45 protein-coding genes and 3 pseudogenes (2 of these 48 only partly in view) are annotated in these 57,671 nt (G+C 60.4%); 22 read left to right on the top strand and 26 right to left on the bottom strand.

Going from position 1 to position 57,671, the window contains the following annotated elements:
- Positions 1-294, top strand: the 3' portion of a protein-coding gene (locus EN786_RS06905) for a Crp/Fnr family transcriptional regulator (protein WP_135908096.1). It extends 435 nt beyond the left edge of the window; the window shows 294 of its 729 coding nt (coding positions 436-729); its start codon lies off the left edge, out of view; its stop codon occupies positions 292-294.
- Positions 295-309: 15 nt separating this feature from the next.
- Here the strand turns inward: EN786_RS06905 and cysQ are convergent, their stop codons facing one another.
- Genes cysQ through cysD form a run of 3 tightly spaced genes read right to left on the bottom strand, consistent with a single transcriptional unit; the run spans position 310 to position 3,954 of the window.
- A complete protein-coding gene (gene cysQ, locus EN786_RS06910; RefSeq protein ID WP_189524274.1) occupies positions 310-1,098 on the bottom strand; it encodes a 3'(2'),5'-bisphosphate nucleotidase CysQ in 789 nt (262 codons plus the stop codon).
- Positions 1,099-1,108: 10 nt separating this feature from the next.
- Positions 1,109-3,046, bottom strand: a complete 1,938-nt coding sequence (gene cysN / locus EN786_RS06915) for a sulfate adenylyltransferase subunit CysN (RefSeq protein WP_189340585.1) — start codon at positions 3,044-3,046, stop codon at positions 1,109-1,111.
- Positions 3,047-3,048: 2 nt separating this feature from the next.
- The gene (gene cysD / locus EN786_RS06920; protein ID WP_127310937.1) at positions 3,049-3,954 is read right to left on the bottom strand and encodes a sulfate adenylyltransferase subunit CysD; all 906 of its coding nucleotides are present in this window, start codon (positions 3,952-3,954) and stop codon (positions 3,049-3,051) included.
- Between the two features lie 493 nt (positions 3,955-4,447).
- Between cysD and EN786_RS06925 the strand changes: the two genes are divergently transcribed.
- Both EN786_RS06925 and EN786_RS06930 read left to right on the top strand, forming a co-directional pair.
- Positions 4,448-5,722: an O-antigen ligase gene (locus EN786_RS06925; protein WP_127310936.1), complete on the top strand. Its 1,275-nt coding sequence runs from the start codon at positions 4,448-4,450 to the stop codon at positions 5,720-5,722.
- Positions 5,723-5,753: 31 nt separating this feature from the next.
- Complete coding sequence (locus tag EN786_RS06930) at positions 5,754-6,704, top strand: NAD-dependent epimerase/dehydratase family protein (RefSeq protein ID WP_135908100.1); 951 nt, start codon at positions 5,754-5,756, stop codon at positions 6,702-6,704.
- On the opposite strand, the gene EN786_RS06935 is transcribed toward EN786_RS06930, so the two are convergent.
- The 4 genes from EN786_RS06935 to EN786_RS06950 form a co-directional block, all read right to left on the bottom strand.
- On the bottom strand, positions 6,692-7,231 hold the full coding sequence (locus tag EN786_RS06935; protein ID WP_127310934.1) for a sugar transferase: 540 nt from the start codon (positions 7,229-7,231) through the stop codon (positions 6,692-6,694). The genes EN786_RS06930 and EN786_RS06935 overlap by 13 nt on opposite strands.
- 101 nt (positions 7,232-7,332) lie before the next feature.
- On the bottom strand, positions 7,333-8,244 hold the full coding sequence (locus EN786_RS06940; protein WP_245478364.1) for a glycosyltransferase family 2 protein: 912 nt from the start codon (positions 8,242-8,244) through the stop codon (positions 7,333-7,335).
- 98 nt (positions 8,245-8,342) lie between these two features.
- Complete coding sequence (locus tag EN786_RS06945; RefSeq protein WP_189524271.1) at positions 8,343-10,331, bottom strand: nucleoside-diphosphate sugar epimerase/dehydratase; 1,989 nt, start codon at positions 10,329-10,331, stop codon at positions 8,343-8,345.
- 358 nt (positions 10,332-10,689) lie between these two features.
- Positions 10,690-12,024, bottom strand: coding sequence for a sulfotransferase domain-containing protein (locus EN786_RS06950; RefSeq protein ID WP_127391636.1), 1,335 nt, complete (start codon positions 12,022-12,024; stop codon positions 10,690-10,692).
- Between the two features lie 814 nt (positions 12,025-12,838).
- On the opposite strand from EN786_RS06950, the gene EN786_RS06960 reads away from it, so the two are divergent.
- Positions 12,839-13,165, top strand: a complete 327-nt coding sequence (locus EN786_RS06960; RefSeq protein ID WP_127391635.1) for a hypothetical protein — start codon at positions 12,839-12,841, stop codon at positions 13,163-13,165.
- A gap of 114 nt (positions 13,166-13,279) precedes the next feature.
- On the opposite strand, the gene EN786_RS06965 is transcribed toward EN786_RS06960, so the two are convergent.
- Together EN786_RS06965 and EN786_RS06970 are read right to left on the bottom strand one after the other, a co-directional pair.
- A complete protein-coding gene (locus tag EN786_RS06965) occupies positions 13,280-16,000 on the bottom strand; it encodes a class I SAM-dependent methyltransferase (RefSeq protein WP_127310555.1) in 2,721 nt (906 codons plus the stop codon).
- On the bottom strand, positions 15,973-16,731 hold the full coding sequence (locus EN786_RS06970) for a TylF/MycF/NovP-related O-methyltransferase (RefSeq protein WP_127310558.1): 759 nt from the start codon (positions 16,729-16,731) through the stop codon (positions 15,973-15,975). Before EN786_RS06970 ends, EN786_RS06965 begins: the two co-directional genes overlap by 28 nt.
- 148 nt (positions 16,732-16,879) lie before the next feature.
- Here EN786_RS06970 and EN786_RS06975 point away from each other — a divergent pair, with 148 nt between their 5' ends.
- The 9 genes from EN786_RS06975 to EN786_RS07015 all read left to right on the top strand — a co-directional run bounded on the left by EN786_RS06975 (position 16,880) and on the right by EN786_RS07015 (position 25,095).
- Positions 16,880-17,803, top strand: a complete 924-nt coding sequence (locus EN786_RS06975) for a class I SAM-dependent methyltransferase (protein ID WP_127310554.1) — start codon at positions 16,880-16,882, stop codon at positions 17,801-17,803.
- 275 nt (positions 17,804-18,078) lie between these two features.
- Complete coding sequence (locus tag EN786_RS06980) at positions 18,079-18,414, top strand: hypothetical protein (RefSeq protein WP_127310553.1); 336 nt, start codon at positions 18,079-18,081, stop codon at positions 18,412-18,414.
- A gap of 63 nt (positions 18,415-18,477) precedes the next feature.
- Entirely contained in the window at positions 18,478-19,269 is a 792-nt protein-coding gene (locus EN786_RS06985) for an ABC transporter permease (RefSeq protein WP_127310552.1), read from the top strand.
- A gap of 7 nt (positions 19,270-19,276) precedes the next feature.
- Complete coding sequence (locus tag EN786_RS06990; RefSeq protein ID WP_127310551.1) at positions 19,277-20,017, top strand: ABC transporter ATP-binding protein; 741 nt, start codon at positions 19,277-19,279, stop codon at positions 20,015-20,017.
- Between the two features lie 190 nt (positions 20,018-20,207).
- Positions 20,208-21,338 (top strand): DegT/DnrJ/EryC1/StrS family aminotransferase, encoded by a 1,131-nt coding sequence (locus EN786_RS06995; RefSeq protein WP_127310550.1) that lies wholly within the window; start codon positions 20,208-20,210, stop codon positions 21,336-21,338.
- Positions 21,335-22,273: a glycosyltransferase family 2 protein gene (locus tag EN786_RS07000; protein WP_210212306.1), complete on the top strand. Its 939-nt coding sequence runs from the start codon at positions 21,335-21,337 to the stop codon at positions 22,271-22,273. The genes EN786_RS06995 and EN786_RS07000 overlap by 4 nt, the downstream gene beginning before the upstream one ends.
- Positions 22,270-23,220, top strand: coding sequence for a WxcM-like domain-containing protein (locus EN786_RS07005; protein ID WP_127310548.1), 951 nt, complete (start codon positions 22,270-22,272; stop codon positions 23,218-23,220). Before EN786_RS07000 ends, EN786_RS07005 begins: the two co-directional genes overlap by 4 nt.
- Entirely contained in the window at positions 23,210-23,590 is a 381-nt protein-coding gene (locus EN786_RS07010) for a GtrA family protein (RefSeq protein WP_135908102.1), read from the top strand. The genes EN786_RS07005 and EN786_RS07010 overlap by 11 nt, the downstream gene beginning before the upstream one ends.
- Positions 23,566-25,095, top strand: a complete 1,530-nt coding sequence (locus EN786_RS07015; protein ID WP_135908104.1) for a glucosyltransferase domain-containing protein — start codon at positions 23,566-23,568, stop codon at positions 25,093-25,095. Before EN786_RS07010 ends, EN786_RS07015 begins: the two co-directional genes overlap by 25 nt.
- Before the next feature lie 80 nt (positions 25,096-25,175).
- Here the strand turns inward: EN786_RS07015 and EN786_RS07020 are convergent.
- Positions 25,176-26,201, bottom strand: a pseudogene (locus EN786_RS07020) (IS481 family transposase).
- 216 nt (positions 26,202-26,417) lie between these two features.
- On the opposite strand from EN786_RS07020, the gene EN786_RS07025 reads away from it, so the two are divergent.
- The 3 genes and pseudogenes from EN786_RS07025 to EN786_RS07035 all read left to right on the top strand — a co-directional run bounded on the left by EN786_RS07025 (position 26,418) and on the right by EN786_RS07035 (position 29,500).
- The gene (locus EN786_RS07025; RefSeq protein WP_187331203.1) at positions 26,418-27,242 is read left to right on the top strand and encodes a class I SAM-dependent methyltransferase; all 825 of its coding nucleotides are present in this window, start codon (positions 26,418-26,420) and stop codon (positions 27,240-27,242) included.
- Positions 27,243-27,309: 67 nt separating this feature from the next.
- Positions 27,310-28,499, top strand: a pseudogene (locus EN786_RS07030) (IS3 family transposase).
- A 149-nt stretch (positions 28,500-28,648) separates the two neighbouring features.
- Positions 28,649-29,500 (top strand): class I SAM-dependent methyltransferase, encoded by an 852-nt coding sequence (locus tag EN786_RS07035; protein ID WP_127309977.1) that lies wholly within the window; start codon positions 28,649-28,651, stop codon positions 29,498-29,500.
- A 714-nt stretch (positions 29,501-30,214) separates the two neighbouring features.
- On the opposite strand, the gene EN786_RS07045 is transcribed toward EN786_RS07035, so the two are convergent.
- The 7 genes from EN786_RS07045 to rfbA all read right to left on the bottom strand — a co-directional run bounded on the left by EN786_RS07045 (position 30,215) and on the right by rfbA (position 40,408).
- Entirely contained in the window at positions 30,215-31,189 is a 975-nt protein-coding gene (locus EN786_RS07045) for a hypothetical protein (protein ID WP_127309979.1), read from the bottom strand.
- 240 nt (positions 31,190-31,429) lie between these two features.
- Positions 31,430-32,410, bottom strand: a complete 981-nt coding sequence (locus tag EN786_RS07050) for an NAD-dependent epimerase/dehydratase family protein (protein WP_127309980.1) — start codon at positions 32,408-32,410, stop codon at positions 31,430-31,432.
- Complete coding sequence (locus tag EN786_RS07055) at positions 32,407-36,888, bottom strand: glycoside hydrolase family 99-like domain-containing protein (protein WP_127309981.1); 4,482 nt, start codon at positions 36,886-36,888, stop codon at positions 32,407-32,409. Before EN786_RS07055 ends, EN786_RS07050 begins: the two co-directional genes overlap by 4 nt.
- The gene (gene rfbD, locus EN786_RS07060; RefSeq protein WP_127309982.1) at positions 36,885-37,868 is read right to left on the bottom strand and encodes a dTDP-4-dehydrorhamnose reductase; all 984 of its coding nucleotides are present in this window, start codon (positions 37,866-37,868) and stop codon (positions 36,885-36,887) included. Before rfbD ends, EN786_RS07055 begins: the two co-directional genes overlap by 4 nt.
- Complete coding sequence (gene rfbB / locus EN786_RS07065) at positions 37,865-38,947, bottom strand: dTDP-glucose 4,6-dehydratase (RefSeq protein WP_127309984.1); 1,083 nt, start codon at positions 38,945-38,947, stop codon at positions 37,865-37,867. The genes rfbD and rfbB overlap by 4 nt, the downstream gene beginning before the upstream one ends.
- A gap of 23 nt (positions 38,948-38,970) precedes the next feature.
- A complete protein-coding gene (gene rfbC / locus EN786_RS07070) occupies positions 38,971-39,525 on the bottom strand; it encodes a dTDP-4-dehydrorhamnose 3,5-epimerase (protein WP_127309983.1) in 555 nt (184 codons plus the stop codon).
- Positions 39,518-40,408: a glucose-1-phosphate thymidylyltransferase RfbA gene (gene rfbA / locus EN786_RS07075; RefSeq protein WP_127391631.1), complete on the bottom strand. Its 891-nt coding sequence runs from the start codon at positions 40,406-40,408 to the stop codon at positions 39,518-39,520. The genes rfbC and rfbA overlap by 8 nt, the downstream gene beginning before the upstream one ends.
- 138 nt (positions 40,409-40,546) lie before the next feature.
- Here rfbA and EN786_RS38515 point away from each other — a divergent pair.
- Positions 40,547-41,248 (top strand): annotated as a pseudogene (locus EN786_RS38515) (IS30 family transposase); the annotation flags it as partial.
- A gap of 318 nt (positions 41,249-41,566) precedes the next feature.
- Here the strand turns inward: EN786_RS38515 and EN786_RS07085 are convergent.
- Both EN786_RS07085 and EN786_RS07090 read right to left on the bottom strand, forming a co-directional pair.
- Positions 41,567-42,517, bottom strand: a complete 951-nt coding sequence (locus EN786_RS07085) for a glycosyltransferase family 4 protein (protein ID WP_127310390.1) — start codon at positions 42,515-42,517, stop codon at positions 41,567-41,569.
- Positions 42,514-43,371, bottom strand: coding sequence for a glycosyltransferase (locus EN786_RS07090; RefSeq protein WP_245478292.1), 858 nt, complete (start codon positions 43,369-43,371; stop codon positions 42,514-42,516). Before EN786_RS07090 ends, EN786_RS07085 begins: the two co-directional genes overlap by 4 nt.
- Before the next feature lie 1,147 nt (positions 43,372-44,518).
- Between EN786_RS07090 and EN786_RS07095 the strand changes: the two genes are divergently transcribed.
- Positions 44,519-45,646, top strand: a complete 1,128-nt coding sequence (locus EN786_RS07095; protein WP_187331204.1) for an acyltransferase — start codon at positions 44,519-44,521, stop codon at positions 45,644-45,646.
- Positions 45,647-45,880: 234 nt separating this feature from the next.
- On the opposite strand, the gene EN786_RS07100 is transcribed toward EN786_RS07095, so the two are convergent.
- Together EN786_RS07100 and EN786_RS07105 are read right to left on the bottom strand one after the other, a co-directional pair.
- Positions 45,881-46,216, bottom strand: a complete 336-nt coding sequence (locus EN786_RS07100; protein ID WP_127310387.1) for an excisionase — start codon at positions 46,214-46,216, stop codon at positions 45,881-45,883.
- Positions 46,217-46,615: 399 nt separating this feature from the next.
- Complete coding sequence (locus tag EN786_RS07105; protein WP_127310386.1) at positions 46,616-47,209, bottom strand: biotin transporter BioY; 594 nt, start codon at positions 47,207-47,209, stop codon at positions 46,616-46,618.
- 115 nt (positions 47,210-47,324) lie between these two features.
- Here EN786_RS07105 and EN786_RS07110 point away from each other — a divergent pair, with 115 nt between their 5' ends.
- Complete coding sequence (locus EN786_RS07110; protein WP_127285494.1) at positions 47,325-48,233, top strand: MBL fold metallo-hydrolase; 909 nt, start codon at positions 47,325-47,327, stop codon at positions 48,231-48,233.
- A 3-nt stretch (positions 48,234-48,236) separates the two neighbouring features.
- Here the strand turns inward: EN786_RS07110 and EN786_RS07115 are convergent, their stop codons facing one another.
- A complete protein-coding gene (locus tag EN786_RS07115) occupies positions 48,237-49,022 on the bottom strand; it encodes a DUF1499 domain-containing protein (RefSeq protein WP_127310385.1) in 786 nt (261 codons plus the stop codon).
- A 73-nt stretch (positions 49,023-49,095) separates the two neighbouring features.
- Positions 49,096-50,724 (bottom strand): fatty-acid--CoA ligase, encoded by a 1,629-nt coding sequence (locus EN786_RS07120; RefSeq protein WP_127310384.1) that lies wholly within the window; start codon positions 50,722-50,724, stop codon positions 49,096-49,098.
- Positions 50,725-50,914: 190 nt separating this feature from the next.
- Here EN786_RS07120 and EN786_RS07125 point away from each other — a divergent pair, with 190 nt between their 5' ends.
- Both EN786_RS07125 and EN786_RS07130 read left to right on the top strand, forming a co-directional pair.
- A complete protein-coding gene (locus EN786_RS07125; protein ID WP_127284015.1) occupies positions 50,915-51,286 on the top strand; it encodes a hypothetical protein in 372 nt (123 codons plus the stop codon).
- A gap of 122 nt (positions 51,287-51,408) precedes the next feature.
- Positions 51,409-51,798 (top strand): DUF427 domain-containing protein, encoded by a 390-nt coding sequence (locus EN786_RS07130; RefSeq protein ID WP_127284014.1) that lies wholly within the window; start codon positions 51,409-51,411, stop codon positions 51,796-51,798.
- A 47-nt stretch (positions 51,799-51,845) separates the two neighbouring features.
- Here EN786_RS07130 and EN786_RS07135 read toward each other — a convergent pair whose 3' ends face one another.
- From EN786_RS07135 to ppdK, 3 genes are all read right to left on the bottom strand, one after another.
- Positions 51,846-52,586 (bottom strand): polysaccharide deacetylase family protein, encoded by a 741-nt coding sequence (locus tag EN786_RS07135; RefSeq protein WP_127284013.1) that lies wholly within the window; start codon positions 52,584-52,586, stop codon positions 51,846-51,848.
- Positions 52,587-52,704: 118 nt separating this feature from the next.
- Positions 52,705-53,820: a glycosyltransferase family 9 protein gene (locus EN786_RS07140; protein ID WP_127284012.1), complete on the bottom strand. Its 1,116-nt coding sequence runs from the start codon at positions 53,818-53,820 to the stop codon at positions 52,705-52,707.
- Positions 53,821-54,049: 229 nt separating this feature from the next.
- Positions 54,050-56,734, bottom strand: a complete 2,685-nt coding sequence (gene ppdK, locus EN786_RS07145; RefSeq protein ID WP_127310726.1) for a pyruvate, phosphate dikinase — start codon at positions 56,732-56,734, stop codon at positions 54,050-54,052.
- 446 nt (positions 56,735-57,180) lie between these two features.
- Between ppdK and EN786_RS07150 the strand changes: the two genes are divergently transcribed.
- Positions 57,181-57,671, top strand: the start of a protein-coding gene (locus tag EN786_RS07150) for a phosphomannomutase (RefSeq protein WP_127284016.1). It continues 940 nt past the right edge of the window; only the first 491 of its 1,431 coding nucleotides appear in the window; it begins with the start codon at positions 57,181-57,183; its stop codon lies beyond the right edge, outside the window.

Raw genomic sequence — 57,671 nt, forward strand, 5'->3', positions numbered from 1 at the left:
GACGAGGCGCGGGAATGGATGGTCGCGCTCGGCCGCAAGACTGCCTCGGAGAAGCTGGCAAGCTTCCTCGGCCAGATCGGCAGACATCTCGACCCCATGGTCGCGCAAGACGATCGGACGCTGGCCTTCGAACTGCCGCTTACACGGGCCGAGATCGCCGATTTCCTGGGATTGACGATCGGGACGGTCTCGCGCGAGCTGTCCAGGCTGAAACGCGACGGGATTATCGAGATCAGATCCCGCCGCAAGATCGAAATCATCGACAGGCAGCGCCTCCAGCAGCGGTCAGGCTGACCCGATCGCGGCCGCTCACACTGCCTTGGCTGCCTTCCCGCTCGCAATAAAGTGCGGATTCGCGAAATCGGCGTCGCTGGCCTGGTTGCGCTTGCCGTAGGCGAGCGGATGGCCGTCCAGCGTGCGCGTCATGCCGCCGGCTGCGCGCAATACCGCATCGCCCGCCGCGGTATCCCATTCCATGGTGCGGCCGAAGCGTGGATAGACGTCTGCCTCGGCGGCAGCGACGAGGCAGAATTTCAGCGACGAGCCGACCGAGACGATCTCGGCGGCGCCGAGGTCGCGAATGAAGGCATCGGTTTCCGGCGTATTGTGCGAGCGGCTGGCGACGACGGCGAGCGGCGTCCCCCCTGCCCGCACCGCGATGGTCCGGCGGCCCGTGATATTGAAATCGCCGTCGACCTCGATCGCTTCCGCCCTGCCCGGCCGGCCCGAGAAGAAACGCCCGGTGCAGGGCGCGAAGACAACGCCGACTTCCGGCACGCCGTGACGAATGAGCGCGATGTTGACGGTGAAATCGGTGCGGCGGTTGACGAATTCCTTGGTGCCGTCGAGCGGATCGATGAGAAAGAAGACGCCGTCGAGATCGGGCGTCGCGATGCCGGCCGCCACCTCTTCCTCGGCCACGCAAGGGATGGCCGGATAAGCGGCGCGCAGGCCGGCGAGGATGATCTTCTCGCTCTCGCGGTCGGCTTCCGTCACCGGCGAGGAGTCGGACTTGCGGTCGACGGCGCAGCCTTCGTGAAAGACGCGCATGACCTCGCGCCCGGCTTCCAGCGCCAGGCGCTCGAACACGCCGAGCATTACCTCGTCGTCAGATGCCGCCGCCGTTGTCGTATTGGTCTTCGACAATGTCACGCTCGTTCAGCCAGAGTTCCAGGGCCTCTACCATCTCCTCGGCCGATCTGCCGAGCGTCTTGAGATGGATTTCAGGATTCTCCGGAGCTTCATAAGGTGAATCGACGCCGGTGAAATTCTTGATCTCGCCACTCAGCGCGCGCGCATAGAGACCCTTCGGATCGCGCCGGGCGCATTCCTCGAAGGGCGTGTCGACGAACACCTCGACGAATTCGCCATCCGCCATCAGTTCGCGCGCCACGCGCCGTTCGGCGGCGAAGGGCGAGATGAAGGAGACGATGACGATCAGGCCGGCATCGGCCATCAGGCGGGCGACCTCGGCGACGCGGCGGATGTTCTCGACACGGTCGGCGTCGGTGAAGCCGAGATCGCGGTTGAGGCCGTGGCGGACATTGTCGCCGTCGAGGATATAGGTGTGGCGCCCGGAGGCGAACAGCTTCTTCTCGAACAGGTTGGCGATGGTCGACTTGCCGGAGCCGGAAAGCCCGGTGAACCAGAACACGGCCGGGCGCTGGTTCTTCAGATCGGAACGACCGCGCTTGCCGACATCGAGCGACTGCCAATGGATGTTTTCGGCGCGGCGCAGCGAATGCAGGATCATGCCGGCGCCGACCGTGGCATTGCTGATGCGGTCGATCAGGATGAAGGCGCCGGTGGTGCGGTTCTCGGCGAAATTGTCGAAGGCGATCGGCGAGCGCGTCGAGAGATTGCAGATGCCGACCTCGTTCATCTCCAGCGACTTCGCCGCCTCGTGCGCGAAGTCGTTGACGTTGACGCGGTACTTCAGCTCGGTGACGGTGGCGCTCACCTGGTCGGTTTCGGTGCGCAGGATGTAGGAGCGGCCGGGCAGCAGCGCGTGCTCGTCGAACCAGACGATGTTGGCGGCGAACTGGTCGGCGACCTGCGGCCGCGACGCCGGCGCGACCAGAATGTTGCCGCGCGAGACCTCGACCTCGTCGTCGAGGACGAGCGTGATCGCCTGGCCGGCGACCGCTTGGGCAAGGTCGCCGCCATGGGCGACGATGCGCTTGACGCGGGACGACTTGCCGGACTTGGCGACGACGACCTCGTCGCCCTGCGCAACCGAGCCGGAAGCAATGGTGCCGGCAAAACCGCGGAAATCGAGATTAGGACGATTGACGTACTGCACCGGGAAACGGAATGGCTGCTCGACCGCGGCCTCGTCAACCGAAACGGTTTCCAGGTGCTCGATCAGCGTCGGCCCGGAATACCATTGCATGTTGGCGGAGCGGCTGGAGACATTGTCGCCATAGCGGGCCGACATCGGGATCGGCGCGATCGTCTGGAAGCCGAGATTGTGCGAGAACCGGCTGTAGTCCTCAACGATCTTGTCAAACACCGCCTGGTCGAAATCGACGAGGTCGATCTTGTTGACGGCCAGCACGATGTGGCGAATGCCGAGCAGCGAGGCGATGATCGAATGCCGCCTGGTCTGGCGCAGCACCCCCTGGCGCGCGTCGATCAGCACGATGGCAAGATCGGCGGTCGAGGCGCCGGTCGCCATGTTGCGCGTGTACTGCTCGTGGCCGGGCGTGTCGGCGACGATGAACTTGCGCTTCGGCGTGGCGAAGAAGCGGTAGGCGACGTCGATGGTGATGCCCTGCTCGCGCTCGGCTTCGAGCCCGTCGACAAGCAGCGCGAAATCAATGTCGTCGCCTGTCGTGCCGTGCTTGCGCGAATCGCGCTCCAGCGCGGCAAGCTGATCCTCGAAGATCTGCTTGGTGTCCGACAGCAGCCGCCCGATCAGAGTCGACTTGCCGTCATCGACAGAGCCGCAAGTGAGGAAGCGAAGCAGCGACTTCTTTTCCTGCGCGGCCATGTATTCGCGGATCGAGTCGGTGGGGGCGAGGCTTTTGGCCATGATGTGGCGCATGCTCAGAAATACCCCTCGCGCTTCTTCTTTTCCATCGAGCCGGCTTCGTCGCGGTCGATGAGGCGGCCCTGGCGCTCGGAGGTGCGCGCCGTCAGCATCTCGCCGACGATGGCCTCCAGCGTGTCGGCATCGGACTCGATGGCGCCGGTCAGCGGATAGCAGCCAAGCGTGCGGAAGCGGACCAGCCGGTTCTCGACCGCCTCGCCGGGCCGCAACTGCATGCGGTCGTCGTCCTTGAGGATCAGCATGCCGTCGCGCTCGACCACCGGCCGCTCCTTGGCGAAATAGAGCGGCACGATCGGGATATCTTCCTGCAGGATGTACTGCCAGATGTCGAGCTCGGTCCAGTTCGACAGCGGAAAGACGCGGATCGACTCGCCGGCGGCAATGCGGGTGTTGAAGATCTTCCACATTTCCGGCCGCTGGTTCTTCGGATCCCAGGAATGCTGGGCATTGCGGAAGGAGAAGATGCGCTCCTTGGCGCGCGACTTCTCCTCGTCGCGGCGGGCGCCGCCGAAGGCGGCGTCGAAGCCGTATTTGTCGAGCGCCTGGCGCAGCGCCACGGTCTTCATCACATGGGTATGGGTGTTCGAGCCATGGTCGAACGGGTTGATGCCGTCGCGCACGCCGTCCTCGTTGACGTGCACCAGGAGGTCGAAGCCGAGTTTCTGCGCCATCTGGTCGCGAAAGGCGATCATCTCGCGGAACTTCCAGGTGGTGTCGACGTGCAGGAAGGGAAACGGCGGCTTGGCCGGGAAAAAGGCCTTCATCGCCAAGTGCATCAGCACCGAGGAATCCTTGCCGACCGAATAGAGCATGACGGGCTTGGAGAAGGAGGCCGCCACCTCACGGAAGATGTGGATGGATTCGGCCTCGAGCCGCTGCAGGTGCGTAAGTGCGATATTCATGGACTGTGAGCGTTCTCTCGTGCCATCCAGACCTTGCATCAACGGATCAGGCACCGTTTCGTAAAAACAGCCCGGTTCAAGCTTTGCTTCTGGACATTCGTGCCGGCGTTCTAGCAGATCGTGATTGCGGGGAACAATGCCAGACGCGCCCGCCAGACGGCCAATCCGGAATGAATTTTCCACGATCGGTGCGTATGTAGGAAAATCCTGCCCTACCGCCTGATGCATGCCAAAGAACGGGGAAACTATTGCCTTTCGGGTGACCGCAGCCAGCCCGGCAGCGCGAGGTTCCCGCTCACGCGGATGCGGGCCGGGCTGCCGATTTGTGATGAGCCCTCCAGCGGCCGCACTATCGGGAATCGGACCCAGCCGCTATACGACCAGAAATGCTACCCGCGCGCCGTGGCACCAGATAGGCTTCGAAGGTGATCGCGTCCGCCGTCGCGGACCAACACGGCGTCCCAACGACCCCCAGACATTGCGAAACAGAGCATTGAACCCGCTTTTATCCATCAGACGGCACCTCACGCCCGCGCAGATCAACGTCTACTTCTCGATCCTTTGCTTCTTTTGTCCGCCGGTGCTGGGTTCGGCCGTGAGTTTCGTGTTCAACGGCGGCGGCCTTTGGTCGGTGCTTCTGCTCGCTCTGAGGCGGCGGCGCTTCAATTTCGACCCGCCGATGCTCGCCATGACGGTCGCAATCTATGCCTATTGCGCGGCATATCTGCTGGCGTCGGTCGTCAACAACGCGCTCCGGGCCGATGCGCCGCATCTCCTGGCGCTGGTCACCTTCTTGCTCTTCCCGATCTCCTACTCGAGCTGGAGCATCACCGCCAAGGCGACGCTTGCCCGCATCGTCGTGGTGGCCAGCATGGCAGCATGTTTCGGCGCCCTCGTGCTGGCCGTGGCGCAGTATTACTGGCTAGGCATGCGGGCCGAGGGCGGAGCCGGAAACGCCATCCCATTCGCCACGGTCACCTGCCTCGGCGTCATGATGTGCCTGGCCGGCGCGCTTTCGGGCATTGAGCGACCCAAGGGCCTGCTGCTCCTGGCGGCCGTGACCGGCATCATCGCGATCCTCTATTCGGGCACACGCATCATCTGGGTGGCCGTGCCGGTATCGGTCCTCGCCGTGCTTCTGATCAACCGGCGCAAGCTGGAGGAGGCAAGTCTCGCGCGTCTCTTGCTGATCGCCGCCGCGATGTCGCTGGTGATCGGCATTCTCGGTTTCCACATCGTGTCGGAACGTGCGGATTTCCTATTCAGCGACTGGGACGCGCTTGCCAAGGGCGACCATTCGACGGCGACGGGACTGCGCGTGGCACTGTGGCAAATCGGGCTCGATGCGTTCCGGGACGCTCCGATTTTCGGCCATGGCATCGCCGCCAGCCAGGCGCTGATGAAACAAGGTTTTCACGACCAGTTCGGCATGGCCGCGGGCTTCAGCCATTTCCACAACGGTTTTCTGACAGCGCTGGTGCAGGCTGGCTTGGCCGGGGCCATCACGCTGGCCGCGATCTTCGTGGTCGCGGCGTGGAACGCGGCAAGGGTCCTGCGCGCCAGCGCCGATCCGCTGGAGCGCTTCGGCGCAACGATGGTCGCCGTCACGGTGATCATCTACCTGATCGGCGGAATGACCGGCATCCTGCTCGGCCACGATATCCTCGATTCAACATTCATGGTCTTCGTGGTCGCCGGGACCTACCTCGCATCGGGACGCCAGCAGGAGCTGCCGCGGGAGCTGGCGGCGGCGGCTCCGGCCGCCTGACCACGGGGATGCGCAAACCCGGGGTAACGCCATGAAAGTGCTGGTCACAGGCGCGACGGGACTCGTCGGACGCCAGGTCGTGAATCGACTGCGCGATGCTGGGCTCGAGGTGCGGATCGCCTCGCGTCACCCGGAACGGCTGGGGCGGACAAGCGACGCGGTTCTGCTGCCCGGCTTCGATGCCCCGGCCGATGCGTTCCTGGCGGTGATGCAGGATGTGACGCATGTCGTTCACTGCGCGGCGCTGAACAATGACCGCGACGCCAGCGAGCACGACTATCTGGCGGTGAACGGAGCGCTGACCGGGCAGCTTGCGGGTGCCGCGGCGACGCTGGCAAGCGGACGCTTCCTCTACCTGTCGTCGATCCGGGCGGTGGTCGGTCCCGGCTTCAGCGGCACCATCGATGAGGAGACGCTCCCTGCCCCGCAAGACGCCTATGGCAGATCGAAGCGCGAAGGCGAGATCAGGACGCTCGATGCCTATCGATCGGCCGGCCGTTCCGACGCCGCGGTGCTGCGCCTGCCGCCGGTTCATGGCGAGGGCATGAAGGGGAACCTGGCAACGCTGATGCGGCTCGCCGATACCGCCCTGCCGCTGCCGACAGGAGCCCTGACCGGGATCCGCTCGCTGATTTCGTCCGACGCGGTGGCCGGCGCGGTGCTGCAGCTTTTGACCAAGCCGGCGGCGCTTCAGCCCATTTATGTCGCCGGCGACCGCCCGCCCGCCACTATTTCCGAGATCGTCGCCGCCTTTCGGCGCGGCTTCGGCAGGCCGCCGCGCCTGCTTGCCGTGCCGGGAGCCCCCCTGCGCGCGGCGGCGAAGGTGCTTGGCAAAGGCAAGGCGTGGGACGCCCTGACGGCAAGTCAGATCTGCGATCCGTCGCTGCTTGTCTCGGAGGGATGGATTCCGCAAGCCGACACGCTGGACCAACTCACCGAACTGGCGCGGCGGCGCAAATCGGCCGCCGCTCACGCGCGATAGATCGTCCCTAGCAGTATTTTGAGATCGAGGCCGATCGAGGCCGTCCTGAGATATTCGGCATCGGTTTCCGCGCAGAGCCTCGGGTCCGACATGTCGATGCCGCGGATCTGGGCGAGGCCGGTGATGCCGGGAAGCGCCGACAGCACGCCGAGCGCCCGGCGACGCTCCACAAGTTCGGTCTGCGTGGGCAGGCACGGCCGCGGCCCGACCAGGCTCATTTCGCCCCTGAGCACGTTCCAGAGTTGCGGCAGCTCGTCGATCTTGGCCCGGCGCAATGCCTTGCCAACGGCGGTAATGGCCTGTGACGGCGCCTCATGCGTGGGCAAGGACGGCGTTCCCCGGTACATGGTCCGCAGCTTGTGGCAGCGAAAAAGCACGCCCCCTTGCCCGACCCTGATCTGCGAAAACAGAGCCGGGCCGGGTGACGACGCCTTGACCGCCAGCAAAGCGACAAGCAGCACGGGCGACGTCGCCACCAACATCGAGGCTGCGATCACCAGATCGAACGCTCGCTTGTGCCCTTTCATGGGTTAGAGCCTGTTTCATCTCGGTAGAATCGGGATGGGGCTCTATCTTTTTGTTTGAGCATAGCCCTTTCCAAAAACCGGAATCCGCTTGGGGCCATGCTCTAGATCCGGCGCCAGACAAATGCCAGATAGAGGCCAAGCGTCCCCGGTAGTGTCTGTCGGTAAACGCCGCTTCTGCGCAGAAGCCGCAAGCGGCGGGAGATACCGCCGTTCCGAGCCCTTATGAACAGGCCGAGGCAGGCCGCAGCGTCCTTGGTCAGTATGTCGCGGTTGACTGCGAGACCACCGAGATTGCTGTCGGTCCAGCTGGCGAATTCACCTCTGAACAGGCGCCCGAGCCTGGAGAGCCTTGCTTTCCAGGAAACATTGGCGCCGACCAGGTTTGCCGCGTGCTGGCGGTAGCGCACCAAGGGCCGCGGGTCGTAGCGGACCATGCCCCCGGCGGCGGTGACGATCAAGTAGGCCCACCAGTCGTGACTGACGAACTCCGTCTTTGCCGATGCCTTGGCCAACAGGTGACGGGCGGCGCGGTTGATCAGCATCGTGTTGCCGCCGGCAATGCTCTGCACCAGGGCGTTGCGAAATGATGGCGGGCGCCGGAACAGCGGCGAATAGCCTGCAGCACTCCCGGTTTCTGAGATCGTCGCGGTTCTCGAGCAGAACAGAAGAGGGGTTTCCGCGTCGAGCGATCGCATCCAGCGCAGCGCGCTCTCCAGCCGGTCAGGCTCCCAGATGTCATCCTGATCGCAAAAGGCGTAGTAGTCGGCGTCGATGCGTGGATCGACGATCATTGAGCGGAAATTGGCGGCGAAGCCCTTTTGGGGCCCCTTCACCAGGGTCAGGGAGCCCTTAGTCCAGCGAGGCCGCCAAGCCTCGACGAGGGCTTGCGTGCCATCGGTGGATCCATCGTCGGAAACCCACAGGTCGACGAGCGGATGCGACTGGGCGAGCAGGGACTGCAACTGCTCCTCAATGAAGGCCGCACCGTCCTTCGCGCCCAGCAGCACGGCCACACGCTGATCTTGTCTGGTCACGGGTCTAGAATCACCTAGGCTGCACAAATGGCTATCGGATCGGTTTCAATAGCCAATCATTGCCGCGCAGGACAGGTCTAACGAGTTTGTCCAACTATTTTCGGCAGTGCTTCCAGTCGCGCGCCAGCAACGGGCTTTTCCGCCTGATACAGTTCCGCCAGCACGGCAAGGGCGGCCGCCTTGTCCTGGTCCCGAATCGCCGCCTGCAGCGACGTCAACGCGGCCTGGATTCTCGGCCATTCCACGACGTCGGTCCTCAGGCCGAAAATCTTGGCGATGTCGAGCGTGACGATCTCTTCGTTCTCGCCCTGAAGGGTCTCGTGCAGCTTCTCGCCGGGCCTGATTCCGGTAAAGCGGATCGGAATGTCAGTGTAGGGGCTCTTGCCGGCCATACGGATCATGGTTTCGGCCACCTCGAGTATCGGCACCGGCTTGCCCATGTCCAGCATATAGATGGCATAGTCGTCCTTGCCCGGACGCTGTTCGGCATCGGCGGCAGACATGATGACGAGGTCGACGGCCTCGGCAACCGTCATGAAATAGCGGGTCATGCGCCGATCCGTGATGGTGACCGGGCCGCCTGCCTCGATCTGCGCCTGGAAGATGGTGGCGACCGAGCCAGTGGAGCCAAACACATTGCCGAAGCGCACGGCAATGAACTTGGTGCCGGGCCGGCGCCCGCCCTGCCCGGCCGCCTGCATTTCGTGGAGCGAGCTGACGATCTGCTCGGCCGCCCTTTTGGTGATGCCGAGCACCGAGCTCGGATCGACCGCCTTGTCGCTCGAGATCAGCAGGAACTGCGGAACCCCGCATTTGGCCGCGACTTCGGCGCAGGCAAGCGTGCCGAAAATATTGGTCTGAATCGCCGCTTCCCAGTTCTCCTCGAGCAGCGGCACATGCTTGAGCGCCGCCGCGTGGAAGATGATGGAAGGCTTGAACTCGCTGACGACGCGGGTCATCTGCCGCCGGTCGGTGACGTCGATGATGCGGCTCGTCAGCCGGGCATGGTCCTCTTCGTCGATCAGCTGATCGAGCTGGAAGATGCCGAACTCGGAAATATCGGCGACCAGCACGGCCTCGGCGCCGAGTTCCAGCGAACGCTTGACGAGGATGCGGCCGATGGAGCCGGCGCCGCCCGTCACCAGCACCCGCTTGCCGCTGACGAAGCTGCTGATGCGTCCGACGTCGGTGGCAACCGCCGAACGACGCATGATCGTTTCCATCTCGACGGCGTCGAGCACCAGCTTGCCGCCCTGCCCGAGCTCGGAGACGCCCGAGAACCGCACGACGGATATGCCGCTGTGGCGGGCGACGCGAACCAGTTCGGCGTATTCCTCGATCTCGCTTTCGGCGCCGTTGCCGAAAATCAGCATGTCGAGATTCTCCGTGCCTTTGGCGTATTCCTCCAGGACCTCGACCAGACTGGGGCGAACGGCCACCACGGGAACACCCTGGATGCGCGTGCCCAAGGGCGCTTCGGTGCCGATCGCCATGATGCCGGCGATGGAATATTCCGCCGGGTTCGCGGTGCGCGTGAACCGGATGAGGACGTCAGCCTCGCCCAGCCTGCCGACGAACAGCGCCTGCTTGACCAGCGGATTGTTCGAGCCGCGGCTCAATATCGCCCAGCTCGCTCCGTCACGGAGGAACCGGTAGTAGAGCCGGGGAGCAGAGATGATGGTGAAGGAGACGAGGAAAAAGACAATGAACTGGCGCTCGTTGAGGCCGATCACCGGCTGGAAGGTACGAAACGTCAGCGAGGCGAGATAGAGCAACACCGTCAAAGTCGCGCAGCTCTTCAGGATGTTGAAGAAGTCCGGCGTCGAGGCGAAGCGCCACACTGTGTTATAGAGGCCGCAATATCTGAACAGCAGATGGCTTAGAACGACGATGCTTGCCCAGCACGCCAGGCCCGTGGGCGACAGCGCCCCGAACGACAGACCAGACCGCGACAAAACCAGGCTGAGCGCCACCGCGATCAGGACCATGACGATGTCCTGAAGCATGATGATAGCGCGCCGTATCTTCGGCCGAAGTCCGGACACGGCTTCTACGTATGAGGTCATTGGGTAGTACTGAACTCCAGGCGCGAAGATAGTAACGCTAAAGTGGCGCCAGATCGATTGTCATCCGACACCGGCCACCTATCAAAGTGCCAAATCTTCAACCCGCCGCCTTCTATCGCATAGCGCGGAGTTGGGGGCTTCGCCAGATTTTTTTGGAAATGCACGTGGTTACCTGTCAATCTAGGCGATCCGGCGGGAGGCGCGCGCCGAGGCCGAGGCGCTTTAGATTGGAGTTGGATCGAATCCTATGCGCGACCCAACATTGCCGGAGAGATAGCTCGTCAATCTCAGATCCGCACCTGTTTACATGCCAAGGATGTTTCTTTGTCACGACCGGCTCTTACGCACTGTCGCCCGTCTATCCGGCGTCAGATCTTAGTAGCGACTTTAGATACCTGACCGGGTACATCACCCTCCACGAATGGCTGTTTTTTATCTGGATCGTTTCTTTTTGAGCCGCCTTCAACTGTTCGGCCACACTTTCAAGCTGGCTTTCCGCATCGTTGGCCCGAAGCGCTTCACTGTCGGCCTTTGCCATCAAATCAGCCTCGCGGGCTTTGGCGTTTGCCCTCAGATCAGCTTCACGGGCCGCGGCATCCGCCTTCTGCTCTTCGGCCAGACGCTGGAGGTCATTCAATTGCTCCGTCAGTTGCGCCCCTCTTGCAGCCGCTTCGGCGCGGTTCCTCTCCAACTCAGCCACCTGTTCGTCGGCAGCGCATCGCTGCTGCGCCAGCCGTTCGGCGGCCGCCTTTTCGCGAGCGGATATCTCGGCAAAGAACGCTGCTCCGAAAACCGGATTGAGGCTGTCGAAGGCGCCACGCACCGCATCAAGTCGCGACATCGCCGCGGCATCGGCCTGGTCTTCCTCAAGTACCTTCACTGCGCCGTAAACTTGCTTGATCCAATCATCGATCCTCGGGTCAGCTTCTAACTGACCTCGGCTCGCAGCATGGTGCTGATGCTTATCCGCAAAATGATTGGAAAGGGCTGCCGACCACTCCGCCTTGGGCAGAGGCCAGTCGATCTTCAGGGTGCTTGTGATCCCGTCGATCCCCTCGCGCCACTGATCAAACATGCCTTCATAGGATAGGAAAATCCGCGGCTGGCCCCGCGTCGCGTGCTCGGCCTCCAACGCATGGCGCAGCCAAAGAAGGGAACTGAAACCGACCGTGAATTCGTCACGCTTGGCCAGAGACGCGATCACCGCCAAGGGGTTGCGCCCGATCAGCACATAGCGAACGTCGATACGCATTTGCTTCATGACACCCATGTACAGCGGCACGAAACGAGATATTCGCGGCTCCTTGAGTACGAAGAGCGAGGCACTGCCATACTCTTCGTCAATCAGCCGAGCGATCTCGGCCTGGTAGAATTGCAGGCGCCCCGGAATAAGAACGTTGGGATCAAGGGATCTCCAATCATCCCACCGGCTGCCGAGCTCGGCCAGCATCCGATCATTAAGCTCCATCAGCCGTTGCGGCTCCCAGTGGCCTTCTTCGTTGGTTGGATTGGCGCCAAGCATGGTCTTCGGCAGCTCAGCACCAAGCAGGCTAATCGCCCTAGTCAGGGCGCTGGTGCCCGATCGATGCATGCCGATCACCATGATGCAGGTACGCTTCGCTGCTTTCGGCGCCGCTTCGGCGGCCTGCGGCGTCGCATCGTGCAAATTTCCGGATGATGGGTAGTTGCTCAAGTCGTCAATGCTCGCCCACGCCAAGCGTCAGGGTGGCCATCACGATGACAATTAGGAGCCGCATATTCGGCCGAAGTCCAGACACGACTTCTACGTATGAGGTCATGGATAGTACTGAACTCCAGGCGCGAAGTACGCTAGTGGCGCCAGATCGACTTCATCCGTCACCGGCCACCTGTTAGAGTGCCAAATCTTCAATCCCGCCGCCCCCTATCGCATAGCGCGGAGTCGGGGGCATCGCCAGAGGTTTTTTAGATGTGCGTGTGGTTAAGGCGCCACTTCCGGCTTGATCGTCCCGCGCGCAAGACGCGAGTACCTTCCAACTTCAGGCGCCTGGCAATGGGCTGTGCATTGTCCAATCAGTTCCCATTCTGGTCCCCATAAGCCCTCCCAATCAAAATGCTGGCAATGAGGCGTTCTCTGTCGAGACATTGCGGGTCCCGATCGAGTGTCCGATGGGCCTCATCGGCGAGCGGGGAATAGCTTTCGACGGCGGCCATTTTTCTCGCTCGGGCGGCGTGGTCGAGTTGAATTTCCAGTTCAATAGGTCCCGCCACGTTTGGAACCGCTGCGGAGCAAAGGTACTTTAGGCGAAGCGTGTAGGCTTAAGTGCCTTCGAGGGGGATACCGGAAGATCAACTAAGCCTCATCTACAACGCGGTTGATCTCATTCGCTTCAAACAACGCCCGCAACTGCCCGCACGGCCCGCGAGCGCCTCCTAGAGATTGGTCTCTCGCATTCGCGCCGGAGATGGTTTCACATCGTAAAGGAGCTGCATGGACGGCAGATTCGCCAGAACCAACGGCGCTTCTGATGATGTTGCAATCAAATACCGAAATTCTAGGGGGCAATGCCGCCTCTTTGACGAAACTGGGCGAGCAGGTCGGCTCGATCGAACTTGAAATTGCCAAGAGTCGCCAGATCGCGCTCGGTGAATCCAATTCGCACGCTGCCGCTGCTGAAAGCAGCCAAACCATGCTGCGCGCAATTGACAAAGAAGTTTCAGTCCTTGCAACTTTTGTGACCTCAACCGAAAGATCCTTCTTTGGGCTCGCAGGAGAGATTGAAATTGGTCGCGCGCGAATCGTCGGCTTCATCTGGGCGATCGGCAGAGGACGGGCGGCTTCGGCGGCGGTATGAGAAGTCCTAACCTCGCGCTCTCGGGAAGTGACTCTCGAAAACCCGAAGCCAGAACCGATAAATTGGCTTGGCGGTGTGAGAACCGAGGGAACACCAGCATGGCCGGAACTCGATCTACCCCTGTCCTGTCATGAGAGACTGACGTTTGCCCTGCGGCCGCTTTTCAAAGACGACAATACTGTCATAGACACAGATTGAGTCTGTTGCATGGGTGAAGGCGTTCGCCGGCAACGCGCCACGAGCGTGATGAGCGTTGATTTCGTCGAGCTTTCCCTTGGCAAATTCCATGAACGACCCCGGCTTGCGGAGCCCGCCGCCATAGTCCTCCCAATAGCTCGTATGCGTGTCCTCGACGAAGTAAACGCCGTTCGGCTGCACATGATGGTAGAGATGCTCAAATGTCGCGATGACATGGTCCATCATGTGACTGCCGTCATCGATGACGATGTCGATGGGACCATACTTCTCGACGATCCGATCGAGGAGTTGAGTGTCATCCTGGCTTCCAACGAAGACCTCCACCCCTTGCGACTCGTGCGCCTTGCATGCAGGATCGATATCGATTCCAATAATTCGCGCGCCCTCGCCGAAATAGGCTCGCCACATCTCAAGCGATCCTCCCTTGTAGACGCCGACTTCAACGACGACCGGCCTTCGATCTCTGAACCTTTCGAAGTGACGTTCATAAACCTCGAAATAGTGCAGCCATTTGTAGATCTCTTTGCCGTTGTTGTTCAAAAAGTACTGATGCAAGAACCCGCCCATCGTAGCCTCCTTGGCGTCGGACTTTGCCACCGCCAGTTGCTCTGATTGTGGCTGTCTCCTCCCCTTATCAACGAGGTTGGTCCTGAGCCGCGCAAAAACCGGCTCCCATTCGTTTGCAACCAGGCAAAGCGCTTCCCCAAGATTTGCCGCGATCTCGGTAAATTCCATGTTTGCAAAGCGTTCTTCCGCTTGGACAATCCACGAAGGATCGTATCTACGCTTGCCAAAGCCGGATACGACGGTGAGCCCAGTCCAAGGCGTTGCAATGGTAAACACGTCGAGATCAGTGCGAAGCGCCTTGAGTGCCGGAACCATTTTCCAGACATCGCCGGTGTGGAATTGCGTTGTCGGCGGAACCTTTTGCGTCGTGTCGTCCAGGGGAACAGTGTCGTGCACGAGCAAAACCGAGCCAATGTCGCAGTAGTGTTCGAGGTTCGCAAAATCGCGCAATGCCTGGTCGAAAGTGTGAAGACCGTCAATGAACCCTACACCCACCGGGCGGCCGGCTAGCAAGACATCCGCTCCGCCGCGATCAAAAAAGGCGTCACTCGTCTCAGGAAAAATGTGCGTTTCTGTGCTGAGTGCTACCGTGGCGCGTGGATTGGGATCGATCCCGATTGCAAGAGCCGGAGCCTTGATCTTGGAGAGCGATACGCCGTCACAGACGCCTATCTCCACCACGACCGCGGGTTCTAGCTCCGAGTAAAGACGCTCCAGCCAGTCGTAGTAGAAAGGCCCGGACATCCGTGTGTTGGCCAGGCCGACATGGGCCCCCACAGTATCAGGGTTGAGGTCTAATGCTTTGCGGTATTGGACTTCTGCCGTTTCGTTGTCGCCGATGGCAAAGTACGCATCACCGATCCCAGTAAAATAGGCGGCGTTTCGAACTGGATTGTGTCGGGCAAGAATGCCGGCAGAAGAAAGAAGTCGCGACGCCGCAAGCTCGGCTGGTGCATGCGTGCTTGCCATGCGAAGGATGTCTGCCGCCGTCTGGTAATGCCCCGACTGAAACTGACCCTTGGCCAACTCAACCAGCGTCGCCGCTGTCCGGTTCGTCGGCACGCGTTCTTCTGGGGGCTTCAACTGCGCCCTAAAGCCCGCGGCGGTGGCTGGAGCGACCCTGAATGGGTTTGCAATTGTCGCCCGGGCAAGGTGCGGCAGAAGCGATGAAGGCAGCGAGCCCACGAATGCCGAGGGGGTGTGAAAAGTAAACTCGCCTGTCCCCCTCAATGCATCCCTTTCAGCCTTCCAGACGATCCAGTTCTTGCGCTGCCGCTCGACGCTTGCGTTGGTGGACACCCCGCCATGCAGTTGGTGAAATGTAGCCTCTCCCAGAGTGAGGATGAGCTGTGCTTGCGACAGCTTCATCGCACGTTCGAGCGTGTCGAGGTTGACCAGGCCGCCGCCCGGACAGCTGAAGCGCTCGTCCATGCCGTCGATCGCCTGCCAACCCTCCCGGCTCATGAAGAGGACATTCGCTTCGTGTATCGGTGAGAACCACGGATCGACCGACGACTCATCCATCGTCCCGATCTCGAACAACCGATACCCATCTTCCGGCCATAGGATGGATTGCAAAAGCGAATCCTCGATGGCCTTTGTATAACCATTCGCAGGCGCATTGGCTTGGATATCGCTTCCAAGATACCAGCCAGGCGCAGCCACTACTGCCATCGGTGCCATGTCCAGGCCGATGCGCGCGAAATGCACCAAACCGGGCGTCACGATCCGCGCGCCGTCGATCATCACCCCGATCTTGTCGCCTTTGGCCTCCTGTATCCCGCGGTTGACGGCAGCCACAGGCGAGGGTGATGCGTCATCGATGCGCAGCAGGCGAAAATTCGGCCCATATTCCGCGACCAGACTCCCGCGAACGGCTGGTGATGATCCGTTGTCGACGACAATGATCTCGTAGTCGTCCGTCGTCACGCCTTGCTGATAGGGCGTTGCCAGCGAAAGCAGGGTCCGGGGCAGTTCTCGGGCGATGTTGTAAGCGACAACAACGATGGACACGTGATTCGGTTTCATCGCGATTCCATGGGTCAGCTGTGGGCAATCGGCTTTTGCCACCAACCGCCGGTCCAGTCTATCTCGTGTATCTTAGCTTTGATGCGGTTACGTGCGCGGTAATCCTCGACCGCCTGCAGGCATGGCAGATGCGCAAGATCGTCGATGATCGCAAAGCCGCCGGGCGACAGCCTTGGATAAAGCGCTTCAAGGCTGTCCATCGTCGACTCATACATATCGCCGTCCAGCCGGATGAGGGCGAATGGACCGGCTTTCAAGTCAGGCAAGGTATCCCCGAACAAGCCTTTGACGAAGATCACCTGATCGTCCAAAAGGTCATAGGCAGCAAAGTTGGATTCAACCTGAGCCTGATCAATCGCCAACTGGCGATATTCGTGTAGTCTGTCTCCCTGGTCGGCAGGAAAATTCTCGGCGTCCGGCGGCGGCAGACCGTCGAATGAGTCGGCGACATAAACCTTCCTGTCTTTTACCTCATTGGCGGCCAGTACTCCCCTCATGAGGATGCTGCAGCCACCGCGCCAAACGCCGGTCTCAATGAAATCCCCAGGCACGTTCTCATTAATGGCTCGCTGGACGAGGTCACGCACGTTCGTCAAACGTTTCACACCCGCCATAGAATGAGCAATTGTCGGCCAATCGCGACCCAGGAGGCGATCCTCGCGATTAAAGGGGGTCGACTCTCCCACCTTCGAGGGGTCAATCACCTGCGAACCGGAGCTGTAGATGGTATTGGCAATGATCTTGATGAGGAGATCTGTATAGAGACGGTTCACAATCGACCTTTCAAGCCACTTCGGTTTCGAATCGGAATATGCTGTTGCGGATATCCAGCCGAAGTGCAACTGAACAATCACTTTGCGACGGCCAACCAACAGCGCTGTGCAAGCCAGCCGCAACCCATTGCTAAACGGAGCCACCCCAATGCCAACCGCCGATCAAGCGATGGGCATGATCGAAACGCTCGACATTGCCGTTTTCCAGGTCAAGACTGAGACCACCCTCAGTGACCGCACGAGTTTCCTGCGGGTGCAGAACTTCGCTCGATCGGTGTTCGGCCGTTATGTTTACCTTGAGGTTGGCTCACATCTCGGCGGCAGCCTGTTCCCGCACCTGATCGATCCGGCCTGCGAAGTCGCGGTATCAGTCGATCCGCGGCCTGCGGCCCAGCCAGACGAGCGCGCCCAGGTCTTTCACTACCCAGAAAACTCGGCGGCCCGAATGGTCGCCATGCTCTCGGATTTGCTTCCGCCCGCTGCAATGGCCAAACTGACCACGATAGATAGTGACGTCTCCGATGTGCGTCCCGAGGCGATCGACCCCAAGGCCACGCTTGCGCTAATTGACGGAGAGCATACCGATAAGGCCTGTTTTTCGGACTTTGTCGGCGTTTTGCCACTCATGGAACCGAATTGCATCGTTTGCTTGCACGACGCCAACCTGATCGCCGACGCGATTGTCAATGCGGAGCGCTTTCTTGATCATCTCGGCACCACTCACGCGACTGTATTCCTTCCAGACACCGTAGCCGTGATGGGCCTCGGCAGGCTTGCGTCTGCAGTCCGGGATCAGCTCCAGCCCCACGCATTGGACCGGGAGACTTACCTGGACCGATCACAACGACAGCTATGGTCTCATATAGCCAGCGTGCACTCGCCCAAAATCCATGCCGAACTGGAGCGCCTGCGCTCTGACAATTCGCAGTTGGTCGACGAGATTGAACGCATGCGGAAGGCAAGCCTGGACGCGGAGGCCCGCGTGGCCGCCATGACCTCCAGCACGACCTGGCGCGCATCCGCCCCAGTACGAGCGATGGTCGATCGCATCAAACGTCGCTTCGCAAGTTAAAGTCGCGATGAGCGCAGTTGGAGCCGACGATGAAGCAAGTTGCCGGGGTGTGTCATGGACGAAATTTATTGAAACGCCGCACGTACCGCTCCGATCCAGCCCACTGCGGACGATGGATCGCCAAGCCGGAAAAGTCAGGACAGGTCACAAGCAGCCTTTCCGCCCCTACCCCAGCTCCCGGGCGCCCGACATGTCAGGTATACCGCCGCCGCTGGTGTGGATGCAGTCGGGCCCCTTGCACACTGCTGGAACGGCAGCCAGGAAACGCCGGTCGCATGAGGCGAACAGCATCGCGCCTGTCATCCATCATTGCACGCCAAAAACACCTGACAGGCACGCGCAGTGCTCTGACCAGCGCCTGGTTTTCGGCAACGGTGGGCCTCAAGCATGTGTCATCAACCAGCTCGTCGCCCTGCCGCCGCGGTCTGCGCGTCTCGTCGGATGACCGACCGCAGATCCGACGTCGTGATGTGCTTTGGATCGGCGGCGAACTTCGTCTGGTTGGCAAGGAACGGGAGATCGTACTGCATATCCCGATGTGCGCTTTGCGAATCGCTGGCAGCTTCACTACGACGCAGCGCCTTGCCATATGCGTGTCGCAATCGATGTGAAGAGGTCTCCGGCGGCTCCATCACAGCTATGAATCCCAGAAACAAAATGCGACACCATCAGCGATGATTGCAGTATTTAACGGCGCCGTCGACGACATCAGCAAGGCTATGAGATTGCACCGGGTGTGGATCGCGCTTGCCCACGAGGACATCGGCGACCAGCACAGACGCACGACGCTCGGCCCTCTTTGGCTCCTGGTCAACTACGTCGCGTTCGTAGGCACATTCGTTTTCGTGTTCCAGCCCGCCGGCAAGGATGCAGCGGGTTATGCTGCCTATGTCGCCATAGGCCTCCTGGTATGGTTCTACCTGATGGAAGTCATGTCCTTGAGCGTGTCGCTCTTTCAGCGCGAAGAGAGCTTCATCGAAGGCACGACGCTGCCTTTGTTTGTGTATGTGATGCGATTGGCATTGCAATCCTCGATAAGGGCGGGCTATGCGATCGCGGGATGCGTTGCCATTTTGCTTTTGAGCGGCCCTTCGATCGCCTCTCCGTGGCTATGGTCAGTTGCAGGACTGCTCCTGATACTGCTGGTCACGCCCGCAATGATCACCGTATTCGCGTTTCTCGGAGCTTTCTTTCCCGACAGCCAGTTCATTGTTGGCAATTTATTGCGGGTCGGCATGTTCTTCACACCCGTTTTCTGGGTGTATAACGGCCAAGAGGGTGTCCAGAAATACGCCTACCACTGGAATCCGTTCACTTATTTTCTGGAGATCGTCCGTTTGCCGATCATGAAGGGAGAATTTCCAGCTCATGCGTTCACTGTAACGATCGTCATGTCTTTGGCTACATGGATGATTGCATTGTTGCTGCTTGGTCGTTATCGCAGGCAAATCATCTTCATCATCTGAGTTTTCGATGGTTTCTATCAAGCTGGACAACGTAGGCCTTGTTTACAAACTGCACGAAAAGCTGACGCTTTCCGCGCCGGATCGGCGTGTGGGCAGGCCAGGCGGTAGAATCGAAGGCTCGGGCAGAAAGCAGTTCGTGCAGGCGCTCGACGGCGTCAGTTTCGAATTGAAGGCCGGCGACCGGCTGGGGCTGGTTGGCCCGAACGGTGCCGGCAAGACTACCCTTCTCAAGGTGCTCTACGGCATCTACGAGCCATCCGCCGGAAACGTGGCGATAGAAGGAAAAGTCGACGCTCTGTTCAACATCAACATAGGCTTTCGTCGCGAGGCCACCGGTCGCAGGAACATCGTTTTGCGTGGACTGATCAGCGGGTGGACGGAAGCCGAGATCGAAGAGAAGATGGAGGACATCATTGCTTTCAGCGAGCTCGGGGATTTCATCGATTTGCCATTCAAGGCTTACAGCCAAGGGATGGCCGCGCGACTGGCCTTTTCGGCGGCGACCGCGCTCGATCCCGAGATTCTGTTGATGGACGAGTGGATAGGCGCCGGCGATGCCTCTTTCCAGGAGAAGGCCAAGAGGCGCATGGACGAACTTGCGGAAAGGGCCGGCATTATCGTTCTGGCGAGTCATAGCGAAGGCCTTATCCAAAGCGTATGCACCAAGAGACTGACGCTAAGAAGTGGTCGGGTGGAATCCCTAACGATGGAGCCGGCCAAGCGTGCTGGGACAGTCGCAAGACCCTAGGCTCATGGCGCTCTTCGTGAGCAACGGCGCGCAGGGCCTGTTGCGGTGACGGTAGAATCCCAATATTTGTGCCACTTCTTTCCAGTACTCTGTTACGCCCACAATGCAAGATTTTCGCTACGTTAGCGGCTGCTGAACTTACAGACTCGCGAACGTGCCAGATGAATTACGCTAGACTCTTGAGTTGTTGATGACGAAGCCAAATGCCGTTCCGATGAATGATCTGAAGCGCCTATATCAGCGCTACGAGGTCAAAATCGACCGCGAAGTAGCCAGCACGCTGCGTTCCGGGTGGTGGCTCAACGGAAGCACGGGAAGAAGATTCGCCGCGAACTTTGCGGAGTTTGTAGGGGTGTCGGACTGTGTCCTTGTGGCCAACGGAACGGACGCCCTTGAGCTCGCCCTGGCCTCAGTCGCCAGACTCGGCGATACACGCGGCCGCGAAGTGATCATGACGGCCAACGCTGGGGGATATGCCAGCTGCGCCTGCTGGCACAACGATCTCATTCCGCATTATGTTGACATCGAACCGGCCAGCCAGCTCGTAAGTGTTCAGTCAGTGCAGGAAGCAGTCTGCGCAGATACCGCTGCAATCGTCGTTACACACCTTTATGGCGGTGTCGTCGATGTCCGGGCCATCAGAGCTGGACTTGCACTGGCTGGCCTCTCACACATTCCGATCGTCGAGGATTGCGCTCAGGCGCACGGGGCCCGTATCGGCGGCAATATGGCCGGGTCACTTGGAGATATCGCTACTTTCAGCTTTTACCCGACCAAGAATCTCGGCGCGATGGGTGACGGCGGCGCGGTCCTCACCTCTGATCCTGCACTCGCCGGACAAGTGCGACAGTTGCAACAGTATGGCTGGACTTCAAAGTATCATGTCGGCATCCCGGGAGGGCGAAATTCCCGCATGGACGAGGTCCAGGCCGCGATACTGGATGTATTGCTCCCTGATGTGGACAATCGCAATGAACAACGCCGCGCCATCCTGGACCGATACAAGTCCGTCGCCAGGCGCCGGGTGAAATTCTTGAACGGAGGCGACGGCGCTGTCGCCCACCTCGCCGTGGCCCTCTGTGACGATCGGGATGCATTCAGAGCGTTCATGAAAGAGCGTGGCGTGGATACCGAAATTCACTACCCTGTGCTGGATTGCGACCAGGTCGGCTGGGCGGACTTGCCGATGAAAGGAATTGAGAACCTCCCTGTATCAAGAGCCAGCGTGGGCCGACTCTGTTCCGTCCCTTGCTATCCCGACATGACGAATAACGAGATAGAGCAGGTGTGCCTGGCCCTCGGCGAATGGGAGGCAATGTGACAACACGCTCGATCGTTTTCCCGATTTATCGAAATCAGGCGAACATCCCCTCCCTTCTGCAAGCGATCGCTAATTTCCATTCCATGTATCAAGGCGACATCGAGTTTGTCTTCGTCGTCGACGGGTCGCCGGATGAATCGGGCGCCCTGCTGGTCACCGAGTTGAAGAACTCCGCCTATGTCTACAAGATCATCTTCCACAGCCGCAATTTCGGCTCCTTCACCGCCATTAGAACCGGCCTCGAACATGCTTCAGGCAATCAGGTTGCCGCGATGGCCGCCGATCTGCAGGAACCGCCGGAACTCATCGTCGAGTTCTTTTCGATACTGGAGAAAGACGGGGCGGATGTCGTCTTTGGCCGCAGGGTCGGGCGCGATGATCCGCCCCTGACCCGTTTTCTGTCCAAGGCCTTCTGGGCTGCCTACCGCAAGCTGGTCCTGCCCAGCATGCCGAGTGGCGGGGTCGATATTTTCGCCTGCAATCGCCAGGTGCTGGAATCGATCCTGTCGATTGAAGAGCCGAACAGTTCGCTTGTTGTGCAGCTGTTCTGGGTGGGATTCAGGCGAGAATTCGTAGCCTATCGCCGCCGCGAGCGAGAACATGGAAAGAGCGCCTGGAGCATGGCACGCAGGTTCCGCTACATGATGGACAGCATATTCTCGTTTTCCGACTTTCCGATCGTTCTGACGCTCTGGGCGGGCATTGTCGGTTGCGCACTAAGCTTGATATTCGCATTCGTCACCGTGGTTGCCCGATTGCTTGGCAAGATCGACCCTGCCGGCTACACGACGCTGGTGCTGCTGATCACCGGTTTCGGATCGGCCAGCCTTGCGGTGCAGGGCATTCTTGGCTGCTACCTTTGGCGCGCTGTTGAAAACACCAAATCGCGCCCGCTCAGAATCATAAGCCGCGTCGTCGATGGAACATCCAAATGACGGACAGACCGTTCTTTGTTCATGACCGTGGCATTTGCGAGACTTCGCACGTCGGCGAAGGAACCCGCATCTGGGCGTTTGCCCACGTCCTACCCGGCGCCGTGGTCGGCTCGAATTGCAACATTTGCGACCATGTTTTCATCGAGAATGATGTGATCATCGGCGATGAAGTGACCATAAAGTGCGGTGTCCAATTGTGGGACGGCCTTCGCTTGGGCAATCGCGTCTTTGTCGGCCCGAATGCGACGTTCACCAACGATCGCTTCCCCCGTTCGAAGGAATACCCCGAAACGTTTCTGCTGACGACCGTCGAGGATGGCGCGTCGATCGGCGCCAACGCGACGATTCTGCCGGGCATAACCATCGGCCGTCAGGCTATGATCGGCGCCGGCGCGGTGGTGACCAAGAACGTCCCCGCCAATGCCGTGGTGGTTGGAAATCCAGCCATCATCATCGGCTATCAGACCGGCCCGCAAGTGGAACCGGTGGTGACACAAGCGATCCCCAATGCAGCTGGCGACAGAATGCCACTTGGCGTTGGCGATTGCGAGCTCTGGCGGCTGCCGCATTTCAGCGACCTGCGCGGCGAGCTTGCTCCGCTCGAGTTCGGCTCGAACCTGCCCTTCAGGCCGGCGCGCACGTTCCTGGTCTATGGGGTCCCTTCCGACAAGGTCAGGGGGGAACATGCGCATCGCCAGTGTCATCAGTTCTTGATCGCGGCCCATGGCCGGCTTTCGGTGGTCGTCGATGACGGTCATGACAGAAAAGAGGTGTCGTTGTCTGATCCGTCGATCGGCCTTCATCTACCCCCGGGAATTTGGGGCATTCAGTACAAGTTCCAGCCCGATACTGTCCTGTTGGTCATGGCTTCACATCCGTATGATGCAGCCGACTACATCAGAGACTATTCGGATTTCCTCGCTGTGGTCGGGCGGGATGGCAGCTGATCGCATCGGCGCGGATGCCATCCGCTTTCTTGTCGCCGGCGGCCTGAACACCGCGCTGACCAGCCTTGTCTATTTCGCCGGCCTCACCGTACTCCCATCGGCCCTTTCCTACGCGATTGCCTGGCTGGCGGGCCTAGCGTTTGCGATGGTGTTCTATCCCGACCGCGTATTTCCCGGCGGTCGTACCGGCATTGCCGACAGGCTGGCCATCGGCAGCTCGATCGCTGTCGTGTTTGTGATCGGATTGACTACCCTTCAGTTTCTCGAAGGCATTCTGCAAAACACCGTTGTCGCGTTCTTCATGACCCTTGCCACGACGACCGTCCTCAACTTCCTGATTTCTCGATGGATACTCCGCAGACCATGCTGACGCGAACAAGCACCATCCGACCGGCAATTAATCTCTTCGCGATCTTTGCCGTGATGTATTTCTCTGAACTGACTTCCTTCCAACTATCGATTGATGAGGAGGTCGCAGCCTTCAGAACGGAGGCCTCGATCTGGATTATCCAAGGGCGCTGGGGCGCCTACCTCATCGAGACATTTATCCTTCCTAATCCCATCATACCTTTCCTCACACCAGGCATCTTTGGCCTGGGCTGTGTTGGTGCCTACCTCCTTGTCATGGACATCATCGACAAGCACGAGCTCTCCGCGGCGGAGTACGCATGTTTTGCGCTTTTCTGCGGCTTCCCGACATGGTTCTTCATGGTCGAGTTTTACTCGAATATTGCCACGATCGGGATCGGTCTTTTCGCGATGGCTCTTTCGGTTTGGCTCGTTAGCAAAGGGGACAATTCGGTCCTCAGCCTGCGTTTCTTATGCGCAATAGTCGCCGGCAGCTTCGCGGTTTCGACTTATCAGAGTTTTGCGCCTGGAATACTTGTACTGGGCATCGCGGTTTCCGTTCTTCGGGCGCGATCTGACGCCAGCAAATCATTTCCTACGGACCTGTTTCGGATGGGAGTCCTCCTGGTCGGCGCTACGCTGCTCTACAAACTCGGCGACGTTATCTTTAGGTCATTTGTCACCGGGAGAAACGAGTATTTCGAATCTCTTTTCCAACTGAGCTTTCTGTTTCAACATCCGGCGACTGTCATTGGGCGCGTGTTGAACGCTGTAAAAGGCGTGTACGGCCTCGACTTTGCCACCTATGGTGCTGCGCTATGGGCGATTCCGCCACTGCTCGCGCTGGGTGGCTTGGCCGTTTTTAAGGACACCGCCCGTCCAAGACTGCTGTTGACGGCAGCAGCCTTCGCTTCGTTACTCGTTCCCTTCGGTTTTCATTTCCTCGCCGCCGGAAACATGCCCACCCGAAGTCTGGCTGGAGCGCCGATCGCGGTGTGGCTTTTTGCCTATGTAGCTGTGACGAGCAAAAATCCCAGGATTCAGGCCCCGTCGGCGATATTGCTGGCGGTGGCGCTTTTCCAGATCCAGGTCATCCAGAATTCTCGCCAGGCATCCAACTACCTACTCGACAAGCACGATACTCTTCTTGCCGTCTCGATCTACAACCGATTGTCGACGACACCGGGGTATGACGCAAAACGCACATATGCCATCAGCGTTTTCGGCTCGCAGCCATTTGCGACCACATATCCAAGAACGCCCGGCTCAACGGTGGGATACTCCTTCTTCGAATGGGACGGCGGCAATTCCTGGCGGATTGCCTACTACATGAAACTGCTGGGTTATTCCAATTTGAACGGCGCAACGCCGGATCAAGTCGACCGAACAATTATCCGTCTTTCAACGATGCCGGTTTGGCCTGCTCCCGGCAGTGTGGAAATCAAGGACGACATCGCGCTGATAAGGCTCGGCGAGACACCTAGCTACCCAAATCAGCAAGCCCTCGAAAGGGCGGCTAACCGTTGAAGCCACCGCAACTGGTTCCCTCACGGAAGTCCTTCAGCGAGGGATGGCGCAGCTTCTCCTCGCCTCGCCGGTTCAAAGAACTAACGCATTTCATTAGCTTTAGCTTTCGCCAGATGTTTAGTCCCGGCATTTGCTGAAGCGGATTGAGTTTGAAGGTTCCGGTTGTGACGCCCACGCCTTGCAATGAACTCGTAGGGCGTGAGACCCTTGAGGGTCTTGAGCCTGCGGGCGAAGTTGTAGGCGGCGACGAAGTCGGCGAGATGGGTGCGGAGTTGGTCGTGGCTTCGTAGTAGAAGCGCTTGACGGTGGCGTCCTTGATAGTCCGGTTCATTCTCTCGACCTGGCCGTTAGTCCACGGATGCCTGGCCTTGGTCGTGCGGTGCTCGATGTCGTTCCTGGCGCAGGCGTATTCGAAGGCGTGAGCGCGGAATATCTCGCCACTTGCGATTGCCTCTTTGATCAGCGGCACCGCCGAGCCACCGGCATAGGGGGTGGTGAACTGGATGCCATTGTCGGTAAGCACGGTATGGATCTTGTTAGGGCACGGCCGCGATTAACCGCACTAGAAAGTCTCTTGATACGGCTGTGGGGGCCTTCTCGTGCAACTCGACGAAGGCGAACTCGAGGGTGCGGTCGATAGCGACGAACATCTGCGGCTTGCCCTGCTCGGTCCTGACCTAGGCAATGTCGATGTGGAAGTAGCCGATCGGGTAGCTCTTGAATTTCCTCTTCGCCGGTTTGTCGCCCTCGACATCCGGGAGCCGGCCGATGCCATGGCGCTGCAGGCAGCGATGCAATGAAGATCGCGTCAGGTGCGGGATGGGCGCTTGAAGCGCATAGAGGCAGTCGTCGAGCGGCAGCAGCGTGTAGCGGCGGAAAGCAACAATGACCGCCTCTTCCTCAATCGAGAGCACCGTCGAACTCGGTTCCTTCGGACCGTCGGTAGATCGGCGACCGAAGCTGGCCTCTTCCACTTCGCAACCGTCTTCTAGTTGATCCCGATGGCGCTTGGCCAGCGTCCTCAGCCTCTCTTGACTATGCTGTATCGCTCGACGGACCGCCTCTGTCGTTGTGGCGCTCCCATGCAGAACTTGCCCATAGCGCATCTTTTGATTCGGAAGACAAGGATGCTCCATCAAAGCCCGGGATCAAACATCTAGCAGCGCTTGTCCGGCGTCACGGCGCGGTTTGTGAACTGAAGGTTGCGATCAGGGCGGCCGGCATCCCGGCATGGCTGGCAATAGAGCACCTTGATCAGATCCCAGTGCATGCAGCCATCGTCTACGCCCAGGCGCCGGAAGCGCCGCCACGTCGAGCACGACATGTTGAATGCAAGGCATGCAATTTATGTTTACAAGGCGCTCTGTGAACAGCAGCAGGTGGCAACCAAAATGACTTTCGAGCAAATTGCAACCCTTTATTCAGACTACGCTAATAGAGCGGTCAGCACCGAACTTCACCCAAACGATGTAATGTACAACACTGGTCCGTCACATTACTTCAACGTCGGGAAGTCGGGCGTGCAGGCCATTCTCACAGGCCTCTCGCTTTCGTGGCGCAGCCAGGTGATGACGGTTCTCGACTTGCCTTGCGGCCACGGCCGCGTTGGCCGGCACCTTAGGCAGCTCTTTCCCAATGCCGAGCTTTTCTATTGCGACATTGATGCCGAAGGGGCTGACTTTTGCGCCCGAGCGTTTGGCGGGAAAGCCATACACTCAAAGGCTGACCTGCTGCAGGTTGATCTGCCAAAAAAACTCGACATGATCTGGGTCGGGTCGCTCTTCACTCACGTCGACAAGCGGCGAACGGATGCATGGCTGCACTACCTTGCCGACCATCTGAGCGATCACGGCGTTCTTGTCGCCACCTTCCATGGCTATTTCACTGGGAAAAATACCAAGTTTCACGGCGGCGTGGATGAGGCGCGAGTTCGCCGAGAGTTCGAGACAACCGGCTTCGGCTATTCGCGATACACCACCCTTGCCGGCGTGGAGGACTATGGCCTATCGCTGTCGAAGCCGTCCGCTGTTCTCGACATCGCCGACACAATTCCCGGCGTGCGCGCCTCGTACATCGAGCGCGGATGGGCAAACAATCACGATGTCTTGGTGATCAACAAGAATGATCGGTTGGCTACCCTTGGCTGATCTGACCTTGCCCCTGTAGTCTAATCCGGTTTGAAGTTCGTTCTGGCCCATCGAAGAGGACCAGGACATGAAGCGCAGCCGCTTTTCTGAAGAGCAGATCATCGGAATTCTGAAGGAGCATGAGGCCGGGGTCTCGGTCGTCGATCTGTGTCGGAAGCACGGCGTCAGTGATGCTTCGATCTACAACTGGAAGGCCCGCTTCGGCGGGATGGATGTTTCCGAGGCTCGGTGACTGAAGGCGCTGGAGGACGAGAACACGCGGTTGAAGCGGCTTCTGGCCGACGCCATGCTCGACAATGCCGCGTTGAAGGATCTCGTGGGAAAGAAATGGTGACGCCCGCGGCCAAGCGGAAAGCTGTCGCTCGCCTGAAGGAAGGCTTCGGGATGAGCGAACGGCGGGCGTGTAAAGCCATCGGCGGTTGCCGCATGACGGTTCGCTACGAGACCAGCAGGCCCGACGACCGCGAGCTTCGCGCACGGATGAAGGCGATCGCGCAGGAGCGTCGCCGGTTCGGCTACCGGCGCCTGCTCGTGATGCTGAGGCGGGAGGGCCTGGTCGTGAACCACAAGAAGCTGTTCCGCCTCTATCGGGAGGAGAAGCTCGCCGTTCGCCGACGTGGCGGCCGCAAGCGGGCGATCGGGACCAGGGCGCCGATGCTTGTGCCGCTGAGGCCCGACGAGCGCTGGTCGCTCGACTTCGTATCGGACCAGCTCACCGACGGCCGTCGCTTGCGCATCCTGGCCGTCGTCGACGATTGCACGAGAGAGTGCCTGGTACTCATCGTTGATACATCTCTCTCGGGCATGCGGGTTGCCCGCGAACTGGACCGGCTCATCACCGAGCGTGGCCGGCCGAGGATGATCGTCAGCGACAATGGCAGCGAGTTCACCTCGAACGCCATCCTCGCCTGGGCGGATCAGAACCGCGTCGAATGGCATTACATTGCGCCCGGAAAGCCGATGCAGAACGGCTTCATCGAGAGCTTCAATGGCCGACTGCGCGATGAACTACTCAACGAGACGCTGTTTACCTCGCAGGCTCAGGCGCGCGTAGCCATCGCCCTGTGGCGCGCCGACTACAACACCGCGCGGACGCACTCCCAAATCGCCTGGCAGACACCGGCCGAGTTCGCCAGCACCTTCAATCCGCGACGGTCGCTCGCGCTGCGCTATGCCAAAGGCTCCGCGCCAGCGCCCGTCGCTTCACCCGCCCAGCAGGGCAAAACCCACGCCGGAAACGAACTCAAAACTGGATAAAAACTGGGGGCAACGTCAGATCGCACGCGCTACTGACTGAAGGCGACTTGGCCACTGTGAAAAAACACTGGCGGGCCTGGTGACACCGGCCCATACCTAGTCTAGTTGATCGACCGTTGCTAACAAGGCCTCGGCGATCCGGAGGAAGTATGCAACACACATTGCCGTACCTGGCAGAGGCGGAGCATATCGCGGCCAAAACTGGGAGCCCTGAACAGGCCCTCGCCGCGCTCAGAAAGCTAAGCCTCGACGACTTCGGGCTGTTCGTAATTTCCTTGCCGAACAAAGAATACCCAGCGCTCTCGAAGATACTGCCGCGCATGGCCAGCCCAGAAATACAGACCACCTGGACGGGTGCAAGTGGCGTTGAACTCCTGAAGCAGACCCTTGCCTTCACGCGGATCGTTGAGAGCTGCGCCGTTCGCCATACTCAAAAGCCGCTTCACGGCTCCACGATCCTCGACTTCGGATGCGGCTACGGGCGCATCATGCGGATGATGTACTTCTTCTCAGATCCGGATCGCCTCTGGGGCGTCGACGCATGGGAAAATTCGCTCATGACCTGCAAAGAGGCCGGCATGCTTGGTCATTTTGTGCAGTCCGAGCGAGTGCCCGAAAGGCTGCCGGTCGGCGATACTAAATTTGATCTCGCCTTTGCTTTCTCTGTGTTCACCCATCTTGCCCCGAGCGCCGCCGACGCCTGCCTGCTGGCCATGAGAGGTCATCTGCGGGACGGAGCTTTGTTTATTCTGACGATTCGCCCAGTCGAATTCTGGCCGTTCATTGATCAAGTTCGGAAAACAAACGTCCAAGCAAAACTGGTGAAGGAGCACCAAACCACCGGGATCGCCTACCTGCCTCACAACGGCATTGAAGGCGAGACATACGGCGACACGTCCCTCACCTTCGATTTTTTCAGGAAGGATGGGTGGAAGATGCTCGGCTATGAGCGGTCGATATTCGATGTTTTCCAGACGTCCGTGATACTGCAGGCCGCCTAGTTGCCATCGGAAACGAGCGTTGCCCATTTGCCGGACGTCGCCGCTTAAGGATCGCTGTGCTCTCGCTTAGAGAGTCAGACCCGAGCGAGGCGAAGAGATGGGCGAAACAAAAGACAAAGACGGGATTCAGATCGGCCACTTCGACGCTATGGCCGAGATGAGCGATTAGTTCACCTCGCGAAAATCCTGCAGCGAGGCATGGCGCAAGTCTTCCTCGCCCCGTAAATGGTCGGCAGAGGCACCTGTCTGCCCTTGGCCGGTCCACCGACTTGGCCACAAACAAGAGCCACCGACGGATCGACGAATTGGTCGCGCATGAGGGCAAGATGATCCGGCATCATCAAGTCATCATCCGGAGAGAAGGCCATTAATTCCCCTCGTGACGATCGAAGGGCCAAATGACGATTCGCATGCCCAAAGTGCGGTGCCTTGGGGAAACTAAACCAACGAACGCGTGGGTCAGAAAGCCCAGGAAGAGCTAGAACCGCATGTTTTCCGTAGCCGCCCCACACTTGAGGGCCGCAGGGCGCGGGGCTGCCGACGGATGCCCTTGAAGAGGCGCTCGTTTTCCTACGCCGGCTCGGCTCGGACGACTTCGGCCTCTATATGATTTCCTTGCCGAACAAGGACTATCCCGGCTTGTCGCATCTCCTGCCGGCGGTGGCCAGCGGCGAAATGCGGGAGACTTGGACCGCCGGGGCATTCCAGATGGAGTCATTTTTCAGACCATCTAGCGAAACGTTCCAAAACATCAGGCCCTATCTGGCTAAGAATAGCCAATCCGCGTGAGGTCAGCTCGGCATCCGTCATCTCAAGATATGATATCTGGTTTACTTCCGGGCACCAATGTCGATCCAAAAACTGTGCCGGCTCAGGGATATCAGAGAAGTCGGAGAGAATCTGTACATTCTCTTCCCGAAACCGTTTTGCGATACTCCGGGCCGTCAGGAGGTCGAGCATGGGAACGTTGGCGCGTTTGTACTCGTCGGGTAGCACTGTCAGCAACCATCTTTCAAGTTCGACGTCGTGATACCCCGAGAAGAGATCCCGCGCGCGCTTGGCCATCAGGTGGAGGAGAGAATAATCGATCCCTTCGTTCGCCCTCAAATCTAGAGGGGAGATGCTGCTCCCGATCAAACCAAAGAAGTCCGGGACGACACCACCTCCGACAAGAGTCGGGCCGAGCGGCCTCACAATGACCCGAGCTCGTGGTAGTGCTGCGCGCCACGCGTTTAGCGATTCCAGACAATTCGGCATTCCGGTTGTCAAGCAACGCTCAACGAAAGCTCGAAGGCTGGTGGCATCCTTCATGTACCACTGCTTCCACGCGCTTGGTATCCATTGGAATTGCGGGCGCATGTAAATGACGACGATCGTATCGATCTCGCAATCAATTCCCGATAAGAGTCGCGGTTTCTTCGGAGATTCAAGATTTTCTGCAGAAAGTACTGCGACAGACGGCGCAACTCTTTTGATTTCCCGACCGAGCCGCTCGGTCAATACCTCGTCTCTCTCGCAGGCCTCTTCGACCAACCATTGCGGGATCCCAGGCTGATCGAACGTCAGATCACCGCCAATCTTGCGAATTCCATCCTGTTCAAGCGCCGCCGAATAAACATGCAATGCTTCTTGAATGGCGCTACTTCCAGTCTTTCCAAAGCCGGCATGGATCACTAATTTCATGTTCATGTGTCTTTCAGAGGAAGCGCGGATCGCCATCGAGTTCAACCAGGTTCAGTACGACGCCTACGGGCCCCTCTTAGCCGCTTAACCCCTACATAAGAAGCCCCTGTGGCGGCGCGGGCACAGCCTTGATGAGTTCGCTGCTAGACGCGGGACCCAAGTCGCCCAATTAAACCTTGACTTATCGCAAGTGATATCCCTTGGGTGCTCAGGCCCGACATAGGAAGCCGCGCGGAGGCGTGTGGCTCAGCCATTGCCCGCTGTCGCGAACTGCCCCGGAATTGGGCTTTGGCTCTGCCGCCAGCGATACGTGAGGGCGACGCCCTCATCAAGCGTATGAACCGGGCGCCAGCCGAGATCGCGTTGGATCTTCTGTATATCGAGAACGTTTCGGCGGACATCGACTCCACGGGCCGGCGCGTAGACAAGTTCCGCCGGAATGCGAAGAATGGCGGATATTTTGGTCGCCAGTTCGATTACGCTTGTGCCCACGCCGGAGCCAACATTGTAGACTTCCCCAGCGCTTCCACGAAGGCCGAGCAAGATCAATGCCTGCGTGACGTCGTCGATATAGACGTAGTCGCGGATATTTTGGCCATCGCCCCAGATCTCCACCGGCGTTCGGCTGGCTATCCTGTCGAACAGGGCCGCAATCAGCCCTTGGCCTTTCGCCGCCGACTGATATGGGCCAAATGGGTTCGAAATCCGCGCGATTACACTGTCGACCCCGTGCAGGGATCGATAGAGATTGAAATATCGCTCGATTGCGAGTTTGACCGTTCCGTAGGATGAGATTGGCACATTCGCGTGCTCCTCAGATATTTGTGCCGCGTCGGTCTGACCATAGACGGTGCCTCCTGACGAGGAAAAAACCCATCGACAGTCCACGCCCTTGGTCGCCTCCAACAAACCTACGGTGGCCATCAGATTGGCCTCGATCTCAGCGACGGCCATGTCGGTTGCTGCCGTCGGGCGTGCGGAACTGGCCAAGTGAAAGACTATGGAGCCCTCCATCGCGGCGAGAAGTTGGCGGGGCGGGGTGGCTAGATCGCCAAGAATAATGATGCTCCCCCTAGGCCAATGCTCGGACGCATAACGGGCAAAGCAAACAAGCTCAAAGCCTTGCTCCGCCATGGTGCGTGCGAGGTTGATCCCGATAAAGCCTGAAGCTCCTAGGATAACCGCCTTCCTACGCACGCTGGCGTGCTGCGGGCGCTCCTGTGTCATGCCGCATCCGAACCTTTGACGCCGAGATAGGTGCGAACGTGCTCTAGCCAGGCATCAGCCTTCCTGCGCGTTTCGGCGGAAACTAACGCAAGTGAGCGTGCCACTTCCTGCGCCCGCCGTACCTCGCTCAGATGCGTCTCCGCCATTTCGGACTGTGTGACGCTCTGCGCGTGTCGTCGGTGCCAGTTGAGCTGCTTCGCGCTGAATCGCATCTTTCCCTGTATCAATACTCTGAGATAAACGAGCCAATCTCCTGCTACGCGAAAGCTGAACAACTCGTCGCCGATTTCGGCAATCGCTTTGCTGATCGCAACTCGACGGAAAACAGCTGCACTGACGTTCGGAATCGTGTTTTTTATGCTCATCGCCTCGCTGATCTCGGCTTGGCCATTCTTGGTATAATCGGACAACCAATCGTCAGAGATGTCACGGGTGTAGTCGATATAGCTTTCTGCGAGCACGCGGCCTTTACCGTCCAACTGCCCAGATTGGCTATACGCAAGCACAAGGGACGGATCAGCGAAGGCGGGCACCAGCTCTTCGAGAAAGCCAGGCTCGGCGAAATCATCGGCTTCCGCGATCCAGACCAGATCGCCACGGCTACGACCGACGCCCTTCGCCCATTGACGAAAGACCGATCCCGAATTCCGGCTGCTGATGGACAGTTCCACATCCAATTCACTGTGCTCAGCGCGGAAGCTGTTGATAATTTCAACACTTCTATCCGTCGAGGCGTCGTCCAGCACGATAAGTTCATAGATCGGATAACTTTGGGTCGCGATACTCCTTAGCCGTTGCAACAGGTGGTTCGCGTAGTTGTAGTTCGGAACGACCACCGATATGCGCTGGAACCCTGTAGCGTGATGAAGAAGGTCCATCAGATATTGCCGCATTGATCCAACCGTAACGAGGTCGTGTTGGACAGGACCGTCCAAAATCCCGCTTAGCTGAATGGCAAAATCTTCAACGTCGAGCTTCTTCGCGAGCCTACCTCCACTATCAAGGATGAAATCGGCTGCGCCGGTTGCATCCTGAAAGGCCACGACCGGAACGCCGACTTCCGCGGCTTCTAGAACGACATTCGGAAACGGATCCTCGCGTGACGTCAATGCGTATGCAGACGCTCCGGCGTAGTATGCCATTGGGTCTTGGACAAATCCGACGAACTTGACGCTATCCTTCAGCTTCTTCTGAGCAAGAAGCGTTTCAATCGTTTCCTTCATCCCCTGGTCGAAATGACCAATCCAAATGAACGCTGTACCGGGATGCGAGCTAAGAACTTTTTCTGCCACTTCGATGAAAAGGTCCGGCCCCTTTCGGTGATCCACGAAGGCTACGGCAAGAACATAGCGGGTGCCCGGCGCAAAGCCATGCTGATCACAAATAAGACGACGTGCTTCCTCGGACTGGCCTTTGAACGGGTTTCTCCGCACGAGGCCCTGAGGACGGATCAATGCTTGCCTGAGCGGTTCGCCGAGGAAGCTCTCGAATCCGGATTGAACGATAGACGCTGCAAAAACGATTTTGTCGGCGTGTTCGGCGATGGCGAGGGCGTGCCTGTTCAGACTGTAGGACTCCAAGACTCCAGGCAGTTCGTGAACTAGAGAAACCGTGCGGAAGCCAGCTTCCTTTAAGACCGGAACCATCAAGCCAGATACCGTGGTGTTTACAATAGCGACCTCGGCACCAGCATTCCGTATCGCCTCCAATTTTCGGCGCACCAATTCCACTGGCTCGCTGTCGAGAGCCACGCGGTGCAGCGACGCAACCTCGGCAAAGCGCGAAAGCATAGGGCCATCGCCGAGGACGATCATATCTACATCATATTGCAGCTCCCCAAATTCCCGGGCCATCGCCAGAGCGAGCAATTGTGCACCATGGGGATGGGCATCGTGGGACACGATTGCTATCCGGGGCTTGGGCTTTCCGTTCGCCGCCTCCAAGGAGTCGCGGGTCGCTTGCAGGTAAGCATGGCCGTTTGCGCTATCGGGCTCCAGATGAGCGCCTTCCGCCCACTCGTTCCAGGCATTGACGAAGACCAGCCGCTCGGATGGTTCGTCGACATGGGTCAGCGCGTCCTCAATGGCGTTATCCAGCCATCTGCGGTAGAGCGCGGGGGTGTTGTTGATGAACACAGTGCCGCCGCCCTTACGGCGTGCCGAGTTGTCCCAGCCGGGGCAAACCGAGCGGAAGAGCTTGTACTTGCGGGGCGGATAGTTCTCGCTGCGCTGCAGAAAAACCGACCAATCATAGACAGTCGTGGCAAAATCCTGGCGCAGCGGCGCCACAGTGTGCGTGACGTTTGGCGGCGCGGAATTGTTTGGCGGAAATTCCACGGCGGCATCGAACCCGTAACGTTTGGGTGGCACCGATTCGAAGGATTGGGTGTAGGCGAGAAAAATCTCGCCAATACCGTTCGCCCGGCACCATGTCCGCCAACGGCGCGCTGTCTTGGCTGCCGCCGGAAGCAGGCTTGGGCGGTAGACAAGCAGCAGCGGCTTGCCGTCGATTCGGATGTAGCGAGGGTCGCGAAGATAAGGCGCAACCTCGGCTATGAAGGCTAGGTCGTCCCGGGGTGAGTGGTCCTGGGCAATGAGTATCTCCTGGTCCATCCCATCCCAGCGACGCGACCAGTTCTCGTTGGCCCAGCAGAGGCAGAACGGCATGTCGAGGCTCTTGTCCTCGAGCCAGTTTTCGAGCGGCTTTTCCAATAGCCTCTTGCCGCCGAACCAATAAAAATAGAAGCAGAAGGCCTCCACTCCATAGAGTTTTGCCAGCTCGATTTGGCGGCGCTGCACGGCGGTGTCGCGCAGATCATAGTAGCCAAGCGCATCCGGTACATGCGGCTGGTGGTGGCCGACAAATTGCGGCTGGGCGGACCTGACATTGGTCCATTCTGTGAAGCCATGCCCCCACCATTCATCGTTTTCGGGGATCGGGTGGAACTGCGGCAGGTAGAACGCGACGACGCGCACCGGCTTCTGAAGCAGCGGCGGCGCTTCGAGACGCGGCACATAGACAGGTTCAGGAGCAAAGCCCGGGCCAGAGGTGGCCGACCTATACGATGCCGCTCCGTTGTCGCCCAAGGGTGCGTTGGGCGCCTCCAAGCTTCTCCAGGCACGGTAGGCATTCGTAACGCCAAACAGCGAAGGGAAGGTTGAAAACGCCGCTCTCTTCAGCTTCCGCTTGGCGTTGATCGGCAGCGGCAGATTGTGCCAACAGGCGTAAGCGGCGCGAGCCGCGAAACGGCAAAACTTGATGGGTGAATTGCCGATCGCGCGAACACGGCTCCCAATTGCGCGCAAAGGCCTGGTCAGTCGCCATGACGTGCTGGCGTAGACGGCATCAAGAATACCATGCAACCGGATTTCCTCGGAGCGCGCATTGTCGCGATCGGCAAGGAGCGTGCTGGCGTCCACATGCACCGTCGACAGTTCCGCTTGCAAAGCGTGTATCTCTTCTGCCCTCGCAGCGAGTTGGGCTCTTGCGCGTGCGATTTCGCCGGAGCGGCTCTCGACCTCTCTGCGCGACTTGGCGACTTCTTCGAGGAGCGCCTGCGTCTGCATTTCGCGATGCTCGCCCTGTTCCCTGTGGCCCGCGATCTCCTCTTCCATCGTCATCGACTGTAACGACCACGGATTTCCAGCTTGGCTGGCAGCGTTCAGCACCGTACCATCAAGTCGAAGGATGCTTTGCTCGACGGCCGCGACCTCCCCGGCTACATGGCGCCGCCCCAGGACGTTCTCCTGGGACGGCCGTTTAGTTATGATGCAAAGAGAGTTCAGGAACTCTATGGAATGGATGGACGCAAGCGAAGGCTCATCGAATGCGATCCCGTACCGATTGGCGAATGCTGCAAGTGCATCCGTTCGACGGTGATCCAGTCCCCAATGCTCGTGATTTACCAAGTCCAGCAATCGCTTGAAAAACGATATCGAGGAAAGCGGATCGTAGAGGCCACCTTCGAAATCCTGCCAGTAGCTGGTATGCAAATCCTCGATAACGAATATCCCACCGTCTAAGAGGTGAGGAAAATAACGCGCGAATGTCCGTATGACGTCGGAAGATATATGCGACCCATCGTCTATGATCACGTCGAATGTCTCGGATCGTGCAACAATACTACTCTGGATCTCTTCCGAGTTAGCATCCCCGACGACAACGTCTATCCTCTTGTCGTCGAAACGCAGCAGACCGCAATTCTGGTTGATATCGCAGCCGAGAATAATTTCCGCCTTTGGAAAATACTTTCCCCATATCTCAAGTGAGCCGCCATTCTGGATACCGATTTCGAGGATCCGAACCGGCTTGCTTCGATATTTCGAAAAAAAACGGTCATATTCACTCAGGTAGATCGACCATTTGTCCGACACCTTGCCGTCATGGGTATCATAGAGCCGGCGAAGCGACCGTGTACGGGTATTGGTAGCTTCCGCTTTCGGAACGCTGTTCTTCGCTGGGGTCGTTGGTTCGTTCATCGTTGAAGGCTGTCCTTGATTGGCGCCGAACCGCTTCGAGGTAGCCCCGACAAGCGATCCGTAGCACTGTCTCTCGATCGACGCCCTAAGTTCCGACTATTCCCTACGAGGTGGGCAACCACTATCTCCGCCGACGCCCTCCACTTCGGCGCCGTCCACCCGAACGCGACCGCGAATTTTGCCGTCGATAGCCGCGAATTGGCTGGGCGGCGCGCCTTTGTCGGATAGTCTCTGGTCGCGATTTCGCGCACCCCAGCATGCGGGCCACCCAACGCCTTGCTTATTTCCAGGATATGACGGGCGAAGCCGCTCCAGGTGGTCTCGCCGGTTCCCGCCAGATGGTAGATGCCGAACGAAACAAAGTCCTTGTCGCCGTGCAGAACTGCCGCCACATGCAAGATCGCATCAGCGATATCGAGCGCAGACGTCGGGGTTCCCCACTGGTCGGCCACCACCGCGATCTCGTCGCGGTCGCCAGCCAGCCTCAGCATCGTCTTGACGAAGTTCCTGCCGAAGGGGCTGTAGACCCAGGCCGTGCGCAGGATCAGGTGGCGTGGATTGGCTGCCGCCACCGCTACTTCTCCGGCGAGCTTGGAGGCGCCGTAGACGCCGAGCGGCGCTGGCGCATCGGTCTCATCATAGGCGCCGTCCTTGGTGCCGTCGAAGACATAGTCGGTCGAAAGATGGATGACGGGAACGCCAAGCCGAGCCGCCGCCGCGGCGACCGCGCCGGCGCCTTCGGCATTCACAGCAAAAGCCAGGTCGGGCTCGTCCTCGGCCTTGTCGACGGCGGTGTAGGCGGCTGCGGAGACGATGATATCGGGCCGCGATGCTTCGAGCGCCTTGAACACGGTCTCGGGCCGCGCAAGGTCGAGTTGCGGCCGGCCCACGGCAACGACTTCCATGTCGCTGCGTCCTTGCGCCGCCTCCAGCAGGCTCGCGGCGATCTGGCCCTCGCGTCCGGTGACAGCGATCCTCAAGCCGCGCCCTTCCTGTTCTCACCCAGCACCTGGCCCAGGCGCTCGCCGTTGTAGCGCTGGTCGCGGATCGGGCCCCACCACCACTTGTTGTCCAGGAACCAGTCGACCGTCCTTGCCAGGCCGCTGTCGAAATTCTCCCTGGGTGTCCAGCCAAGGTCGCGACTGATCTTGGAGGCGTCGATCGCGTAGCGGCGGTCGTGGCCGGGCCGGTCGGTGACGAAAGAGATCAAATCTCGGTAGCTCCCGCCGCCGGCGCGCGGCCTTCTCAGGTCGAGAAGATCGCAGATCGTTTCGACCACGCTGAGATTGGTTCGCTCGGAGTTGCCGCCGACATTGTAGCTCTCGCCCGGCCGCCCCGTTGTCGCGACGAGCTCCAGCGCGCGCGCGTGGTCCTCCACGAACAGCCAGTCGCGCACATTGGCGCCGGCGCCGTAGACCGGCAGCGGCTTTTCGTCGAGCGCGTTGAGGATGACCAGCGGGATGAGCTTCTCGGGGAAATGGTACGGCCCGTAATTGTTCGAGCAGTTGGAAAGCACGACCGGCAGGCCATAGGTCTCGTGCCAGGCGCGCACCAGATGGTCCGAGGCCGCCTTGGAGGCGGAGTATGGCGAGGACGGCGCATAGGGCGTCTCCTCAATGAACATGCCACCGTCGAAGGGAAGATCACCGAACACCTCGTCGGTCGAGACATGATGGAAGCGGAAGCGGGTCTTGCGGTCCTCCGGCAGGCCGCGCCAGTATTCCAAGGTCGTATTCAGCATTCGGTAGGTGCCGACGATGTTGGTCTCGATGAAGGTGCCCGGCCCGTCGATCGAGCGGTCGACATGGCTCTCGGCTGCCAGGTTCATGACGATGTCGATGTCGTCGCGACGCAATATGTCGAGCACCGCCTTCTCGTCGCAAATGTCAGCCTGCTCGAACCTGTAGTTGTGTGCATTCTCGATCGGCCGCAGCGAGGCGAGGTTGCCGGCATAGGTCAGCTTGTCGAGATTGGTCACGCGATAGGCCGGATTGGCGCACAAATGCCGGCATACGGCCGAGCCGATGAAGCCGGCACCGCCAGTCACCAGGAAATTCACGTGGCCCTCCTCACGAAACCCTCTCATGCGAACACCTCCGCCATGCCAAGGACCGGCGCGCTGAGATCCTTTTCCGAAAGCTGGAACCCGCCTGATATCGCAGGCCATTCGATGCCGATGGCCGGGTCGTCGTAACGGATCGACCGGTCGTGCTCGGGCGAATAGGTGTCGGTGACCTTGTACAGAACCTCGGTGTCGGGCTCGAGCGTGACGAAGCCGTGCGCGAAGCCTTTCGGCACCAGGATCTGGTTGCCCTTCTCGGCCGATATTTCGAGGGCGACCCATTGCCCGAAGCTCTTGGAGCCGCGACGGATATCGACCGCAACGTCGAGGATGCTGCCGCGGACCACGCGCAGCAGCTTGTCCTGGGCACGCGGCGGTAGCTGGTAGTGCAGCCCCCTCACCACGCCCGCTGCGGCGGAATAGGAGTGATTGTCCTGCACGAAGCGCAGGTCGATGCCGGCCTCCGCAAAGCGCTCGGCATTGTAGGTTTCGATGAAGAAGCCGCGTGCGTCGCCGTGCCGCTTCGGCACGATCTCCACAACGTCGTCGAGGCCGAGCGGCCTGATTTCAAGCACCCTGGTCCTCCGTCAGATCCATGACCCGCTTGCGAAGATAGGCGGCATATTCGTTCTTTCCGAGGCGCATGGCGCGCTCCAGAACCTTGTCGGCGGCAAGCCAGCCCTGCTCGAAGGCGATCTCTTCCGGGCAGGCGACCTTTATGCCCTGGCGGTGTTCGATGGTACGCACGAAGGATGCGGCTTCATGCAGGCTGTCATGCGTGCCGGTATCGAGCCAGGCATAGCCGCGGCCGAGCTGATGGACCTGCAGTTGCCCGCGCCCAAGATAGACATTGTTGACCGCCGTGATCTCGAGCTCGCCGCGCGCGGAGGGCCTGATCGTCGAGGCGATGTCGATGACCTCGTTATCATAGAAATAAAGGCCGGTGACGGCCCAGTTGGACTTCGGCTTCTGCGGCTTCTCTTCGATCGTCAAGGCAGTGCCGCTGACCCTGTCAAAGGATACCACGCCGTAGCGCTCAGGATCGTCGACATGATAGGCGAACACGGACGCACCGCTTTCGCGCGCCGCCGCCGTGCGGCAAAGCTGCGACAAGCCTTCGCCGAAATAGATGTTGTCGCCGAGGATCATCGACACGCTGTCCTTGCCGATGAACTCGCGGCCGATGATGAACGCCTCGGCAAGACCATTGGGGTGAGGCTGTTCGGCGTAGGACAGCTCCAGCCCGAATTCCGAGCCGTCGCCCAGCAACTCCCGGAACACCGGCAAGTCGCGCGGCGTTGAAATGATCAGAATCTGGCGAATTCCCGAAAGCATCAGCACGCTCAGCGGGTAATAGATCATCGGCTTGTCGTAAATCGGGAGTATTTGCTTAGAGACGGCTAATGTTAGCGGATAGAGACGAGTGCCGCTGCCTCCTGCAAGGATAATTCCTTTCAACAAGCTCTCCCTTGAAAACCGAGGCCCCCGCCCTGACAACAAGTTGCCCGTGCTTAGGTTTCAAGCAATGGCTTGTCAATCTTCCCGCTCGGGCAGCGTCCAGGGTCATCCCCGTTTGTCCTGATCGGTTAGTGGACAGTATCGGTCAAGCTGCAGCGGAAATGGTCGCCAGAGCAGATTGCCGGCTGGCTCACGCGCACCTACCCAGGGGAGCCGCATAATCAGGTGTCGCACGAAACGATCTATCGCAGCCTGTTCATTCAGGCACGTGGAGTGCTGAAAAAGGAACCGCTGGAGCATCTTAGAGCCAGGCGCACGATCCGCCGTTCCCCGCACGCCAGCATGAAGCGGAGTCGGCTGGGCCAGATCAAGGATGCAATCTCCATCAGCGAACGGCCCGCCACCGTCGAAGATCGAGCAGTTCCCGGCCACTGGGAGGACGACCTCATCTCCGGGTCCAAGAACAGCTACGTGGCGACGCTGGTCGAGCGTCACTCGCGCTATGTGACGCTGATCAAGGTCGCCAATAAAGATACCGAAAGCGTCGTCTCAGTCCTAATCAAGCAATCGCAGAAATTGCCGGAGAGCTCTATCAATCGCTGACATGGGACCGAGGCAAAGAGCTTGCCGACCACCAGCGGCTGACAATGGCCACGGACGTCGAGGTCTAGTTCTGCGATCCTCGATCGCCTTGGCAGCGCGGCTCGAATGAAAACACCGACCGCGACTGCTGCGCCAATATCTGCCACGTGGCACCGACCTATCCCTGCACAGCCAGGCAAAGCTCAGCGCCATCGCGCGGCAGCTCAACGGACGCCCAGAAAGACCTTGCTCTACTAGACCCCAGCGGAGAAGTTCGCTGAGTGTGTTGCAGCGATCGGTTGAACCCGCCGCCCCAAAGCGGCCATTCGCTGCGAACGATGTCTATTGAGCTGGGGGGGCGAAAACCGTGCCTCCAAACCCGCCGCCCGGCAACACCTCTGAAGGACGAGCGTCTGCGCGGGAACAATGATAGTCGCCGCCATCGAATAGCGAACGGCGCCCATACCAGGTCTCGATTGCCTTGCACAGCGTCATCTCTGCTGAGCGAGGTATGGAAGATCCGGGAAATCTCGAATGGCGCTACAAAGGTCAGGTTTGGCAATCTGAAGCAACATCTCACCGGCCCGACCGCTCGCTTGCAGCAAGCAACGAGGCAAACATGTGCGCATAGTTTTCGGCCAGCACTCCCCAATCCCACTCTCGGATCGTCTCGATCATGCGGGCGGCCATCTGCGACCCCAGCGACGGCGTGTCCCGCAACAGGGCGAGCTTGTTCGCAAGCCCCTCCGCAGTTCCATCGAAGAACAGCCCGTTGTCGCCATCCCGAATCAGCTCGGGCATGTTTCCCACACGGGTCGTTACCAAGGGGACACCGCACGCCGCCGCCTCCAAGCAAGGATTGGGAGTGCCTTCGCTGCGACTGGCGCAGACATAAACGTCGAGACCCCGATAGAAGTCGAGCATTTCGTCATGGCTGCGCCAGCGTTGCTCCCGAACCGCAGTCAGTAGTCGCACACCCGGCACGGCAGCGACCGCGGGCTCGATGACGTCGTGGAAGCCCCGATGCGCCGGACCATGGTTGCTCAGACTTCCCGCCCATCCGACGCGGAGCTCGCCAGCCCGGGGTTGCTCTTGTGGGGGACAAAAGAATGTCGTGTCGACCCCATTGGGCGTGTAGTGGACCGGAACACGCAGTAGAGGACCGTATTCGTGCTCGAGCTGCCGATTATTGACAAACACAGCGCGCGCCAGCCGGTGCAGGGTGGCGAGCCCCGGCTCGCGGAATTCGCCCTCGAGCTCTCTGTGGCTGCAGATCCCGATGAGCAGCCTGTCAGACCGCCGGGCGAGGGCCGATTCCGGCAGGGGCAGTTTCGAGATTTGGAGCCAATAGAAGATGAGCACGATGTCCGCCGCGTTCACGTCGGACTCAGTCACATCATGCTGAAATCGTTCGACGATCTCGAACCTTCTTTCCAGCACGCGCCGGAGATTTTGGGTCTTGCGATCGATCGCCCAGCCGGGTCGGTCCGCGATCGCCAGGATGCGGGGGAGGTGTACATCGCTCACGGGGCGTACCGCTCAAGCCAGTGCGCCGACCATGGATTGGCCTCGTTCAGATCGTCGTCCGTCGCAGTGGCGCGCATCTGGCTGGCGTCCGGCAGCCGGATATCCTCTGATCGCAAGCGAGGTCGCCATCCGTGCCAACCAAGACCATTGACCTCCTCGCTCAGGTACCGGCGGCCAGCATACTTGCGCGCGGCGTGCTCTGCACTCAGGAACAGATAATGCTTCATGCGAAAACGCTCGGGGTAGAGCGTCACCGGCCCCCCGAAGCGTACGCGATGGCCGCCTGACCACGCAATCTCCATGGGGCCGTCCTGTTTCTTGTACGCACGGACGCAGTGTGGGGAGGTCGGCCGGAACGGGTAGTAGGTCCGCAGCGTGTATTGATAATTGGTATTGTCGTGATTGGGGGCTTCCCTGGTAGGAATGAACGTGAACTCGGAAGACTCGATCGCGTTGCAGCCGAGTGCGTCGGCTGCCGCGATGGCGGAGACCAACGATGAGTACGAAGTCGGCGGAAGGTGGATCTCGTCAGCGTCAACATGCATGAACCAGTCTGCTTCGAGCGACTGAAATAGTTCCTCTTTGCGACGAAGAAGGTGCTCCCAGCAATACCAGCCGTTATGCGGGATACTTTCGAATCCTATCAATCCAGCCCCGCAGTAGCGCTGGGCAATCTCAAGCGTTCGGTCCGTCGACTGATTGTCGCAGACGTAGACCTGCACGCCTTGACGAAAGAGGTTCTCAAGACATTCGGCGATGAACCGTTCTTCGTTCCGTGTTGTAAGGACCGCGACGACTCGCGGGGAATTCCTATCACGCGCAGCATTCGCAATGTGGGTGTTGAGATCGACCAAATCCCTCAATCCTTTGTCGTATGCTTCCGGATGTCATTCTGGCCGATCAACTGATAGGGCGCAATGAACTTGGCCGGAATGACGGTCTAAAGACTCACAGCGGCCATGCCAAGGCGCTATCACTCTCTCACCTGAAGTGCAACGCGCGCTCATAGCGGTCCCCGTCGCGATCGCAAGTCTCAGGAACAGCGCGTTCGGAAACAGGCAAAACGGCCCCTTATGGCGCCTCCACGCCTTGCTGTTTCTGTCGCAGCCTCCGCATCCGACAATCACATCCTGGCTCATCACATTCCGTTTCGGGAAGGAGCAAACCGCTCCTACCGGATTCCCATCAAACGGCAGCGCATTCCTGGACAATTCGATCCCGCGAAACGACAATCGGATCCCGCGCAATGCACAACGGATTTCCCTGTTAGATCGCCGCCGACCTCTGACTTTGCCGGATACTTGGTCGAATTTCCCTGATCTGAAGCAGGGAAATTTCCCCTAAATTATCTAAAATTGCACGATAATATCGCTGCCTCGTTCCACGCATCAGGCACCTCGCGGGAATTCCCGCTTTTTTGCCTGTTGTCTGGAATATCAAACGGAGACTGGTTCGCCAGTGACTGCTCGGTTCAGGCGCGATGTCCTCGTGTTCTGGAAGTTCGGGCTGGCGATGGATGCCACTATTGCTGGATCCTCGGCCTGTGCATCCTTGGCGGCCTCGCGTTGGAGAGGATGACACCGCAAGGATTGTTGCGCCGGGTCCAGTCGTCGGCCCTCAAACTTCTCAGTGCCCTCCGGCGTCGGCGGCGGCAGGACCCGCTCGGCCAAGCGCGGATCGGCAAAAATATCGGGCCTTTTCTCGCCCGGATCGGGAACGGCCCGACACCATGACGCCGGCATCGATTGGCGAAGGACTTGATGCCACAGCCGGCCGTGAAGGCCAGCACACATTCGAAGAAATGTATTGTCAAGAGAAGCATGCAGCCCGCCAACGCGCATTTCAGTTGACCGCTGTCTCTCAGAGCGGAGAAACGCGCCGCGCGTCCTGGCGGGCGCGCTTGCACGAAACAGTGCATAGGAGTTGGCTCTCGATTGCTGTTGCCCACAAAGGATGCGAAAAACTTCTCAAAAGACGAAAAGAAGCTTCTCGGGGGGAGTTGTGCCGAAAGTATTTTTGTCGATACAGGGGCTGCGCGGAATTGCTGCGCTGCTCGTCGTCGTGCATCACTACTACGCCACCTATGGTTCGATCCACAAACTGGCCGGCGGCGATCTGCCGTGGCTTCTCTCATATGGAAACTTGGCGGTTTTCGGCGCCGTTGGCGTGCCGATTTTCTTTGTGATCTCTGGATTGGTCATTGGTTTGCAGCGGTTTGAAACGGGAGCTGCGGGCATATATGACTTCATGGCTAAGCGGTTGGCACGCATTGCTCCCCTCTACTGGGTGATGACCCTCGCCTATGTTTGTTGGGCTTCACAATTGTGGACATGGCCGCAATTAGGCCGCTCACTGCTGTTCGTCGAGAGGCCTGTCACAGGCGAGCTTCCTGCGCTGGGGGTCGGCTGGACTCTTGAATACGAAATGTTCTTTTACATGGCATTCGCGGTCGCGGTGGTTTCCGGCATAGTTGGTACCAGGGCAAGGGGCGCGGCCATTCTGATCTCTGTCTTCGCGCTGATGGTTTACGTGAACTTATCGACCGATGCGGCGGTCTTCGGCTTTTCCGGAGCTCCGGTTATCTTGGAGTTCTGTGGCGGCTTAATCATCGCATCGACCATCCAGAACCGCGCCGTGACGCGGCTATGGCTGCCCTATCTCGTTGTCGCCCTGGCGATACTATTCCTTTCGACTACAGCCTTCGTCGGTGAGTCGCGAAACGTCATTTTTTCCATGTGGGGAGCCGGGGCCTTCTGCCTCGTGTTTGGGCTTGCCGCCGCAGAGGTCGAAGGTCGGGTCTTCATGCGTGGCCGCGCGTTTCAAATGCTAGGTACCGCGAGCTATGCGATCTACCTTGTGCATCTCGTCCTCCAGGGGAGCTTGTTAAAATGGCCGATCTGGTACTGGCGTTGGGACGAAATCATCGAGCCGCATCTCGGGCTTGTGCTCATGGTCTCGTTCGCTGCCTCCTGCGGACTAGTCGTCCACTACGGCTTCGAAGTTTGGGCCAACGCTTGGTTTCGGCGCTGGCTTTTACAATGGTCGCCGACGCGTCTTCAGCTCAGTCATCCTCAAATTGCCGATGGCGATGGTCCGCGTATCCGCGCTGTCGCACAGGAACCGAGCTGACACGCTGTTCTCGTGGCGCTGAGTGCGCCTACTTCCGCACGATCCAATCCAGCAAGTCTGGACCGATCGTCTGTGCGCCGGTGAAGTCGCTGACCATTTGCGCCGCAATTTCCGCCATCGAACTTCAGGGAATTCCGTCTTCAATGACCGATTTGTGGAAGGTGGCTCGTAGGATTTCGCGATCGAACGCCGACACCTTGGGCCGGACATTTCTGCTTCCCGGAAGCACAGCCATCACTTGATCCGGGTCACGGTGGCGCTGGCGCGTTGGCGCGTGCTTCGCAGCAATATGGGCCGCGAGTTGCTTTTCAGCCTCTGCAAAGTCAGATCGAGCGCAGCCAGTGCTATATCGCCTTCCGCCATCTTCGATGTACCAGCGGCCCGCTGCATGAGCGACCCGTCTTTTTTTCCGGTATTCGTCCCGCCAGACAAGGCGAGCTCCTTTGCTAGGGCGCGACATAGGCGTCGCATTTCCTCGATCGCCGCCACGGTCGTATATTCCTTGTTGGCGATTATTTCTGTGGTAAGGCGACCACGGCCGCGCTCTTTGCGGAGCCCTTTGACCGTCATCCGGAAAAGCAAGCTTGGCAGCAGAGTCTAGTCGCAAGGGCGCGTCGATGTCGAAGTCGGAAAACTTTGGCGCGATATCTCTCTCGCCATATAGTCTGATTCAGTGATGATCTTGATCTTGCATAGGCGAGCCGACGCTGTCGATCGAGAGACGTTTTTCAGCTCACAGCAATCGCTTTTGGCCCTAGTCCGACACCAGACTAAAAACTTGTCGGTGGTCACTTCAAAAAAGCGCGCATAAGTCATATTGTCCTTTTATTTTCAATATGATAGCCATAGTCTCCGTAAACAGCCGCACCCCGGTTTAACACTCTTTAATTCACATAAATTTCGGTGGAAAAAAGCCGGCGGGATCTCCGCCGGCTAGCTATCATGTCGGTAGGGTCGAGGCTGGATATGTCAGGGCTGCTTCGGCAGCAGCGACCAGACGGCCGGCACCAGGGCCGCGGCCAATGCCACCTTGATCAGGTCGCCGACGATGAAGGGCACGACACCGAACTGCCAGGATTTTTCGGCGCCGATCAGCATTGCCAGCCAGGCAAAGCCCATGGCCATCATGACGACTTCGCCGACCAGCATGGCATTGAAGAGCTTGACCGGATGACGGTCCCAACCACGGTCGGCGGCCCAGCCGACGATCGCAGCCATGACGACGAAGCCGGCCAGATAGCCGCCGGTGGAGCCGAGCATATAGGCGACGCCGATGCCCTTTTCCGGCGTGCCCTGGAAGACCGGGAAGCCCATGGCGCCCTCGGCCATGTAGAGAAGCAGCGTCGCGACGCCGAGGCGCAGGCCGAACGCCGACGCGATCAGCAGTACGGCCAGCGTCTGCAGCGAGATGTCGACCGGGCCGAGCACAACCTTGGTCTTGGCCGACAAGGTGAGCAGCAGCGTCCCGACGATCGCCAGAAAAAGCTGCGTGGCCAGCCGCGCCGCGCCCTTTTTGGGCAGTGCCAGAGAAACAAGCGGACGCATCGTTGCTGCAAGTGCCATGGTATTCCTCATTCGGACAGCCGCCGACATGCGGCTTCGCTTTTTCCTATATTGGCTTCCGTGTTATGCGGCAATCGCTTTTGCCGTCTCACGGAACGGAGCTACGCGTCGCCTCATGGCCCTCAAATTCGACACACGCTTCGATCCCGCTTACGGCCAGGCGGTGACGGTCGCCCCGGACGTGCAACGCGTCACCGCCGGAAATCCCGGTCCTTTCACCTTCCACGGGACCAACAGCTACGTGATAGGCCGCGAAACGCTGGCGGTGATCGATCCGGGTCCGGACGACGACGCGCATCTCCAGGCCCTGATCGAAGCTATCGGCGGCAGGCCGGTCAGCCATATCCTCGTCAGCCATACCCATCGCGACCATTCCCCGCTGGCAGCGCGGCTGAAGGAGCGCACCGGCGCGGTCGTGCTTGCCGAAGGCCCGCACCGCCCGGCCCGGCCGCTGCGAATCGGCGAAGTCAATCCGCTCGACGCCAGCGCCGACATGGGTTTCATCCCGGACGTCGCGCTCGCCGACGGCGCGCTGGTCCATGGCGACGGGTGGGCGATCAGGACGGTGCTGACGCCCGGCCATGCCGCCAACCACGCCGCGTTCGCGCTCGAAGGGACGGGCATCCTTTTTTCGGCCGACCATGTCATGGCCTGGGCGACCTCGATCGTCGCGCCGCCGGACGGCGCCATGGCCGACTACATGAGTTCGCTCGACCGATTGATCGAGCGCGACGACCGGCTGCTGTTGCCCGGCCATGGCGGGCCGGTGACCAAGCCGCGCAGCTTCATGCGCGGGCTGAAGACGCATCGCAAGATGCGCGAACGAGCGATCCTGGAGCGCATCCGCGGCGGCGACCGGACGATCAAAGAGATGGTGGCGGCGATCTATCGCGACACCGACCCGCGCCTGCACGGCGCCGCCGGCCTGTCGGTGCTTGCGCATCTGGAGGACCTGGTGGCGCGCAGCCTCGTCGCCACCGACGGCGACGCGGCCATCGACGGCATTTTCACGCCGGCGGCATGACCATCATTCGGCCGGCGCGGGCCCGACCTGGCCGGCGACCTCCTGGTCGAGTTCGCCAAGGAAATCGACGATGCGGCCGGCGTTGTCGCCGAGGTCGTAGCGGCCGTAGCGAGAGGCCGAGCGCATGTCGACCACGACCGTGTCGCCGTCATCGGCGATGCGGATAGCGACATCGGCGGGCAAGCCGAGCGCGAAACTCCTGGCCAGCGCGTTGATCGTCACCTCGCTTTGCCCGTCGGTTTCGGGATACGGCCCCTGTAACTGCCAGTCGCGGCGGTCGAGCACGGTTTCGACCGCGTCGACGACGGTCTCGAACGGCAGGTTGTAGCTGCGGCCAGTGACCAGCGGATAGGCATCGCCCTGCAGCCGCTGCTCGCCGGGCGTGGGCGGCGACAGCACGTTCATGTCCGCCGTCCGGTCCGATGTGTCGAGCACCGGCGGATCGTCGAGATCGGTCGAAATGTCCCTCAGCGGCGGCGAGGTCGTCGCCCAGTAGGCGGCGACGCCGAAGGGGGCAAGCACCAGAAGCGCCAGCAGCGCGCCGACCGAGAGGTCGCGCCCGCCGCGATCGCCGAAATTCCAGAGCCTCGACAGGGCGAAGCCGGCAAACAGCAGGGCGAAGGCGGCAAGCAGCGCAACGATCGCCAGCACCCACAGGAATACAGGCGTTTCGACGAGGTCGAACTGATGGCCGACAAGCACTGTCAAGAGCAGGACCAGCGAAAAAGCCGCTGTCCGCCGCGACCAGCCGGCGGCACTCGACGTCTGCCGTTCAGCAATAACAACCATGATCCGCCGCACCAACCCGAACGATATTTAGAGCCTTTGACGGCTGCCAGAAGCCTCAAAAACGCCCATCCCGTCAATCCGTTGGCAAGCGATAATCCCTGAACTGCTCACGCAAGGTGATTTTCTGGATCTTGCCGGTGGCGGTGTGGGGAATTTCGCCGACGAAGGCGACGTCGTCGGGCATCCACCATTTGGCCACCTTGCCGCTCATGAAGGTCAGGATGTCGGCCTTGCTCGGCTCCTTGCCCGGCTTGCGCACAACGACCAGCAGCGGCCGCTCGCCCCATTTCGAATGCGGAACGCCTATTGCCGCCGCCTCGGCGACATCGGGGTGACCGACGGCGAGGTTCTCCAGATCGATGGTCGAGATCCATTCGCCGCCCGACTTGATGACGTCCTTGGCGCGGTCGGTGATCTGCATGTAGCCGCCGGGATCGATATGGGCGACGTCGCCGGTGTCGAACCAGCCCTCGGCGTCGAACTGTTCAGAACCGACACCGCCATAATAGGCGCGCGCGATGGCCGGTCCGCGCACCTTCAGCCGCCCGAAGGTCTTGCCGTCCCAGGGCATCGCATTGTTCTCGTCGTCGGTCACCTTCATCTCGACGCCGAAGGGCGGATAGCCCTGCTTGCCCTGGATATCGAGCCGCGCCTCGCCCTCCAGCCCGGCATATTCCGGCTTCATGGTGCAAAGCGTGCCGAGCGGCGACATTTCGGTCATGCCCCAGGCATGGATGACATGGACATCGTAATTGTCCTGGAATTTCTGGGTTATGGCGCGCGGACAGGACGAGCCGCCGATGACGACCTTCTGCAGATGGGGAAGTTTCCTGCCGGTCTCCTCCAGATATTGCAGCAGCATCATCCAAACCGTCGGCACGGCGGCGCTGAAGGTGACCTTCTCGGTATCGAGCAGCTCATAGATCGAGGCACCGTCCATCTTGCAGCCCGGCATCACCAGCTTGGCGCCGATCATCGGCGCGCTCTGGCCAAGGCCCCAGGCATTGGCATGGAACATCGGCACGACCGGAAGGATGACGTCGCGGGCCGAAATGCCCATGGCGTCGGGCATGGCCGCGATCATGGCGTGCAGCACGTTGGAACGGTGGCTGTACAGCACGCCCTTGGGATCGCCCGTCGTGCCCGAGGTGTAGCACATGCCGGCGGCGGTGTTCTCGTCGAACGTCTTCCAGGCGAAGGCGCCGTCGGCTTCGGCGAGCCACTCCTCGTAGGCAACCGCGTTCGGCAGCGCCGTCTGAGGCATATGCGCCTGGTCGGTCAGCACGATGATCTTGTTCAGCGATTTGACCGCGCCGACGATCTTTTCCAGGACCGGCACGAAGGTCAGGTCGACGAAGATCGCCTTGTCCTCGGCGTTGCTCATGATCCAGGCGATCTGTTCGGGAAAGAGGCGCGGATTGAGCGTGTGATAGACCGCGCCGATGCCCATGATGCCGTACCAGGCCTCGATGTGGCGCGCCGTGTTCCAGGCAAGCGTGGCGATGCGGTCGCCGAGCCTGAAGCCGTCGCGCTCCAGCCGCTGCGCGACCTTCAACGCCCGATGATGGATCTCGGCATAGGTGGTGCGCACGATCGGTCCCTCGATCGAGCGCGATACGATCTCGCGTCCGCCATGCTGCCGCTCGGCATTGTCGATCAGCTTGTGGCAAAGCAGCGGCCATTCCTGCATCAGTCCAAGCATTTGTTCCTCCCCTGCGCTTTGGCGATCCTTTTTGCGGCATTGTGGGACGAACCGGCGGATTGTCCAGCCGTAAGCGCTGAAAGCGTTGCATTCCTTGAAGACCCTGCGCAAACCGCCACAATCCGGCCATCGTCCGCGTTAAGTTTCGTTAATGGGCTGGGTGCGCGATTGGCGAATGAAAGAGGTTCGCATGGACACGCAGCTCGACGACAAGGCGCCGGAAGACCTGGAACTCGAAAACTCGCTTGCCGAAAGTCTGGCCGATCTGGCGCCGGACACCAGGACGGTCTCCGAAGATGAATTCGTCGAGGTTGTGGGCGGCGCCCTGGAGGCGGTCGGCGGCACGCTACTGTTCAAGATGTGCGTCCAGAACGACGGCGAGGACCAGCACGTCGCGGCTGCCTGTGTCGGAGACGGCGGCAATCGACAATTCCTGCTGCTCACCCTGCCGGCCGTCGGCGGCGCGCTGAAGGTCGAAACCGCATCGAGGAGCACCAATCCGGTGGCCGGCATCGCCGCCGCCTATGCCGGGCTGATGGACGTGTTCCAGACGGCTGCCTGACGATTGTCGCGACGGCTCGCCCTGAACGCCGCCCCGGCGTGATTTCGTTTGGGCTTGCGCCGGCCTCCTGCACGACACACCTATTGCGGGCGACCTCTCAATCGGACAAGGACAGCCCGCCAATGGACCAGATCGCCAACCCCGCCCCCGGCTTCCAGCGCAATCCCGGCAAAATCATCACCGTCGAGTCCTTTAGCGGCACCGTCACCGTGCGCGCCGGCGAAACGGTCATCGCTTCCTCGACAAGGGCAAAGCTCCTGTCGGAGCCGCCCTATCCTGCGGTCTTCTACATTCCCTTCGACGACATCGATTTCAGCCAGTTGGCCAAGACCGGTCAATCGACGCACTGCCCTTATAAGGGCGATGCCAGCTATTGGAGCGCGCTGCCGGCCAGCGATACCGGCAAGGATGCGATGTGGGCCTATGAGCGGCCCTTCGACGAGATGACGGAGATCCGCAATCACGGCGCCTTCTATCCGAGCAAGGTGACGATCGAGGCCACGCCGGCCTGACATGCTGCCTTACCGGACGGGACGAGGCCGAAGCGTGGCCTGACCGATCAATCGGTGGTGCCATCATCGCCAACGCCATCGGCATCGCCGAGACGCACGAAGGTCAGACCTTTTGCCTTCAGCGCCAGCAGGCCCTGGACCACGCCTTCGCCGGCGGCATGGGTCGGCTGGTTGATGTGGGCGATGATGACGTCGCCATCCTTGGCGGCGGCGATGCGCCGGGCGGTTTCCCTGGCCCCCAGAAGGGAGCCGCCATCGCCGTTGATCGAGAAGCCCGCGACCTTGAAGCCGAGCTTGCGGATCGTGGCGATGGCCGACGGGCTGTATTCGGCGGTGGCGCCACGAAACCATTTCGGCGCCGGCTCGCCGGTGCCTGCGAGTGCCGCGGCACCCGATTCGACCTCGGTCAGCACCGCTTCCGGGCTACCGGCGCTGCGGATGCCATAGATCTTGCGCGGCGTGTCGACCGCCGGGATATGGCGGCCGCCATGATTCTCCAGCTCGAACAGATCCGGATGGGCGCGCATGACCTCGACGGCGGCGGCGTTGCGCTTCAGCCAGATGCCGGTGACGAAAATGGTGGCCGGGATGCGGTTGTCGACAAGCGCCGAGAGGATGCGGGTGTCGGTCTGGCCGCCGCAGGCGTCGAGCGTCAGCGCGACGCGGCCGCTGGCGCCTGCCTGCGGTTTCAGATGCAGCGTCGGCTCGACAAGCGGCGCGGCGCCGGCCGTGGACACGGCGCAAACCGACAGCGCAATCGCGCAAAGATGTTTCCGCAAGAGACGCATGATCGATTTCCGGGCCGGTGGTCGAAGCAGGATGGTTGCAATATCCAGCCAAAAGACCCGCATCAAGGCGAAAATCGGGACGGCGCCCGTGCGACGAACGCAGTCACGAGAATTTGCTTCAGGCGCAGCGCGAGAGCGCGTTTGCCGTTTGCTTTTCGGTGCGCGCAAGGATCTCGCGCACGGCGTCGGTTACAGGTCCGACTTCCAGGCGCCAGACGCAGCACGCCTTGCTCGGGTCGGTCGGCTTGCAGAAGTCGCTTGCCACGCATTCGCAAGGCATGGAGGGCTGCAGCGCGATGCTCGCCACGCCGACCGGCCCCCAGCGGATCGGATTGGTCAGCCCGTAGAGGCCGACGACAGGGGTGCCCGCTGCCGCCGCCATATGCATCGGACCGCTCTCATTGCCGAGGAAAAGCCGCGCCTCCTTCAGCAGCGCCAACAGCGTTTCGAGCGAAAGCGCGCCGACAAAGTTGACGACCGGCGAGGCTGTCCTCGCGGCAATCTCGTCGGCCGCCTTGTGCTCGTCCGGGCCACCGACGAGCACGAAATCCAGCCCGGTCTCGCGCGCAATCTCGTCGATGACGGCGGCGAAGCGCTCCGGCTGCCAGCGCCGACCGAGAAAACTCGCCCCGGCATGCACCGCGACAAAACCGCTTCGCCTGAGATGGTATTTGTCCAGCAAGGCGAGCGCCCGCGCCGTTTCCACAGCCAATGGGCGGATCGACGGCGCTCTCACGCGCAGGTCGACGCCAAGCGCCTCGAGCGGCGAAAGGTAGCGGTAGAGATAGTGCCGCTCACCGAAGCCGAACGGCCTGGCCCGGACGTTGGCCGGCTGACGCTCGTGCCAGCGCAAGGGCCTTTCGGACGGATGGTAGCCGACCCTGGTCGGGGCGTTGACGAGGCTGCTGATGAGGCGTGAGGTCTTCGAATCGGTCAGGTCGATCGTCATGTCGAAGCGGTGCCGGCGCAGCCGGCGCACCATCGAATACAGCTCGCGCCCTCGCTGCAGCGGCGATCCGCGCATCATGGCGCGGCGGAACGTGACGACATCGGAAGCGATGCCGTGGGCGGTGAGGAAGCTGGCGAAACGTGCCTCGCAAAGGAACACGATCCCGACGCCGGGATAGCCGAGCTGGAGGTTCCTGGCCAGCGCCGAGGCGAGAACGAGATCGCCGATGAACTTCGTCTGTAAAATGAGGATCGAGCGGAAGGGAGCGGGGGAAATCTGCAACATCTGTCTCGGGCGCCGGGGGGATCGGAGACCCTGGAGACTGGGCGGAAACGATGTCGAGAATGGGGGCCGCCACGCGCACGTTCGCGTGACTTTGCTTACAAAACCGTAAGGCGGCATGCCGATCGGCTAGCCGGAGCATTCTCTGGCAAGCCAGAGAATGCTCCGCCCGGGATTGTGATTTTGTCGCGGATTCCGGTCGGAAATCCGTGCGACACCGCGACCGAAAGGATCAGTCGCGTTTTGCTGATGTCTTTGCCACCTTCACCGCGGCCTGCGCCGCGGCCAGTCTGGCGATCGGCACGCGGTAGGGCGAGCACGACACATAGTCGAGGCCGACCTCCTCGCAGAAGCGGATCGACGACGGATCGCCGCCATGCTCACCGCAAATGCCGAGCTTGATCCCGGGCCGCGTCGCCCTGCCCTTTTCGGCCGCGATGCGCACCAATTCGCCGACGCCCTCTATGTCGAGCGAGACGAACGGATCCTGCTCGATGATGCCCTTCTGCCGGTAGGTCTCCAGAAAGGAGGCCGCATCGTCGCGCGAAATGCCGAAAGTGGTCTGGGTAAGATCGTTGGTGCCAAAGGAGAAGAACTCGGCCGCCTCGGCGATGACATGGGCGCGGATGGCCGCGCGGGGGAGTTCGATCATCGTACCCGTCAGGTAGTCGATCTTCGTGCCGGTTTCCTGCATGACGCTGGCGGCGACCGCGTCGATGCGCGCCTTGACGTAGTCGAGCTCCTTCACGATGCCGACCAGCGGCACCATGATCTCCGGCACCACCAGCGCGCCGGCCTTGTGGCCGGCCTCGACGGCCGCCTCGAAAATGGCGCGTGCCTGCATCTCGGCGATCTCGGGATAGGAAACCGCAAGACGGCAGCCGCGATGGCCGAGCATCGGATTGAACTCGTGCAGGGCCTCGGTGCGCTGCCGGAGCTTGTCGGGCGACACATTCATGGCGGCGGCGACCTCGGCGATCTCCGCCTCGGTCTTGGGCAGGAATTCGTGCAGCGGCGGATCGAGCAGCCGGATCGTCACCGGCAGGCCGGCCATGATCTCGAACAGTTCGAGAAAATCCGAACGCTGCATCGGCAGGAGCTTGGCAAGCGCGGCGCGCCGGTCCTTTTCGGTATCGGCCAGGATCATCTCGCGCATGGCGACGATGCGGTCGCCATCAAAGAACATGTGCTCGGTGCGGCAAAGCCCGATGCCCTCGGCGCCGAAGGAGCGCGCCATGCGCGCATCGAGCGGCGTTTCGGCATTGGTGCGCACCTTCATGCGGCGCGCGGCGTCGGCCCATTCCATGATGGCGGCGAAATCGCCCGACAATTCTGGCTGCAGCATGGCCACCGCGCCCTTCAGCACCTGGCCGTTGGCGCCGTCGATGGTGATGACGTCGCCCTTGCGGAAGGTCTGCCCCATCGAGATCAGCGTCCCGGCCTTGTAGTCGACGCGCAGCGAGCCGGCGCCGGACACGCAGGGCTTGCCCATGCCGCGCGCCACCACCGCGGCATGGCTGGTCATGCCGCCGCGCGTGGTGAGGATGCCTTCGGCGGCGTGCATGCCGTGGATGTCCTCGGGGCTGGTCTCGATGCGCACCAGGATCACCTTGCGGCCTTGCGCTTTGGCGTCCTCGGCATCGCCCGAGGAAAAGACGATCTCGCCGGTGGCGGCGCCCGGCGAGGCAGGCAGGCCGACGCCGATGACGTCGCGGGCGGCCTTGGGGTCGATGGTCGGGTGCAAGAGCTGGTCGAGCGAGGCGGGATCGATGCGGGCGACCGCTTCCTCCCTGGTGATCAGCCCGTCCCTCGCCATCTCGACGGCGATCTTCAGCGCCGCCTTGGCGGTGCGCTTGCCGGACCTGGTCTGCAGCATCCAAAGCTTGCCGCGCTCGATGGTGAATTCGAGATCCTGCATGTCGCGGTAGTGCTTTTCCAGGCTGTCGGAAATGTCGACGAAAGCTTGGAACGCTTCCGGCATCAGCTTCTGCAGCGACGGCTTGTCGGAGCCGGCGGCGATGCGCGCCGCCTCGGTGATGTTCTGCGGCGTGCGGATGCCGGCGACGACGTCCTCGCCCTGGGCGTTGACCAGGAACTCGCCATAGAGCTGCTTTTCGCCGGTCGACGGGTTGCGGGTGAAGGCGACGCCGGTGGCGGACGTGTCGCCCATGTTGCCGAACACCATGGCCTGGACATTGACCGCCGTGCCCCAGCTCTCGGGGATGTCGTGCAGGCGCCGGTAGGTGATGGCGCGGTTGTTCATCCAGGAAGAGAACACCGCGCCGATCGCGCCCCAGAGCTGTTCTTTCGGATCCTGCGGAAACGGCTTGCCCAGTTCCTCCTCGACCTTGGCCTTGTAAAGCGTGATCACGCCCTGCCATTCGAGTGCCGTCAGCTCGGTGTCGAGTTCATGGCCGAGGTTCGCCTTCTCGTCCTCCAGGATCTCCTCGAAAACCTCATGGTCGAGACCCATGACGACGTCGGAATACATCTGGATGAAGCGGCGGTAGCTGTCATAGGCAAAGCGGGCATCGCCGGAATCGGTGGCCAGCGCCTCGACCGTCTCGTCGTTGAGACCGAGATTGAGAACGGTGTCCATCATGCCCGGCATGGAAGCGCGGGCGCCTGAGCGGACCGACACCAGGAGCAGCTTCGCCGGATCGCCGAAACGGCGGCCGGTCAGCCGGCCGATATGATCGAGCGCTACCGCGACATCCGCCTCGAGCTCGGACGGATAGGTGCGGCCGTTGGCGTAATAGGCGTTGCAGACCTCGGTGGTGATGGTGAAGCCCGGCGGCACCGGCAGCCCGAGGCTGCACATCTCGGCCAGGTTGGCACCCTTGCCGCCGAGAAGATTGCGGTCGCTGGCACGGCCTTCGGCAGCGCCATCGCCGAAGGTGTAAACCCACTTGGTCATGCTCGCCCTCCAACGGTCGCAGATTGCAGGTTGCCGAAGCCCGTGGCCTTGGCTCCGCCCTGTCCGAATCGAGCGATATGATGCTGCACTGCGAAAGGCAAGGCGTCGGCAAAGCCGGCCGGCCGCTACAATCGATTAAGGAAAACCGCTAAAATCGATTAACTAAAAGCTGCGTCAAAAAGACCGAATGATTCCGAGGCCACCAGAATGGATGCAACGAGAGTATCCGGAGAGCGCCATGCAACCTGTCATAGGTCTCATCATCAGGAATACATTGCAAAATGCAGAGCCGCTAAAATTCCGCGCGATAGATCCAGGCGCTGCCGAAATCGAGCGGCCAGGATTTCGGTCAACCACGTCAGCAGACGTGCCCGTATGATTTTTTGTTGACAGCGAACCCCACTCCAATATTACCGGCCTAACTTTCCAAACAGAAAAAGCGAATGATGAAATTCGGGTCGAGCGGCGTCCGAGGTTTGGCCTCGGAATTGGTTGGGAAGCCCAGCGGACTCTATACCGCGGCGTTCGCCTGGCGCCTGGCTTCAAGCGGCTTGCAGTCGAGCGGCCCGGTCTTTGTCGGCCGCGACAAGCGCGACAGCAGCCCCGCGATTGCCGACAATTGCATGGCGGCACTGGCCGCGAGCGGATTCCAACCGATCGATTGCGGCGTCATCCCCACCCCGGCCCTTGCCCTTTATGCCCAAAAGCATGGCGCGGCCGCCCTGATGGTGACCGGCTCCCATATTCCCGCCGACCGCAACGGCATCAAATTCTATCGCCCGAATGGCGAGATCGACAAAGCGGACGAGGCTGCGATAACGCAGTATGTCGCCGAAAGGTCAAACGTGTACGATCCGCCGGCGCCTGCCGAAACGGCCTGGCCATCGCATCACGATGAAGCCGTTGCCGGCTACCTAGAGCGCGCCAACGGCATTTT

The sequence above is a fragment of the Mesorhizobium sp. M4B.F.Ca.ET.143.01.1.1 genome, from assembly GCF_004792275.1.
Classification (GTDB): Bacteria; Pseudomonadota; Alphaproteobacteria; order Rhizobiales; family Rhizobiaceae; genus Mesorhizobium; species Mesorhizobium abyssinicae.

Coding starts and splice junctions, on each gene's coding strand:
- cysQ (WP_189524274.1), bottom strand. CDS start 1,098: ATGCTCGGCGTGTTCGAGCGCCTGGCGCTGGAAGCCGGGCGCGAGGTC.
- cysN (WP_189340585.1), bottom strand. CDS start 3,046: ATGCGCCACATCATGGCCAAAAGCCTCGCCCCCACCGACTCGATCCGC.
- cysD (WP_127310937.1), bottom strand. CDS start 3,954: ATGAATATCGCACTTACGCACCTGCAGCGGCTCGAGGCCGAATCCATC.
- EN786_RS06930 (WP_135908100.1), top strand. CDS start 5,754: ATGAAAGTGCTGGTCACAGGCGCGACGGGACTCGTCGGACGCCAGGTC.
- EN786_RS06935 (WP_127310934.1), bottom strand. CDS start 7,231: ATGAAAGGGCACAAGCGAGCGTTCGATCTGGTGATCGCAGCCTCGATG.
- EN786_RS06945 (WP_189524271.1), bottom strand. CDS start 10,331: ATGACCTCATACGTAGAAGCCGTGTCCGGACTTCGGCCGAAGATACGG.
- EN786_RS06960 (WP_127391635.1), top strand. CDS start 12,839: ATGATGTTGCAATCAAATACCGAAATTCTAGGGGGCAATGCCGCCTCT.
- EN786_RS06975 (WP_127310554.1), top strand. CDS start 16,880: ATGCCAACCGCCGATCAAGCGATGGGCATGATCGAAACGCTCGACATT.
- EN786_RS06980 (WP_127310553.1), top strand. CDS start 18,079: ATGAGGCGAACAGCATCGCGCCTGTCATCCATCATTGCACGCCAAAAA.
- EN786_RS06985 (WP_127310552.1), top strand. CDS start 18,478: ATGATTGCAGTATTTAACGGCGCCGTCGACGACATCAGCAAGGCTATG.
- EN786_RS06990 (WP_127310551.1), top strand. CDS start 19,277: ATGGTTTCTATCAAGCTGGACAACGTAGGCCTTGTTTACAAACTGCAC.
- EN786_RS06995 (WP_127310550.1), top strand. CDS start 20,208: ATGACGAAGCCAAATGCCGTTCCGATGAATGATCTGAAGCGCCTATAT.
- EN786_RS07005 (WP_127310548.1), top strand. CDS start 22,270: ATGACGGACAGACCGTTCTTTGTTCATGACCGTGGCATTTGCGAGACT.
- EN786_RS07010 (WP_135908102.1), top strand. CDS start 23,210: ATGGCAGCTGATCGCATCGGCGCGGATGCCATCCGCTTTCTTGTCGCC.
- EN786_RS07015 (WP_135908104.1), top strand. CDS start 23,566: ATGGATACTCCGCAGACCATGCTGACGCGAACAAGCACCATCCGACCG.
- EN786_RS07025 (WP_187331203.1), top strand. CDS start 26,418: ATGTTGAATGCAAGGCATGCAATTTATGTTTACAAGGCGCTCTGTGAA.
- EN786_RS07035 (WP_127309977.1), top strand. CDS start 28,649: ATGCAACACACATTGCCGTACCTGGCAGAGGCGGAGCATATCGCGGCC.
- EN786_RS07045 (WP_127309979.1), bottom strand. CDS start 31,189: ATGAACATGAAATTAGTGATCCATGCCGGCTTTGGAAAGACTGGAAGT.
- EN786_RS07050 (WP_127309980.1), bottom strand. CDS start 32,410: ATGACACAGGAGCGCCCGCAGCACGCCAGCGTGCGTAGGAAGGCGGTT.
- EN786_RS07055 (WP_127309981.1), bottom strand. CDS start 36,888: ATGAACGAACCAACGACCCCAGCGAAGAACAGCGTTCCGAAAGCGGAA.
- EN786_RS07100 (WP_127310387.1), bottom strand. CDS start 46,216: ATGACGGTCAAAGGGCTCCGCAAAGAGCGCGGCCGTGGTCGCCTTACC.
- EN786_RS07105 (WP_127310386.1), bottom strand. CDS start 47,209: ATGGCACTTGCAGCAACGATGCGTCCGCTTGTTTCTCTGGCACTGCCC.
- EN786_RS07110 (WP_127285494.1), top strand. CDS start 47,325: ATGGCCCTCAAATTCGACACACGCTTCGATCCCGCTTACGGCCAGGCG.
- EN786_RS07115 (WP_127310385.1), bottom strand. CDS start 49,022: ATGGTTGTTATTGCTGAACGGCAGACGTCGAGTGCCGCCGGCTGGTCG.
- EN786_RS07120 (WP_127310384.1), bottom strand. CDS start 50,724: ATGCTTGGACTGATGCAGGAATGGCCGCTGCTTTGCCACAAGCTGATC.
- EN786_RS07125 (WP_127284015.1), top strand. CDS start 50,915: ATGGACACGCAGCTCGACGACAAGGCGCCGGAAGACCTGGAACTCGAA.
- EN786_RS07130 (WP_127284014.1), top strand. CDS start 51,409: ATGGACCAGATCGCCAACCCCGCCCCCGGCTTCCAGCGCAATCCCGGC.
- EN786_RS07135 (WP_127284013.1), bottom strand. CDS start 52,586: ATGCGTCTCTTGCGGAAACATCTTTGCGCGATTGCGCTGTCGGTTTGC.
- EN786_RS07140 (WP_127284012.1), bottom strand. CDS start 53,820: ATGTTGCAGATTTCCCCCGCTCCCTTCCGCTCGATCCTCATTTTACAG.
- ppdK (WP_127310726.1), bottom strand. CDS start 56,734: ATGACCAAGTGGGTTTACACCTTCGGCGATGGCGCTGCCGAAGGCCGT.